Here is a 44,317-nt window from a genome sequence, read left to right as displayed (position 1 = left end):
CAGCGGAGGAACAGCACCGAGGACGCTCGCCCGGAGGGGGCGAGCGAAACGCTAGAAACGGTCGCGCAGCGACCGCGAGCGCGAACGCGCGCCCGCAGCGATGCGATCTTCAGATCGCGTGAGCGAGGATTTCGCGCGCCGGATGGCATGCGGAAAACACGAATTCACCGAGGACGAACCCGCGCAGGCGGGTTCGCAACACATAAAAACAAACCCCCGGCGCCGGGAGCGCCGGGGGTTTTTGCTCCGTCCGGTCTGGAGAGAGGGGGACGTCCGGACAGAGAGGGACTTACGTCAGCGCGCGGGGCTCAGCCGTTGCACTTGGCCAGTTCCTCGGCCTCGAGCGGCTGGCCGAGCACCTTGAAGCTGGCGATCTCGCCCGACTTGCGGCTCAGACCGCGGCAGATGCGCAAGGGGCGCGCGCTCGCCTTGTTCGCGACGCAGGTGGTGCCTTCGCAGGTCCAGGCAACGCCGGCCGCAACGAAGCGCGATTCGGACGCCGGAGCGGCGAGGGTGGCGGAGTAATAGGCGGTGCCGGCCGCGCTCACCGGCGCGCTGCTGGTGGCGACGCCGAAGCTGGCACCGGTGTAGACCAGCGCCGAAGCCAGGATCGCGAGCTTGCCGGAGGCGGAGGGGGAGAGGGTCTTGATCATCGGGGTATCCTTTGCCTTTTGTTTTTCGGGGCTCGTGCCCCATGGTCTCAGTCACCGTATTTTGCAACGCAACATTTCGATTCGAAACCAGTTGCTATCCGCTACCTATGTGACTAGGTTGTGAGTTGCAACTGAAAACTGAATTTTTTTTGAGAGCCGCGTAAAATCGGTTACACACCTTCCGAAAGGGCATGGGCCCCCGGAAGGGCAAGGAACAGGCAACCTATGGGTGATGTGAGAGAACCGCTGCGCGAGCTGATCGAATGCGGATTGCCGCAGGCGCTGGAGGTGATGGGCGAACGCTGGTCGTTCATGATCCTGCGCGCAAGCTTCAATGGTCTCAAGCACTTCGAGGAGTTCCTGAGCGAGCTCGGCATCGCCCGCAACATCCTTTCGAACCGCCTTGCCAAGCTGGTCGAGCACGGCATCCTGAAGCGCGAGCCGTGCGCGGATGATCGCCGCAAGATCGAATATCGCCTCACCGAAAAGGGCTTCGACCTGCTCCCGGCGATGGTCGCGCTGCGCCAGTGGGGGCAGAAATACGGGTCCGAGCGGGTCGTCGAGGACCCGGTGCTGGTCGACGAGCGTGACCGGCTGGCGATCGGCCCGGTCTCGATCCTCGCGCATGACGGCCGCATTCTCGGCCCGCAGGACCTGTGGATGGTGCGCCCCGCCGACCTCGGCAAGCGCGCCGACGGCAGCATCGCGACGCGGGCTGCGGACCTTGCCAAGGGCGACGTGGTCGATCTCGCGGCGAAGAAGGCGAGCTTGCGCTAATCGGTCGATAGGCGCCCCGTTGCGGGTGCCCAAGGCGCCAACCTTCGGCTAGGGCCGCGGCCATGAGCGCGCCCGTGCCCCCCGCCCCGCTTCCTCCCGAATGTCACGAAATCCTCCACCGCACCTTCGGCTACCCCGCCTTCCGCGGGCAGCAGGAGGCGGTGATCGGGCGCGTGATGGCAGGCGCGCATACCCTTGCGCTGATGCCCACCGGAGCGGGCAAGAGCCTGTGCTATCAGATTCCCGCGCTCGCGCGGCCCGGCACCGCCATCGTCATTTCGCCGCTGATCGCGCTGATGCACGACCAGATCCGCTCGGCGCGCGCCGCCGGTATCCGCGCCGCTTCGATGACCTCGGCCGATAGCGACAACGCCGCCACCGCCGAGGCCTTCCGCAATGGCGCGCTCGACCTTCTTTATGTCGCTCCCGAACGCGCCTCGACGCCGGGGTTCCAGAGCCTGCTCGACCGCGCGCCCGTTTCTCTGTTCGCCATCGACGAGGCGCATTGCGTCTCCGAATGGGGGCATGATTTCCGCCCCGATTACCGGATGCTGCGCCCGGTGCTCGACCGCTTCCCGGATGTGCCGCGCTTGGCGCTCACCGCCACCGCCGACCGGGCGACGCGCGCCGACATTCTGGTGCAGCTCGGCATTCCGCAAGCGGGCCTGATCGTCGCGGGGTTCGACCGCCCGAACATCCGCTACGCCATCACCCCGCGCGACAATGGTCCGCGCCAGATCACCGAATTGCTCCAGCGGCTCGACGGGGCAGGGATCGTCTACGCCCCCAGCCGCAAGCAGGCCGAAGACCTCGCCGCCGCGATCACCCGCGCCGGACGCGAGGCGGGGTTCTATCACGCGGGGCTCGAGCCCGACCGCCGCGCCCGGGTGCAGGCCGAATTCGTCGCGTCCGAAAGCATGGTGATGGTCGCCACGATCGCCTTCGGGATGGGGATCGACAAGCCCGATGTGCGCTTCGTGATCCATGCCGGGCTGCCCAAGTCGATCGAGGCCTATTATCAGGAGACGGGCCGCGCGGGCCGCGACGGCGACCCTTCGGAGGCGCATCTGTTCTGGGGCGTCTCTGACTTCGCCCGCGCGCGGCAATGGCTGGGCGAGGTCGAACCCGAGCGCCTGCCTGCCGAAAACGCGCGCCTCAACGCGCTCGCCGCGCTGGTCGAGGCGCCCTCCTGCCGCCGCGCGATCTTGCTCAGGCATTTCGGCGAAGACCCGGCGCCGCAATGCGGCAATTGCGACAATTGTCTCGAAGCGCCCAAGGTGATCGACGCCAGCGAGCTTGCCCGCAAGCTCCTGTCCGCGGTCTACCGCACCGGCCAGAGCTTCGGGATCGGCCATATCGAAAAGGTGCTGACCGGGCAGAGCGACGAGCGCATCGCCAGCCGCGGGCATGACGGGCTTTCGGTGTTCGGGATCGTCGGCGCGTCGGAGGCCCCGCTGATCCGCCCGCTCGCCCGCGCGCTGGTGGCCCGCGGGATGCTGACCGCGACCGAACACGGCGGCCTTGCGCTGGGCCCCGAGGCGCGGCCCGTCTTGAAAGGCGAGGCCGGGGTGACCATCGCCGAGCCGCCCCCCAAGCGCCAGCGCCGCAGTCGCGACGAACGCCGCCGCGCGCGCAGCGGCGCAGAGGGCGCACCCAACCCGGTCGGCAACCCGCTGTTCGAAGCGTTGCGCGCCAAGAGGAAGGCACTCGCATCCGAGCATGGCCTGCCCGCTTACGTCATCTTCCATGATTCGGTGCTGCGCGACATGGCGTTGCAATGCCCCGAGACCTTGGCGGAACTCGGCACCATTCCCGGCGTGGGCGCGAAGAAGCTTGAGACCTGGGGGCCGGATTTCCTCGCGGTCGTCAGGGAACACCCGAGCGGTTAGGGCTTGGCCCGCCGCACCGTGTAGTCAATGCGGATCCGCACCCAGGTGCCGAACTGCTCCGCGCCCCCGATCCGCGCAGGCCGCACGCGGAACTGCCACGCTGCCGCCATCACCGCACGGCCGATCATCGAGCCTTGCGGGCCTTCGGCGAGGAACTGGCAGTCCTCGACATAATAGCCCTGCACCACGCGGCAGGCGATCAGCGCATAGCCCGGGGCATTGGCGGTCGAGAGGTAGCCGGCGAGCTCCTGGTCGGTCGGCTCGCGGTACCAGCGCGCGGCGTAGAGCGGCTCGCCGTTCGCCATGGTGCCGACCCTTTCTGAATCGCCCACGGTGCGTGGATTGCCGCTGTCGACCGGGCCGTAGCCCGCGTTTGGCCGGATCCGCGCGCCGATCTTGGGCGAGGGGCGCGCGCTCGGTTGAGGGGAGGGCTGCGCTGCGGGCGGCGCGGGCGGCGGCGGCGGCGGGGCGGGCTCGGAGCGCAGCACCAGCGGCGAGGGCTTGATCGGCGACATCGGCACGGGCTGGGGCACTTGCGGGGTTTCGGGCGCGTCGGCGGGGGCGGATTGTTCGGGCTCGGCCTCGGCCTCTGGTGCGGGCGGGGCGGCGAATTCCTGCGCCTTGAAGGTGGTGATCGCCTCCTTGGCGTCCTTCTCGCCCACCAGGTTGGCACCGAGCGTCAGCAGCAGGAGGATCAGCAGCCCCTCGATCGCGAGCGCGATGGCAAGGCTCGCCAGCTTGCGCCGCCGCGACATGTCGCGCAAGCCCGCCAGCCAGCGAGCGAGGCCCTGCGGCTGTTCCAGTGCCAGTCCTGAAGGATCCTCGAAAATCGCCGCTGTGCCTTTGTCGGGGCCGGTGAGAGGGGGCGGCCCTGAGACGCGCCTTAGAGCCTGTTCCGGTCAGGGGGAAGCGTTCGCATCGCGTCGGCAGCCCCTCCGGACAGGAGTAGCGCGAAGCAGGGGCTGGTTGCCCCTGCAAGCGTTGCGACGAAACCGGAGGGGCTGCTGACGCGACCCCGCAGGGGCGGGCCGCTTTTGACCCAGCGCTTCGTCGTTCGTCGGTCACGATGGACGAGCATCGCTCCCTCCTCACTTCTTGCGCTGGGCCAAAATCGGCTCCGTGCCAACGTTTCCCCCTGACCGGAACAGGCTCTCAGCCCGTCATCAGCCGGTAGGATAGCGCTTCGGCGATGTGGGCGCGGCCGACCGTTTCGGTGCCTGCAAGATCGGCGATGGTGCGCGCGACGCGCAGCATCCGCGTGTAGCCGCGCGCCGACAGCCGGAGCTTCTCGGCCGCCTGCAAGAGCAGCTTGCGCCCCGCCTCGTCGGGGGTGGCGTGGGCTTCGAGCCGCTCGCCTTCGAGCTCGGCGTTGGACCTCACCCCGCGCGCCGTGGCCCGCCCGCGCGCGGCGGCGACACGCCTTGCGACGTCCTTGCTCCCCTCGGCGGGCGGGGGCAGGGTCATGTCCAAAGCGCTCACCGCGCCGACATGGACGTGGAGGTCGAGCGGTCGAGCAGCGGGCCGGACAGGCGGGTCTGGTAGTCGCCGATGCAGCGCGGATACTTGTTGCAGTTCCGCGCCGGATCGCCCGCATAGCCGCAGCGGCACGGGTTCATCGCCGCGACCAGCTGCACGCGCGCGGGGAAGGTGACATGGGCATTGGCGCGGGCGACATCGACGTGGCCGGTCTCCAGCGGCTGGCGCAGCGAATCGAGCACCGGGCGCTGGAATTCGGGCAGTTTGTCGAGGAACAGCACGCCCAGATGCGCCAGGCTCACCTCGCCCGGGCGCACCTTCAAGCCGCCGCCGGTGAGCGCGGCCATGCTCGCCGAATGGTGCGGGGCGCGGAAGGGCCGGGCGCGGCTGATCCTGCCTGCCTCGAGCATCCCGGCGACCGATTGCACCATCGACACCTCGAGCGCCTCGGCAGGCGAGAGCGGGGGGAGGATGCCGGGCAGGCAGCTGGCGAGCAGGCTCTTGCCCGATCCGGGCGGGCCGACCATCATCAGGTTGTGCCCGCCTGCCGCGGCGATCTCCAGCGCGCGCTTGGCGGTCTCCTGCCCCTTGACCTGCTTGAGATCATTGCCCGCCTGCGCGTCCTCGATCATGCCGCGCGGCGGCTCGGGCAGGACGAGGCTGCCCTTCAAGTGCCCCAGCAGGCTGGTCAGATCGCGCGGGGCGAGCACCGGCACCCCGCTCGCCCAGCGCGCCTCGGGGCCTTGTTCCAAGGGACAGATCAATCCGCTGCCGACGCTGCTCGCATGGAGCGCGGCGATCAGCACGCCGGGGCTCGCGACCACGCGGCCATCCAGCGCCAGCTCGCCCACCGCGATCCAGTCGGTGAGCTGCTCGGCATCGGTCACGCCCATCGTCGCCAGCAGCGCGAGCGCGATGGGAAGGTCGAAATGCGATCCGTCCTTGGGCAGGTCCGCGGGCGAGAGGTTGACGGTGATCCGCTTAGGGGGAAGCGCGAGGCCGATCGCGGCAAGCGCGGCATAGACCCGCTCGCGGCTCTCGCTCACTGCCTTGTCGGGCAGGCCGACAAGGTTGAAGCGCGGCAGGCCCGGGCCGATGTGGCATTGCACCTCCACCTCGCGCGCCTCCAGCCCGAGATAGGCAACCGTCCTCACCAGCGCGACCATCGGCGCCCCCCCGTCTTACGCCCCAAGGTGCTGATTGTGCAGGGTTCGGGCGGGCTTGTCGAGGCGTTAGGGAGAAGCCCCCGCACACCCCTGTCTAGGTGCGAATGCTAAGGCTTTTCTAAAGCATAAATCTTGGCGAAATCGCAAAGGCGCGGGCGGCAAAAACTTGCAGCATGAGCCGCGTTATTGCCCTCCTTCTTGCCGCCCTTGCGGTGCTGCTGCCCGGCAGCGGCGCGCTGGCGCAATCGCAGGTCGGGGCCGGCTCGCGCGTGGTCAGCCATATCGCCTGGGTCGAGGAATGGGACCCGGTGACGGCTGAGTGGGTGCGGGTCGAGGACAGCCCGGCGAGTGTCGCTGCGGCCATCCATGACCCCGCGGTCGCCACCGCCACGATCGCCCGCAGCGGGGCAACCAGCGTCACCGAGACCATCATCGAAGAGCCCCAGCCGGTGCGCTTCATCGCGGGCACGCAGCGGCAGCGCGCCGATGCCGCCGCGGTCGCCGCCTTCGGCCCGTTCCGCGTGATCGACGGCAGGCGCGCCGCGCTCGTCGCGCCCACCGATGCCGCATCGCCGCAGGCCTTTGCCGCGATGCTCGACCGCTTCCCCGGGCTCGAGGTGATCGAGTTCGTCGATGCCCCGGGGACCAGCCACGATCTCGCCAACCTGCGCCTCGGCCGGGCGATCCGCGCCGCCGGGCTCGCCACGCATGTCCCGGCGGGCGGCTCGGCGCGATCGGGCGCGGTCGAGCTGTTCCTCGCCGGGACCCGCCGCAGCATCGATCCGGGCGCGCTTTTCGCGGTCCATTCGTGGCGCGACGAGCGCGGCCGCGAGCCTGCCGACTTCGCCCATGACGCGCCCGAAAACCGCCTCTATCTCGATTATTACACCGAGATGGGCATGACCCCCGGACAGGCCCGCGATTTCTACGCCATGACCAATTCGGTGCCCCATGCGGGTGCACTGTGGCTGGAAGGCGCACAGATGGCGCGCTGGATCGCGCCCGCAGCGCGCAGCATCGATACGGACGCGGGCAGCGCTGTCCGCCTGGCGCTCGCCCGTTCGGCGGCGATGTTCGGCGCGGCGCTGCGGGCGCCGCATTTCGCCGGGCGCGCGCCGGCCGCGCCGGCGCCGCGTCTGGCCTATGCCGTCCCGGGCGCAGGTCTGCTTGACTCTGGCGCGGCTTTCCCATAACGGCCCGCGTCTGTTTACGGCGCGCCTTGACGGCGGGCTCCGGCATGGATGCCGGTCAGCATTTTCGAGGATGATATGAAGCGTACCTTCCAGCCCAGCAATCTCGTGCGCGCCCGTCGTCACGGCTTCTTCGCCCGCAAGGCCACCCCGGGCGGCCAGAAGGTCCTGCGCGCCCGCCGCGCCCGCGGCCGCAAGAAGCTCTGCGCGTAATTTTCTGGCGCCCTCAGGCGCCGGGCGCGGGCCGTCCGGCCCGCTTGGCTTTCGCGGCATAAGCCGCGGCGCGCGTTCGCGCTTGCGGGCTCCCTTCGGGAGCCCGTTTGTCATATTATGACCCCTGTGCTCTCCGTCCTGACCAAGCGCGCCGACTTTCTTGCCGCCAACGCGGGCACTCGCAATGCGCGCGCCGGGTTCGTGCTGCTGACCCGCCCGAACGGGGGTGAGGGCATCCGCTTCGGGATCACCGTCACCAAGAAGATCGGCAATGCCGTGGTGAGGAACCGCATGAAGCGGCGGTTCCGCGAGTTGCTGCGCGCGGCGCTCCCCACCGCAGGCCTTGCCGATCACGACCATGTGCTGATCGGCCGCGCGGGCGGGGTCGAGCGGGATTTTCACCTGATGGCGGACGAACTCGCACAAGCGCTGGATCGCGCGCGCGAGGGGCGCGGCGATCCCTCCGGCGGGCGGCGTCCGCGAAAGGGGAGCCGCAAGTGAAGCACATTCTCATCCTCATCGCGCGCGGCTGGCAGCTCGGCCCCTCGCGCCTCCTGCCGCCCTCCTGCCGCTACTCTCCCTCGTGCAGCCAGTATGCGATCGAGGCGCTGGGCAAATACGGCGCACTCAAGGGTGGATGGATGGCGGCGAAGCGGCTAATGCGCTGCCACCCCTGGGGTGGGCACGGTCACGATCCGGTCCCCTGAGGGCCATAATCGGGGAGGGGCTGGAAACGGGACCGCCTTACCCCCCATAATACACACACCGTCGCATTTTCGGGGCTTACACTTGGACAATCGCAATCTTCTGCTCGCCGTGGTGCTTTCGGGCCTCTTGATCCTGGGATGGGATATCGGCCTCAGGTATTTCTATCCCGAAGCCGCGATGTCTTCGCAGACCAGCGCGTCGTCCAAGGCAGGCGGGGCGGCGACCGCCGCCGCCAAGGATGCGGCGAGCAAGGGCACGGGCGGGCTCGGCACCGAGGCGGCCGCGCGCAAGGTTGATCTCAAGACCGCGCTGGCGGGCGGCAACCGCGTGGTGATCGACACGCCCCGGCTGACCGGCTCGATCAACCTCGTCGGCGCGCGGATCGACGATATCGAGCTGAAGGATTACCGCGAGACGGTGAAGAAGAATTCGGGCCCCGTCCGCCTCTTCGCGCCCGAGGGCACGGGCGCGCAATATTTCGCGCAGTTCGGCTTTGTCGTGAACGGCAATCGCCAGGCCCCGAACCTGCTGTGGCAGGCCGACGGCACCCGGCTGACCCCGACCACGCCGGTGACCCTCACCCGCACCGAGGCGGACGGGGTGACCTACCGCATCCGTTTCGCGGTCGATGCCGATTACATGATCACCGCCAGCCAGTCGGTCAGCAATGGAGGGGCAGTCCCGGCGGTGATCCAGCCCTTCGCCCTGATCAAGCGCACCAGCACCAACGCGACGATCGACCAGTATGCCTCGCACTCGGGCGCGGTGGGCGTGTTCGATGACACGCTTTACGATCCCCATTCCTATGCCGAGCTCGAGGAAATCTTCGCACCCCTGCGCAAGCAGTTTGCGGACGGCCAGATCAGCGAGATCGCCTCCGACAAGCCCGAAGGCGCGCCCGACTGGCTGGGCTTTACCGACCAGTACTGGCTCTCCGCGCTGGTGCCGGGCGACGGGAAGGGCAACGTCAAGGTCGACGATGCGGGCTTCCGCAGCCTTGGCGGCAACCTGTTCCGCACCGATCTCATCTACGGGGCGACCACTGTGCCCGCAGGCGCCGGCCTGACGCAGGACACGCGGCTCTATGCCGGGGCCAAGGACAGCCAGATTCTCGACCGCTATGAAGAGGGCGGGATCACCAATTTCGGCCTCGCGATCAGCTGGGGCTGGTTCGGCATCGTCGAAAAGCCGATCCTGTGGCTGCTGCGCACCTTGAACGGCGTGGTCGGCAATTTCGGCATCGCGATCATCATCCTCACCATCATCATCCGCGGGCTGATGTTCCCGATCGCGCAGAAGGGCTTTGCCTCGATGGCGGCGATGAAGGCGGTGCAGCCGAAGATGAAGGAGATCCAGGAGCGCTTCGCCGACGACAAGCAGCGCCAGCAGCAGGAGATCATGAAGCTCTACAAGGACGAGAAGGTGAACCCCCTCTCGGGCTGTCTGCCGATGCTGATCCAGATCCCGGTGTTCTTCGCGCTCTACAAGGTGCTGGTCATTGCGATCGAGATGCGGCACGAACCGTTCTTCCTGTGGATCAAGGACTTGTCCGCGCCCGATCCGGCACACATCCTCAACCTGTTCGGGATGCTGCCCTTCATGATCCCCGAGGGGAGCTTCCTTGCCATCGGACCGCTCGCGGTGCTGCTCGGCATCACCATGTGGCTGACCTTCAAGCTCAACCCAGCCGCGATGGACCCGGTGCAGCAGCAGATGTTCGCGATCATGCCGTGGATGATGATGTTCGTGATGGCACCGTTTGCGGCCGGGCTGCTGCTTTACTGGGTGACCTCGAACATCCTCACCGTCGCCCAGCAGAGCTATCTCTATTCGAAACACCCGCAATTGAAGGCGGCCAATGCGGCGGCGGACAAGGCGAAAGCGGCGAAGGGTTAGGGCGGGCGCGTGGACGATCCCGAACGCCAGGCTGCCCTTGAGGAAGCGGCATCGCGGCTCTTTTCCGGGCCGGTCGATTTTCTGCGCTCCGCCCCGCAGCTGCAATTCCTGCCCGATCCGGCGGTGCCCGAGATCGCCTTCTGCGGGCGCTCCAACGTGGGCAAGTCCTCGCTGCTTAACGCGCTGACGGGGAGGAAGGCGATCGCCCGCGCCTCGGTGACCCCGGGGCGCACGCAGGAATTGAACTTCTTTGACGTCGGCCGCCCGGAAGAGGAAGGCGCGCTGCCGCTGTTCCGGCTGGTCGATATGCCCGGCTACGGCTTTGCCAAGGCGCCGGTCAAGGTGGTCGAGAAGTGGAAGGCGCTGGTGAACAGCTACCTGCGCGGGCGGCAGGTGCTGGCCCGCACGCTGGTGCTGGTCGACAGCCGCCATGGCCTGAAAGAGGTCGACCGCGAGATGATGACGATGCTCGACAAGGCGGCCGCCTCCTACCGCATCGTCCTTACCAAGACCGACAAGATCAAGGCGAGCGAGCTGGCGATGGTGGCCGAAAAGACCACCGCCGAAGCGAAAAAGCACGTCGCCGCCCACCCCGAAATCCACCTCACCAGTTCCGAGAAAGGCATGGGCATCGAGAGGCTGCGCGCCGCCGTGGTCGCCGATGCGCTGGGCGAGGGGTGGATGGGATAAATCTGCTCCGGCCGCGCCCCCGCGCATCACTTTGGAGCGATTGACAAGCATCGGTGTGCGGGCTTTATCAAGCCGATAGGCGCGAGCCCGGTGGCCCGGCGCGAATCCATCACGGGGGCGTGAGCGATGATCGGCAAACGGGTGAAACTGGCCTTGGCCACGGCGCTGGCAGCAATGTCGCTGGCGTCATGCTCGAACCTCACAGAGACCGGTTGCTCGGACGAGGCTTCCAAGGGAGCGCTCGAAAACGCGATCCGCGACGGCCTGGAAAAGGTCACCATCGCCCGCGCCAAGGATGACAACGGCGACTACCTGATCCCGGCCTCCTCGATCCGCGCCTCCATCGCTAAGATCAAGCTCATCATCGCCGACATCCGCACCACCAAGGAAGACCCGGACAGCACCAAGCGCTTCTGCACCGGCTCGCTCAAGATCGTTTTCACGCCCGAAACCTTCGCCTCCGCCGAAGCCGCGCGCGAACTGCTCGGCCTGTCCAAGATCAGCAATGCAATCGAAGATGCAAGCCTCGAGAAGGGCGCAGACTACCTGCAAGGCGATCTCGATTACGCCGTGCAGCCGACCGACGACGGCAGCAAGGTCTTCGCCGAGTTCGAGGGCGCGGACGGCAAGCTCGAGATTTTCGGCGAGGTCGTCGCCGCCTCGCTGCTGCGCGACCGGATCGAGAACAAGGTGCGGGTCGAAAAGCAGGAAGCCGAACAGGCCCGCAAGGAAGAGGAAGAGGCGGTCAAGGCAATGCTGACCGCCGAATACGAAGCGGCGGCCGCGCAGCGCAAGGCCTCGAACGAGGCGATCGCTGTGGTCTGGAACTCGATCGACCCTGACACGCGCCAGCAACTGCTCGCGCAGCAGAAGGCGTGGATCAAGCAGAAAGATGCCGGATGTAAGGTCGAGGGCCTGCAATACTCGACCGAGCCGACCGAACAGCGCACCGCCGAGGCGACCTGCCAGGCGCGCGAAAACAGCCGTCGGATGGACCAGCTGCGCGGCTACATCTCCGGCTACTAAGGCGCTGGGCGCGGGCCGCCCCGCCCTAGCGCACCTGCGCCCTGAACCTGATGGTGAAGCTCGGCTGGGCGGTGGCGCTGGTGGCGGCGGCCATCGTGCCTGTGGGCGCAATGCGGATGCCGCGCACGTTGGCGTCGAAGCTGCCGGTGGGCGTGTAGCTATAGGGCGCGGCGCCGCCGGGGCCTTGCGAATAGGTCACCATGGTCCCCGCATTGAAGGCATTGAGCCCGCTCGTCGGCGTGCCGTTGGTGAAGGTCACCGGGGTGCCGACCGCGAAGGCCATTTCGGCGGGCATCACGTCGAGCAGCACGATCGAACTCGCATCGACCGTGCCCGCGCCCACGTTCCTTACCGTGATGGCATATTCGACCACCGCGCCCGGGATCATCTTGGGATTGGTGGTGCCGTTGGCGGCACGGCTGGTCCCGTCGGAAGCGGTGACCGTGAGCGCGGCGAGCTTGCCCCAGGTCTTGCCGCCGTCGACCGACACCTCGAGCGCCGGATCGGCGTCGGGCGCGAGGCGCACGGCTTCGGGCAGCGGATTGGTGATCGAGAAGTTGGTCACGACCTCCGCGCTGGTGTTGGCATAGTTCTGCCCGAACACCAGCCGGTCGCCCGGCAGGAAGCTTTGCGGATCGACCAGTTCGACCGCAGGCTTGCCATCGGCGCCGGTCACGGCTTTCTCGGACTTGACGTCGCCCTTGACGGTGATCGCGGGCGCGGTGTCCTGCGCGGCGAGCGGCAGGGCCGGCACGGCAAGGCTCGCCGCGGCGGCGCAGGCGAGCATCAGCTTGGTGATGGTCTTCATGGTAGCTTCCCTGGTGGCTCGTAGGTTGTTGTTATAACGATGATAATGGCGGGCCGGGCTGGTCAGGACCGGACCGGCGGGGTTACTGGTCGACGGTGACGTTGAAGGTGATCGAACGGTTGGTGTCGGCGGCCACGCTGCCCAGCGTCACGCTGATCCCGCTGCTGCCGGAGGCGGTCCCGGCGTCGGCGTCGGCCGCGTCGGTCAGCGCGCCCGCATCAAGCGCGAGCGTGCCCGGAACGTAAGTCGTGCCAGCCGGAATGGCGTCGGTCACGACGAGGTTGGCGACATTGCCCGAGCCGCTGACGCGCGCCTCGATGGTGAAGGTCGCGACCGAGCCGGGCACCGCGCTGGTGCCGCCGAAAGGATCGCGCAGAGTGACGGACTTGACGAGCTGGACGCTCGCGACCGCGCTGTTGATCTGCCCGCGCGCATTGGCGAGCGCGCCGGTCGAGCCGACCACGGCATCCCCGCCGCCCTGGCCTTCGCCGGCGAAGGCGGTGCCGGGCGTGCCGTTGCCGGTGACGGCGGCGGCGGTGAGCTGGACGTTGCTGGTATCGCCGTCGGCGGCGGCATCGGGCACGGTGACGAGCACGAACACGGTGACGCGCGCATCGGGCGCCAGCACCGGGGTGGTCAGCGGGCCGGTGAGGATCTGGTCGACGCCATCGTCATAGGTGCCGTTGCCGTTGCTATCGATTGCAACGCCGCGAACAGTCACGTCGAAATCATTGCCGGCCACTGCGGCCTCGGCGGTGAGGCGGAAGGCTTCGGGGCCGTTGCCCGGGTTGGTGACTTCGAAGGTCAGCACCGCATCGCCGCGGCGCGCGGTGATCGGGCCGGTGTCGAGCGAGGTCACGGTGACATCGAGCAGTTCGTCCACGCGCACGGTGACCGTGTTCGAATCCACGCTGCGCGAGGTGCCGGCCTCGTCGAAATTGGCGGTGGCGGTGTTTTCGATCAGGGTGCCCGCAGTGACGCCGCCGGCAAGTGCAGGCGAGGCGGCGCCGGCCAGCAGGGCGGTGGCGATGATCGAGGCGAGGGGGCCGTAGAGGCGAGCATGTTTGGTCATGCCAAGGGGAACTACGGATTAATGGTTAGCATTCCGTTAGCCATAAATTGCCAATTCCGGATCGAAACCCGCATCCTTGCAGGCGGGGCGATCCGCCTTGACGGCAGCCAAACCGTTAGCGCGATTGGCTAACGCTCTGCATTTCTGGAACTTTCGCTGCCGCCGTCACTTGCGCCGCCGCCGCTTGCGGGGCCGCGCAACGGGCCTGCGCGGGTGAGCTAACCTTTGTTAGGTACAGGCCGCTTCGCCGCGCATCCGGGCCTCAGGTGGCGAACAGGCTGGCGGGATCGGCGAAGGCCTTGAACTCCAGCGCATTGCCCGATGGATCGCGCAGGAACATCGTCGCCTGCTCGCCCGGCTGGCCCCTGAAGCGGATCGTGGGCGCGATCACGAAGTCGCAGCCGCCCGCGCGCAGCCGCTCGGCCAGCGCCTCCCAATCGGCCATCGGGAGCACCAGCCCGAAGTGGGGCACCGGCACCCCGTGGCCATCGACATGGTTCTTCGCGCGGTCCCCCGCCTGCCCGGGCGCAAGGTGGGCGACGATCTGGTGGCCGTGGAAATCGAAATCGACCCACTCCTCGCTCGACCGCCCCTGCGCGCAGCCCATCACGGTGCCGTAGAAGCGGCGCGCCTCGGCCAGATCGTCGACCGGGAAGGCGAGGTGGAACGGGGGCAGTGTCATCGGCAGGCTCCTTGTTGCCAAGTGTTAGCCTGTTCAGCCTCGACAGTGCCAGCCTGAATATCTACGGCAGCGGCACATCGGTCCCGGCAAGGTGGAGCAGGCGACGTGAAACTGATCATCGGCAACAAGAACTATTCGAGCTGGTCCCTGCGCGGCTGGCTCGCGGTGAAGCAGTCGGGCCTGCATTTCGAGGAACTGACCGTGCCGATCATGGGCGAGGAGTGGGACCGGCTGAAGCAGGACATGGGCGAGGTCCAGCCGTCCAGCGGCAAGGTGCCGATCCTGTGGGATGGCGATGCGGTGGTGTGGGACAGCCTCGCGATCATGGAATATTGCGCCGACAAGGTCGGGCGCGAACGCTTCTGGCCCCGCGACGATGCCGCCCGCGCGATGGCCCGCGCGATGGTGGCCGAGATGCATTCGGGCTACCTCGCCCTGCGCCGCGAGATGCCGATGAACGTGCGCCGCCGGGTGGAGCTGCCCGGGGTCTCGGATGCGGCGCGCCACGATATCGTGCGCATCCTCACCCTGTGGGCCGAAGCCCGCGCGCGCCATGGCAGCGCGGGGCCCTATCTGTTCGGAACCTTCGGCGCGGCCGACATCTTCTATGCACCGGTGGTGACGCGTTTCGTCACCTACGGCATCGGCGTGCCCGGCTTTGCGCAGGCCTATAGGGAGGCGCTGCTCGGGCATGACTGGATGCGCGAATGGACCGAGGCAGCCGGGGAAGAGGAATGGGTGATCGAACAGTTCGAGCAGGTGGCGCGGTGATGCGCCGGCTGCTGGCTTTGCTCGCGGTGCTGCTGGCGCTCGCGCCGGTGCCGGCGCTGGCATGGGGCGAATATGCCCACCGCCAGACCGCGACCATCGCGCTTGCCAATGTCTCGCCGCAAGTGCGCGCCAAGGTCACCGCGCTGCTGGCGCGCGAGAAGGACCTCGGCACGCCCGATTGCCCCCTCAAGACGCTCGAGGATGCGTCGGTCTGGGCGGACTGCGTGCGTGCCGAGGGCTGGCGCTGGGGCTATACCGCCGCCTGGCACTATCGCACCGCGCCGGTGTGCAAGGCTTTCGACCCCAAGGGCAATTGTCCGGGCGGCAGTTGCGTGACGGCGCAGATCGTGCGCGCGCAGCGGGTGCTGGGCGATGAACGCCTGCCCGCGCCCGTGCGATTGGAGGCGCTCGCCTTCATGGTCCACTTTGCCGGCGATGTGCACATGCCGCTCCATTCGGGCGACAACGAGGATCAGGGCGGCAATGCGCGCAAGGCCGATTACGGGATCAAGCCGGGGCTGAACCTGCACAGCATCTGGGACGGGGTGCTCGCCGAACGCGCGATCAGCGATCCCGCCGACCCGGTGGTGCGCCGCTACTCGCCCGACGAGCGCGCCGAGCTGGCCGGCGGAACGCCCGACGACTGGGGGCGCGAGAGCTGGGACATCGCGCGCAGCTTCGTCTACCCCACCGCCTTCGACACCGATGATCTGTGCAGCAAGCCTCTGCCCGAACGGACCGCCTTGAGCCAGGAGGACATCGTGCGCGGCGTGCCGGTGGCGCGCCGGCGGGTGGTGCAGGCGGGCCTCAGGATCGCGGGGCTGCTCGACGAGGCGTTCAAGCCCGGCCCGCTGGTCCCCGATGAACCGCGCCGGCGCAGGGGATAGGGCGGGCAGGAAGGCGCTTTAGGCGAGCGCCTTGGCGAGGAACCACAGCCCCACCCCCAGCATCGCCAGTGCCAAGCCGCGCCGGATGGCGCGCGCGCGGTCCTCTGCCATCAGCGCGGCGCGGGCATGTTCGGCAAGCAGCACCAGCGACAGGTGAACGCCGCTCGCAATCGCGACGCTGACCGCGCCGAGGGCCAGCCCCGCGGCCAGCCCCGGCCGCCCGCCGCTGACGAATTGCGGCATCACGGTGATGAGGAACAGCGCCGATTTGGGGTTGAGGAGATTGATCACGAAGCCTGCCGCGGCATGGCGCCCGGCGGCGGCCTCGGGGGGCGCGGCGGTCGCGCTTTCGCCGGCATCCCGCCACGCCTCCCACGCCAGCCACGCCATCATCGGCGCCGCCATCAGCGAGACGCCCTGCGTCAGCCCCGCTCCGGCCGAGAGGATGAGACTGGCGGCAAGCACGCTCAGCGCGGCATTGGCGGCGAGCCCTGCGGCGACGCCGGCGATCGCCCCGAGCCCGGCGCGCCGCCCTTGGGAAAGGGTCAGGGTGACAAGCCACGCCATGTTCGGACCGGGCGTCAGCTCGACCAGCAGCACGGCCAGCGCGAAGCCCCCCCAGTTGACCGCAGGGTCGATCACGGCGTGCGGCGCGCGTCGTAGCGGGTGCCGTCCTTGCGGGCATAGCCGGCTGCGTCGAACACCATGTCGATGTCGGGATAGACCCCGCTATCGGCTGCGGCATCGCCCGCGCGGATGGCAACGAAGACGCAAGGGTCGTCCGTGCGATTATGGAGGTGGTGGCCGTTGGCCTCGCCCGCCGGGAAGGCGAGCACATCGCCCGGGCCCACCGGGGTCTCGCCGGTATCGTCGATGAGGATCGCCTGGCCTTCCAGCATCACCACCAGCTCGTCCTCCTCGCGGTGCCAGTGGCGGTGCGATGAGAAGGCACCCGGCAGTAAGGTGCAATGGCTCGCGCCGATGCGGGTGCGGCCGCAGGCAGGTGCGAGACGGCGATACCAACGGCCCTCGACTGCGGCGTCATGGGGTGCGGGGTAGCCGGTCGCATTGGTCTGGGGAATCGCGGCAAGATCGAGCTTGGGCATCGACGGCATCTCCTGCTAGGCCTGCCGTGATGCTCGACACAGCCGACCTTGCCAAGCGCCTGATCGCCGCCCCTTCGGTGACACCCGCGACCGGAGCGGTGTTCGCCGAACTTGCCGCGATGCTCGAACCGCTGGGCTTTGCCGTCCACCGCTTCACGCGCGGCGAGGGGGCGGAAGGCACCGAGGAAGCGCCGGTCGAGAACCTGTTCGCTTGCCGGCCCGGCCCTGAAGGTTCGCGGCATTTCGCCTTTGCCGGGCACCTCGATGTGGTGCCGCCGGGTGATGGCTGGGCTTCCGATCCCTTCGCGCCGGATGTGCGCGGTGAGCTGCTCCACGGGCGCGGCGCGGTCGACATGAAGGGCGCGATCGCGGCGATGGTCGCCGCCGCCGCCGAGGTGCCTGCCGAGGCCGGGACGATCAGCTTCATCATCACCGGCGACGAGGAAGGCCCCGCGCTCCACGGCACCCGCGCCTTGATCGACTACATGGAAGCAGAAGGCATCCGCCCCGATCTGTGCCTGGTCGGCGAGCCCACCAGCGTTCATCGCCTCGGCGACATGGTCAAGATCGGCCGCAGGGGCTCGGTCAATATCTTCATCACCGTCGAGGGCACCCAGGGCCACGTCGCCTATCCGCACCTAGCCGACAATCCGCTGCCGGGGCTGGTCACGATCCTTGCCGAGCTGGATGCGCTGACGCTGGATACCGGCACGAAGTGGTTCCAGCCCTCGAATCTCGAGATCACCGAGATCGCCGCCCCCAACAAGGCGCACAACGTCATCCCAGCGCGCGGCGAGGCGCGCATCTCGATCCGCTTCAACGATCTCCACACTGGCCACAGTCTGTCCGAACGCGTCTGCGCCATCGCCGAAAGGCACGGCGGCAGCGCACGCCCGGTCATCTCGGGCGAGCCCTTCCTGACCGAGCCCGGCGCCTTTTCCAGGCTTGTGAGCGATGCGGTGGAGGCCGAAACCGGCCTCGTGCCCGAGCTTTCCACCACCGGCGGCACCTCCGACGCGCGCTTCCTGCGTTCCGTTTGCCCAGTGATCGAATTCGGCCTGTGCAACGCGACCATGCACAAGCGTGACGAGGCGGTCGCCATTCCCGATCTGGCCGTGCTGGCGCGCATCTATGCCCGCATTGCGCGGGCTGCACTGGCGCTCGAACGCCCCGAAGGATAGACCCTGCCGATGGACCGCAAGCTCACCCTCTACATCCTTGCCGGCATGGTGCTCGGCGTGATCGTCGGCCAGGTGCTCAACCAGAGCCTGCCGGCCGAGGTGATCAAGACCCAGATCGCGCCGTGGTTCAAGCTGCTCAGCGACATCTTCCTCAATCTCATCAAGATGCTGGTCGCCCCGCTGGTGCTCTCGACCATCGTCGTCGGCATCGCCCACATGGGCGACAGCGCGGCGCTGGGCCGGATCGGGGTGAGGGCGCTCACCTGGTTCATCACCGCAAGCCTCGTCTCGATCGGCCTCGGCCTCGTGCTGGTCAATTTCTTCCAGCCGGGTATCGGCGCGCCGATCCCCGAGGCTGCCACCGCCGCCGCCGCGGTCGGCGAGGTCAAGGAGCTGAAGGCGACCGAGTTCATTCTCTCGATCTTCCCCAAGAACGCTATCGACGCGCTGGCGACCAACAACATCTTGCAAATCCTCGTCTTCTCGATCTTTGCAGGCGTCGCGCTGTCGGCCATTGGCGAGCGCGGGGCGCCGCTGGTCAAGGGCGCCGATGCGCTCGCGGAGATGATGCTGCAAGTGACCGGCTACGTGATGCGCTATGCGCCGGTCGCGGTGTTCGGCGCGCTTGCCAACGTGGTCGCGGCAAGCGGCCTTGCGATCCTCGGCACCTATCTCACCCTGCTGACCGAGTTCTACTTCTCGCTGGTGCTGCTGTGGGTGATCCTGCTGAGCGCGGGCGCGATGTTCCTGGGCAAGCGCATCTGGACGCTGATCCGCTATATCCGCCAGCCGCTGATGATTGCCTTCTCGACCGCATCGTCGGAAGCCGCGCTGCCCAAGCTGTTCGAGCAGCTCGACCGGTTCGGCGTCCCGCGCCGCATCTCGGGCTTCATGCTGCCGCTGGGCTACAGCTTCAATCTCGACGGCTCGATGATGTACATGAGCTTCGCGACGATCTTCATCGCGCAGGCCTATGGCATCGAGCTGACGGTTGGCACCCAGATCATGATCCTGCTGACGCTGATGATTTCCTCCAAGGGCATCGCCGCGGTGCCGCGCGCCAGCCTTGTGGTCATCACCGGCACGCTCGCCATGTTCGGCCTTCCCGTGGAGGGCGTGGCGATCATCCTTGCCATCGACCAGTTCCTCGACATGGGCCGCACCGCCACCAACGTGGTCGGCAACGCGGTCGCGACTGCGGTCATCACCAAGTGGGAGGGGATGCTCGAGACCCCCGAGCCCGAGGACCTGGAACTCCCCCACGCCCCCGCCCACACGGCGGCCGATGGGCGCGCGGGGCTGGATCTGGACGAGAGCAATTTTGGAGAGGGCGGGCGCGGGTGATGCGGGCAGCCCAGCCTGCGCGCAGGAAGGATGAATTCGAATGACGCTCAACTGCACGTGCGGCGCTGTCACGCTCGAGGTCGCTCGCAAGCCCGACTTTATCCATGAGTGCAACTGCACATTCTGCACCAGCGCAGCGGCGCGCTGGGGTTATTATCATCCGGGAGAGGTTGCCGTTGGCGGAGCCACGTCGGGCCATCGCCGCACCGACAAGCCGAGCGCGGCCGCCGAGGTTCATGCGTGCCGGACCTGTTCGACGACGACCCATTTCGTGATGACCGAAGCGGCAATCGCGCAGCACGGCAATACGATGATGGGTGTCAACATGTGGCTGGCGGACCCTGCCGATCTTGCGGGGGTCGAAGTGCGCTATCCTGACGGCCTGGCCTGGCCTGGAGCGGGCAGGGCGGATGGGACTATGTGCGCGAGGCTACCGCCCTGTGATGCGCCGGGGCCGCGCGGCCCGCCTTACTCCTTCACATATTCGATCGGCACGAACTCGCCCAGCGAGCACGCCGCGCCGCGTTGCAAGGTGCCGCCGGTGGTGTTGAGCGCATAGACGATCTGCTGGGTGCACAGCTGGTTGATCGAGGTCTCGTAGGTGATCGCGCGGTCGAAGGCGAGGCCGGGGCAGCGGCTCTTGAGAGTGCTGCGATAGACCTTGCCGCCGTTCATCTCGAAGTCGATCACCTTGTCCGAGCGCACCACGGTGTTGCGCACCGCCGAACGGTCGATGCAGCTTTGCCCGGGGCCCTTGACGGTCGCAGGCGGCGCTGCGTCGAGCGCGGCCTGGGTGCGGGCGGCTTCGACTGCGGGGTCGGGGGTGCAGGCTGCCGCAAGCAGCCAAAGGGGGGCGAGCGCGAGCAAGCGGGGGGTCATGGCATCTCTCTCCACCGAAAGGGTGCGCGCATTCTCGCCCACGCGCTTGAACCGGGCCTTAATCCGCAGCGACGGCGGCGCGGCCCTTGGGCGGCGCCGTGACCTTCTTGCGGAAGGAACACAGGTCCGCGACCTTGCAGCGCCAGCATTCGGGCGTCCGCGCCTTGCAGACATAGCGGCCGTGGAGGATCATCCAGTGGTGCGAATCCCGGCGGAAGGGCTGGGGCACGCGCTTTTCGAGCTTCGCCTCGACCTGCTCGGGGGTCTTGCCTTTCGCCATGCCGGTGCGGTTGGAGACGCGGAAGATGTGGGTGTCGACGGCAAAGGTCTCCTGCCCGAACCAGCAATTGAGCACCACGTTCGCCGTCTTGCGCCCGACGCCGGGGAGCTTCACCAGCGCGTCGCGATTGTCCGGCACCGCGCCGCCGTGCTCCTCCACGAGGATCTGCGAGAGCGCGATGACGTTCTTGGCCTTGGAATTGAACAGGCCGATGGTCTTGATGTTATCCTTCAGCCCATCCTCGCCGAGTTCGAGCATCTGTGCGGGCGTCTCCACCTTGCGGAACAGCGCGCGGGTCGCCTTGTTGACCCCCACATCGGTTGCCTGCGCCGAAAGTGCCACGGCGACGAGCAGCTGGTAGGCATTGCCATATTCCAGCTCGGTCTGGGGCGAAAGGTTGTCTTCGGCCAGACGGCGGAAGAATTCGAAGATCTGCTCGCGGGTCATGTGTCAGCCGAACAAGCGGCGCCACAGGCTGTTCCCGGCCGCGGCCTGCGGGGCGGGGACCGGTCGCACCCAATCGGTGCGCTTGTGCCACACGATACCCGGCACATCGAGCCGCGTTTCGGGATCGCCGTTCCAGTTCGGCGCAAAGCCCTTCGCCTTGAGGGCAGCGACGATCGCCGCGCCGATCGCCCGCTTTGCCTCCGCCCCTTCATCGACCGCATCGAAGCCGATCAACAGCGCGTCCCCGGCCACGGCCCGCTCCACATCCTGTGCGTGGTAAAAAGCAAAGCCGCGCCATGTGCCGGGCGGATCGCGGCCGATCAGGTCCCATGCGTCGGAATGGGCATCGCTGGTGGTCACCCCGGCATTGTGGAGCGCAAGGATGCCCTCGGCGATCAGCGCGTCGAAGGCGGCAGCGAGCCGGTCCCAGTCGGTCACGGCGGGCCACTGCGCTTCGGCGGCGCGCTTGGCCTCCATCGCGGCGCGGGCATGGGCGCGCACCGCCTGCACATGCGGGGCGCCGGCCGGATCGAAGGCCATGTCGGCAAGGGAGGTTTCGAGGTCGTCCTCGTTGAAAAAGCCGCCCGCGATCAGTGCGCTCACAGCATCGCGGTGATAGGCGAGATCGTCGAAATCATCCTCCATGCCGGCAGTGCCCCCGCTACTTCTCCGCGCCCGTGGGATGCGCTGCCTTCCACTCCATCGCCCTGAGCGCCCGCTTTTCGACCGAGGGGTGGGTGTAGAACAGCGCCTCTTCCAGCGCCGAGGGGCGGGGGTAGCGGTATTCGGCGGTCTTCACCAGCGCGGTCGCGAGCGCATCGGGCTCGTTCACCGTCTCGAGCGAATACTGGTCCGCCTCGGCCTCGCCCACGCGGGTCAGGGTGTTGGTGAGCGGCGTGACCAGCAGGCCGAGAACCGCGCCCACCACCGCGAACACCGGCAGCCCGCGCGGCTCGTCAAGCTGCGCATCGCTGCCCAGTGCCCTCGCGGTCGGGTCGAACAGCCGGTCGAGGAGGAAGAAGAACGCCATCGCCAGCAGCGGGAAGATCACCACATAGCGGAAGACGTGGCCGAGCTTGTAGTGCCCCGCCTCGTGCCCGGTCACCGCGCGCACTTCGGCGAGCGTGGCATTCTTGAGCGCCACATCGGCAATCGCGATCCGCGCCGAAGGGCCGAGGCCGGAGACATTGGCCGTGAAGCGGTCCGACTGGCGCGAGCCGTCATACATGAAGATGCGGTCCTTGGGGATGTCGACATCCTCGGCGATCTGTTCGAGCGCGGTGCGCACCTCGCCCGGCGGGACCGGCTGGTAATCGTTGAACAGGGGCTCGATCAGCGGCGGCCCGGCGAGCAGCGCCAGCAGCGTCACGACCCCGGCGAAACCCCCGCTCCACACCCACCAGCGCTTGCCCGTCCGGCGGATCAGGGCATAGACCCCGGCAAGGAACAGCGCGCCCAGCACGGTGCTGATCGACTGCCCGATCGCCATCTGCCCGAGGAAATCGCCGAGTGGCTGGCTGGAGAGGTCATAGGCGCGCTCGCGGTGCCAATCGGTGTAGAGGCTCCAGGGCAGCGTCAGCAGCGTCGAGATCAGCAGGAAGGCCGCGCTGACGACCAGCGTGGGCCAGAACCGGCGCGGCTGCGCAAAGCGCGCGGCGATCCGGTCGAGCAGCCTCAGGCGGACCATGACAAAGGCGACCAGCACCGAGACCACCACCCCGCCGATCAGCACCCAGTGGCCTCCGGTGGTATAGGCCTCGGCCTTGGCGAGCGCTGCGGGCCCGAGGCTGTCGACCATCCGCGCGGCTTCCTGCGCGGGAGAGAGTGTGGCGGTCATGCTGTTGCGATCCCCTGTTCTCGCTTGTGTATTACCTTGGTAATACGCTGCGCGGGCCAGCGGTCAAGCCTCTAGCCCCAGCACGTCGTTCATGGTGTAGCGCCCCGCGCCCTTGCCGGTCAGCCACTCGGCCGCGCGCACCGCGCCGCGCGCGAAGATCATGCGGTTTTCCGCCGAATGCGCCAGCGTCACGCGCTCTTCGCTCCCCGCGAAGATCACCGAATGCTCGCCCGCCACCGTGCCGCCGCGCAAGGTGGCAAAGCCGATCGCGCCCGCGCCGCGCGCGCCGGTCATCCCGTGCCGCCCGCTCTCCATGTTGTCGGCGAGCACGATCCTGCGCCCCCGCGCGGCCGCCTCGCCCAGCAGCTTGGCGGTGCCCGAAGGCGCATCGACCTTCATGCGGTGGTGCATTTCCAGCACCTCGATGTCCCAATCGGGGCCCAGCCTTGCGGCAGCCTCCTCGACCAGATGCGCGAGCAGCGTCACGCCCAGCGAGAAGTTGCCCGATTGCAGCACCGGCACGGCGCGCGCGGCTTCGGCGAGCAGCACGAAATGCGGCTCCTCCAGCCCCGTGGTGCCGACCACGATCGGCTTGCCCGCCGCCTTGGCGGCGGCGAGATTGGCCTCCAGCGCGCCCGGCGCGGAGAAATCGACCAGCACGTCGCACTGGCCGGCATGGTGCGCGATCGAGCCGCCCTCGTCGATGCCGACGCACAAGCCGTGCCCCGCATCGGCAATCGCGGTCTCCAATGCCTGGCCCATCCGGCCCTTGTGTCCGATCACCCCGAATGCGAGCTGTGCCATTGCGTGCCTCTATGCCTCATGCTTGAAGGCCTCATGGCACAGGTCACGCGCATCGTCATCCTCACCGGCGCAGGCATTTCCGCCGAAAGCGGGATCGACACCTTCCGTTCCGCAGGCGGGCTGTGGGAGCAGCACCGGGTCGAGGACGTGGCGACGCCCGAGGGCTTTGCGAGGAACCCCAACCTCGTCCTCAATTTCTACGACATGCGCCGCGCCGCGCTGGCCAACGTCGCGCCCAACCCGGCTCACGCGGCGCTCGCGCGGCTGGAGCGGGCGTTTCGCGGCGATCTGCTGCTGGTGACGCAGAACGTCGACGACCTGCACGAACGCGGCGGCAGCGCGCGGGTGCTGCACATGCATGGCGAATTGAAGAGCGCGCTGTGCACCGCCTGCGCGATGCGCTCGCCGTGGCTGGGGACCATGATCGACCGCCCCCCCTGCCCCGTCTGCCGGGCGCCCATGCTTCGCCCCGACGTGGTGTGGTTCGGCGAAATGCCGTATGAGATGGGCCGCATCTATCAGGCGCTGGAGACCTGCGATCTGTTCGTGAGCATCGGCACATCGGGCGCGGTCTATCCGGCGGCGGGCTTCGTGCAGGAGGCGCGCGGCGCGGGGGCGCGGTGCCTCGAACTCAATCTCGAACGCTCCGAAGGATCGCGCTTCTTCCACGAAACCCGCCTTGGCCCGGCGAGCGTGCTGGTGCCGGAGTGGGTCGAGGAAGTGCTCAGTCGCGCGGGGGCCTAGGCGTGGGCGGATTGGCGCCGCGCTCGTGGCTCCAGCTGCGGCCCGAATCGCTCGGGGCGACCGGCACGCCGCTGGCGCTGCGCGGAGGCGCAGCCGCGGGCTCGCTGCCGTGGTCTGCAACCGTGGGGTCGATATTGCCCGGTGTGCCTTCAAGCGCAGCGTCCGGTTCCTCGTGGCGCTGGCGCTCGGCGACCGCGGCGTCCTCGTGGTGATCCTGCGCGTTTTTCGCACGCAGCCACGAGACGACGCCGATCACCAGCCCCATGCCCAGCGTGAACACCGCGAGCAGCATGATGGTGTCGTAATCGAAGTTCATCGCTCCAGCCTCCTTGGGTGAGAGGGGAGAGCGACATTGCGGCGGGGTGCAATGTTCCGCGCCGGCCTTGCAAATCGTGCCGCGGCGTGGCCGGGGCAGGGCAGGCCGAACGGTCAGCCGCAGGTGCGGCAGGCTGGGTCCTTGGCGATGCGGATGGTGCGCATCCCCGGCTCGAGCCCGTCGAGAATGTGGAGCCGGCCCCAGCCGGGTTCGCCCAGCAGCGCGGTGCCGGCGAGCAGCACCTTGACCGTCTGAAGCGCGGCGAAGGTGCCCGCCCATCCCGCCATCGCGCCAAGCATCCCGTCGTCGGCGCAGGTGTCGCAATCCTCGGCATCGAAGGCATCGCCCACGAAGCAGCGGTAACAGGCCTCGTCGGCCAAGTGCCCGGCGAAGGCCCCGACCTGCCCCTGGAACCGGCCGACGGCGGCCGAGAGCAGCGGAATGCCGGCCGCCACGCAGGCGTCGGAGACCGCGAGGCGGGTGGCGAAATTGTCGGTCCCATCAAGCACCACGTCGCTGCCAGCGATGAGGCCCGACGCGTTGCGTGGCGTGATCCGCGCGTCGGAGACATCGACGCTGAGGCTATCGTCGAAATTCGCCAGCCAGCGGCGCGCCGAGACCGCCTTGCCGTGGCCGACGTCGCGGGTGGTGAAGATCGTCTGGCGCTGGAGATTGCTGACATCGACCACATCATCGTCGACCAGCGCGAGCCGGCCGATCCCGCTTGCGGCGAGATATTGCAGCGCCGGGCTGCCGATCCCGCCCAGCCCGATCACCGCGACCCGCGCGCCCGCCAGCCGCACCTGCCCCGCGCCGCCCACCTCGGGCAGGACGATATGACGGGCGAAACGGTCAAGCCGTGCGGGCGAAAGGCTCATGGTTCGCGCTTGTCTTCGGGCCGCAGGGGGCGCCGCTCCTGCTTGAAGGCGCCGATGCCGTGCCACCACAGAAAGGCGATCACCGCGCCCTTCACCGGCTGGAGCATGGCAAGCAGCATGACGACCGACACCGGCAGAAGGATGGCGAGGGTCAGCCACGCCGAAAGCCCGCCCGAAATCATCGCGATCACCACCGGCGCGAGCAGGTGGCCGACCACGAAGATGCCGATATAGGCCGGAAAATCATCGGCCTGCTGGACCGACCAGTCCTGCTTGCAGTGCCCGCAGCGGTCGACTGGCTTGAGCCACTTGGCGAACAGCACCGCCTCGCCGCAGCGCGGGCACTTGCCCTTCGCGCCGCGCACGAGGGCGGGGATCCACCCCTGCGGCAGGCTGACAAGCTCAGGGGAAAGGCGTTGGTGCGGCATGGACAGGCTGTTTACAGCCTGTGGACGCGCTGTCGACAGGCCTGTGGAGAGGCCTGTCGAAATCGCGGTGAACAGCCTGTGGGGATTATGTGCGAACCAACCTTGCCGGGTCAGCTCTCCAGCTGCCTGAGCAGGCTGCGCACATCGCCGTCCATGTCGGCATCGCGCTGGCGCAGATCCTCGATCAGCCGCACCGCGTGGATCACGGTCGAATGGTCACGCCCGCCGAACTTGCGCCCGATTTCGGGGTAGGAGCGCGGCGTGAGCACCTTGGAGAGATACATCGCCACCTGCCGCGGGCGCACCACGGCGCGGGCGCGGCGCTTGCTGCTCATTTCCGCGCGGTCGATGCGGTAGAACTGGCAGACGGTGCGCTGGATCTCGTCGATGGTGATCCGGCGGCGGTTGGCGCTGAGGATGTCGGTGAGCTGTTCTTCGGCCAGTTGCAGCGACACGTCCTGCCCGGTGAGCTGGGCGTAGGCGATCAGTTTGTTGAGGCCGCCCACCAGCTCGCGCACGTTGCGGGTGATGGTGCGGGCGAGGAAATCGACCACATCCTCGGGCACGCTGAGCGGTGCGAAACGCGCGAGCTTCGAAACGAGGATCTTCTTCCTCAGCTCGATGTCGGCGGGCTGGATATCGGCCACAAGGCCCATCGACAGGCGCGAGAGGAGGCGCGGTTCCACCCCGTCGAGCGCCTGGGGCGCGCGGTCGGCAGCAAAGACCAGCCGCTTGCCCTCGGCGAGCAGCGCGTCGATCGTGTAGAGCAGCTCTTCCTGCGCACTTGCCTTGCCGATGATGAACTGGATGTCATCCACCAGCAGCAGGTCGAAGGAGCGCAGGCGCGCCTTGAATTCGATCGTCTGGCTCGATTTCAGCGCCTGGACGAATTCGACCATGAAGCGCTCGGCCGAGCAGTAGAAGATGCGCGCACGCGGGTGGGCCTGGAGATAGCCGTGGCCGATCGCGTGGAGAAGGTGGGTCTTGCCCTGCCCGGTTGCCGCCTTGAGGTAAAGCGGCGAGAACTGCGGCTGTTCCAGCGCGGCCATGCGCTGCGCGGCGTTGCAGGCAAGGATGTTGGCCTCGCCGGTGACGAAGGCGCCGAAGGTCAGCGAGGGGTCGAGGCCGACCGACGAGGTGAAGGTCGCATCGCCCAGGCTGCCGGCGGCCATGGCGATCGCGCTCGCGCCGTCATTGGCGGGGCGGCGGCCATCGTCGAGGCGCAGATCGGGCAGCTGGCGGCGGCCCGGGTGGACGATGATGTTGACCTTGCGCACTTCGCTGCGTACGATCGACCAGGCCAGTTGCAGCCGGTCATGGAAGCGGTCGCGCACCCAGTTGGCGGAGAATTCGGTCGGGAGGTACAGATCCAGCGTGCCGCAGTCGCGGTTCAGCGCGCCCAGCTGGATCGGCTTGATCCACTGGCTGTGGAGCTGATGTCCCAGATCCTTGCGCAGGCCCTGACTAATATCGGCCCAGTCGGCAGCGAGATTTACGGCTTCGGCATCTTCCATCAAATGTTCGTCGGCCTGGCGGCCATTCGTCCGCGCCTTGTCAGTCCTGTGCACAAGCTCATCCCCAATTCACACCAAGGCGCCGAAACCCTCCCAGGTTCGCCGACCTAATTCATCCCCATTGCGACAGGCACTGCCTTTCCAATCCCCGGAATCGCAATTCCGAGGAACCCCCTGTCGGCCAGTTTGTTAAAGCAGCCGGACTGTCCCGCGCCGGGTGCAGTTCATGTAAATAGCGCATCGGCCCGATGCGCAAGCGCGAGTTTTTAAAAAAAGTGAAATATTCCTGTTGACTCGCCTCTACCCCGCAGACTTGCGTTGAAGTTACTGAAATCCTTGAAAAACACCCCTTTAGGGCACGCGAATCGCGGCGAATCCTGACGTTTACGGGGGATGGGGTTGTCGCAATTGTCGCAAAAGAAACGGGCCGCGCTCACCGAGCACGGCCCGTTGCTGTGTAGCGACCGCTCCACTCCGTACTCCTGCCTGGGATGCAGGAAACGGAATGGCCGGCGATTCGGATCAGAGGGTGGCGACTCGCTTGGTCAGGCGCGACATCTTGCGCGCCACGGTGTTCTTGTGGAGCACGCCGCGGGCAACGCCGCGGGCCATTTCGGGCTGGGCTGCCTTGAGCGCGGCCGCCGCCGCTTCCTTGTCACCCGCTTCGCAGGCCGCTTCGACCTTCTTGATGAAGCTGCGGATGCGGCTCACGCGCGCACCGTTGATGGCGGCGCGGTTGGCATTGCGGATGATGCGCTTCTTGGCTTGCGGCGTATTGGCCATATTCGTGTCTGTCTCGCGTCTGGTTCAGGCCGCCCGGAGCGGCTGAAAGGAAATTCGTGGGTGTGCTCGAAAGGGGCGAGCAGACTCATGGTCCGACCGCCGGAAAGCGGCGCACATAGTCAGAACATCCCCCAAGGTCAACGATTCTCCCACACGGCGGCGAAGACGGCGCAAGGGCAACTGCCCGCCCGCAGGCGCCCGGAGCGGAGCGGAGGAGCAGCGCCGGGGATGTGCCCGCGCAAGGCGGGCACGCAATCAACGTTGGCACACCGGGCAGAACCACGTGCTGCGGCCCCCTTGCGCGATGCGCCGGATGACGCCGCCATCATCCCGCCGGCACGCCTCGCCCTCGCGCCCGTAGACGTCGAAGGAGCTCGCGAAATAGCCCAATTCCCCGTCAGGCCGGGCATAGTCGCGTAAAGTGGAGCCGCCATCGCGGATCGAGGCTTCGAGCACGTCCACGATCGCTGGCACCAGCCGGGCGAGCTGCGGGCCCGTGACCTTGCCTGCCGGCCGGGTCGGCCTGATCCCCGCCCCCCACAGCGCCTCGCAGACATAGATATTGCCGAGCCCGGCGACGATCCGCTGGTCGAGCAGGGCGAGCTTGATCGACACCGCCTTGCCCGCCAGCGCCGCCTTGAGGTGCGCGGCGGTCAGCTCCGGCCCCAGCGGTTCCGGCCCGAGCGCGGCGAATTGCGGCCAGTGCTCCAGCGCGCCGGTCTCCACCAGATCGACCGAGCCGAACCGCCGCGGATCGCACAGCGCGAAGCGGTGGCGGGCGGTCTCCATCAGCAAATGGTCATGCGTCTCGGGCACCTCGGGATCGATCCGCCAGCGTCCGCTCATGCCGAGATGGAAGATCATCGTCGCCCCGCGATCGAGATGGAGCAGGCCGTATTTCGCGCGGCGCGAGAGCGCGGTGACCCTCGCCCCGGTCATCACCTGCACCAGATCGGCCGGGAAGGGGCGGCGCAGGTCCGCGCGGTTCAGCGTGACGCGCGTGATCCGCTCGCCTTCGAGGAAGGCGGCAAGGCCGCGCACGGTGGTTTCGACTTCGGGCAGCTCAGGCATTGTTTCTCTTGTTCGCTTCCGCTCACTGGCCGCGCCGCCCCCTCCCCCGCCCTTCCGCCCGGACTTCATATCCTCAAGGGCGGAAGGGCGGGGGAGGGGGCGGCGCGGCAAACGCAACAAGAGGTGCCTGTAACACCCTTTGCGCCCGGCTCAATTCCCTCTAGGGAACCGGGCATGAGCGACAACACCGACGAAACCGTCTCCTTCGGCTACCAGCAGGTCACCCCCCAGGAAAAGACCCGCAAGGTCGGCGAGGTCTTCTCCAGCGTCGCGCGCAAGTACGACATCATGAACGACGCCATGTCGGGCGGGATGCACCGGCTGTGGAAGGACCGCTTCGTGCGCCGCGTGAAGCCGCGAGCAGGCGAGCAGATCCTCGACATGGCCGGCGGCACCGGCGACATCGCCTTCCGCATGGCCGAACGCGGCGCGCACATCACGGTCGCGGACATCAACCAGGACATGCTCGACGTGGGCGCCGAGCGGGCGCTCGAACGCGGGTTTGGCGAGGAGGACGGCGCGCTCGTCTTCACCTGCCAGAACGCCGAGCACGTGAGCTTCGCGTCGAACACCTTCGATGCCTACACCATCGCCTTCGGCATCCGGAACGTCACCCACATCGACAAGGCGCTGGCCGAGGCGCTGCGCGTCCTGCGCCCGGGCGGACGGTTCTTCTGCCTCGAATTCTCGACCGTCGAGTGGTCGGGGCTCAGGCAAGCCTACGACATCTATTCCGAACACCTCCTGCCGCGCATGGGGCAGGTGATCGCAGGCGACGCCGATTCCTACCGCTACCTCGCCGAATCGATCCGCAAGTTCCCGCCGATGCCCGCCTTCGAGCAGCTGATCCGCAAGGCCGGTTTCGCCAACACCCGGGTCGAGCCGATCATGGGCGGGCTGGTCGCGATCCATTCGGGGTGGAAGATCTAGGCCAGTGACCTCTTCTGTCGTCCACCTTGCCCGCCTCGCGCGCTGGGGCGTCACGCTCGCCCGCAGGCGTGCGCTGGTGGGGATCGAGAATGATCCCAACGCGCCGGCGCCGGTGCGCAGTCTCGTGCGCCTGGCGCGGCTTGCCACACTGACGGGCAAGCGCGGCACGCCCGACTATGCGGGCGCCTTCCGCGCGATCGGTCCGGCGGCGATCAAGCTGGGGCAATCGCTGGCGACGCGCCCCGATCTGGTCGGCGAGGAAGCGGCGAACAATCTGCTAAGCCTTCAGGACAGCCTCCCGCCCGTCCCCTTCGCGCAGATCAGGGCCGCGATCGAGAGCAGCTTCGGCCAGCCGATCGAAAACCTCTTTGCCCAGATCGATCCCGAACCGGTCGGCGCGGCGAGCATCGCGCAGGTCCACAAGGGGCTGACCACCGATGGTCGCAAGGTCGCCATCAAGGTGCTGCGCCCCGGCATCCGCGAGAAGTTCGCGCGCGACATCCAGACCTACGAATGGGCCGCGGCGCATGTCGAGCAGATGGGCGGCGAGGCCGCGCGCCTGCGCCCGCGTCTCACCATCGCCAACTTCAAGCGCTGGACCAATTCCGAACTCGACCTGAGGCGCGAGGCCGCCTCGGCATCCGAACTGGCCGAACAGATGGCGGGTGTCCCGGGCTACCGCATCCCCAGTGTCGACTGGGACCGCACCAATGGCCGGGTGATGACCATCGAGTGGATCGACGGCATCAAGATCAGCCGCGTCGATGAATTGCGCGCGCGCGGCCACGATCTTGCGGCGGTCTCCGAAAAGCTGGTCATCAGCTTTCTTACCCAGGCGATCAGCGCGGGGTTCTTCCATGCCGACATGCACCAGGGCAACCTGTTCGTGGAGGACGACGGCACCATCGTCGCGATCGATTTCGGGATCATGGGCCGGATCGACCGCCGCGCGCGGCAGTGGCTGGCGGAGATCCTCTACGGGCTGACGACGGGCAATTACCAGCGCGTCGCCGAGATCCATTTCGAAGCGCAATATGTGCCCTCCTACCATTCGGTCGGCGAATTCGCGACGGCCTTGCGCGCGGTGGGCGAGCCGATGCGAGGCAAGCCGGTGAAGGAATTGAGCGTCGGCCAGATGCTCGACGGGCTGTTCGCCATCACCCGCGATTTCGACATGCAGACCCAGCCGCACCTGCTGCTGCTGCAAAAGACAATGGTGATGGTCGAGGGGATCGCCACCCAATTGAACCCCGACATCAACATGTGGGACACCGCCGCGCCCTATGTGCGCGAATGGATTCGTGACGAGCTGGGCCCCGAGGCGGCGCTGGCGGACCGGCTCAAGCAGGACGCCGAAACCCTGCTGCGCCTGCCCGGCCTGATCCGGCGCGTGGAGGAGATGTTCCCCCCCAAGGGCGGCGCGCCCGAACCGCCGCCGCTGCCCGCGATCGCGCTCATCACCGACCGGCGCGAAAAGGCGGGCTGGCTCGGCTACCTGGTCGCGGCGGCGGCGGGGGCAGGGCTGCTGTGGGGTCTGACGAGCCTCGGCTGGATCGGATGAGCACGGCAAGCCTGCCATCGCTCATGGAGCGGTGGGAGGCGCTCGGCCGGCCGTTCCTGCATTTGCCCCGCCGGTGGGCGGCGCTGGTGCTGGCGCTGATCGCCGCGCTGGCGCTGGGCGCTGCCGCCGTGGTCGTCCCCGGCGCGCCTGCACCGCTCGCGGCAAGCTCTGCGAGGCCCCCTGCGTCTGCCGCCGCGCCAGCGCCATCCGCGCCGGGCCGGGCGAGGGGCGACATGGCGCTTTATGCCCGCATCCATGCCCGCATGGCGGCGGGGGAGGGCTATTACACCGCCGCGCTCGCCGAACACCGGGCCAGCGGCTATCCGACCCGGCCCTTCGTCACGATCCGCCTGCCGACGTTGGCATGGGCGCAAGGTCTGCTTGGCGTGGACGGCGTGCGCTGGCTGGCGCTGGCGCTGGTGGCGGCCAGCATCACCGCGCTGCTGCGGCACGGGGCGCTTGCCGCCAGCCCCGCCGAGCGCATCATCGCCGCTGCCCTGCTGGCCGCAGGCGGGGGCGCGGCGCTGGTCCGCGTGGCGGGATATGACCACGACTTCATCGCCGGTGTGCTGCTGAGCCTCGCGCTGCTCGCCTGGCGCCGCGATCGCTGGTGGCCCGCCCTCGTCGCCGCCGCCGCCGCGCTCGCGGTGCGCGAGCTGGCCGCGCCTTTCGTGGCGCTGTGGCTCGCCTTCGCGCTCCTCCAGCGGCGCCGCGGCGAGGCGCTGGGCCTTGCCGCGCTGCTCGCGGTCTTCGCGATCGGCACTGGCCTCCACGCCGCTGCGGTCAGCGCCGGGCAGCTGCCGGGCGATCTGGCCTCGCAAGGGTGGGATGCGCGCGCGGGTTACGCCGTGCCGCTCGCGGGCCTCACGCAGCTGACCGGCCTCAGGCACCTGCCCCCGATGCTCGCCGCCGCGCTTGCGGTGCTGCCGCTGGTCGGCTGGGCGGGGCTGGGCGGGCGGACGGGGCTGTTTGCGGCTGCGTGGTTCGCGGGGCTGGCCACCATGATGGCGCTCTTCGCCCGGCCGGCGAACTCTTACTGGGCCGAACTGGCACTGCCTGCCTATGCCATCGGCCTTGCCTTCGCCCCGCGCGCATTGGCCGATCTCTTGGCACGGCTGGCCGCCCGATCTTCAATGCAAAGTTAACCAAGCTTTGCCAATGCTCGAGCTTGGACTATGTGCACACACCCCGGCACAGGCGCGAGAGGCGAGTTGGCGAGATGAGCGACAAGGCACAGGCAGGGGAGGCGGCGGCAGGGTTTGCCCCGCGCATCCTGCTGGTCGTGGGCGGCGGCATCGCGGCCTACAAGGCCTGCGAGCTGGTGCGCCTGATCCGCAAGGGCGGCGGGGATGTGACTTGCGTGCTCACCCGCGGCGGGCAGCAGTTCGTCACCCCCATGTCGCTTGCGGCCCTTTCCGAAAACCAGGTCTACACCAATCTCTTCGATCTCAAGAACGAGGCCGAGATGGGGCACATCCAGCTCTCGCGCGAGGCCGATCTCGTGGTGGTCTGCCCGGCGACGGCGGACCTGCTTGCCAAGATGGCGGCGGGGATCGCCGATGATCTTGCCACCACCCTGATCCTCGCCACCGACAAGCCGGTGATGGCGGTCCCCGCGATGAACGTGCGGATGTGGGAGCACGAGGCGACCCAGCGCAATATCGGCCTCCTCAAGGCCGCGGGCGTGACCGTGCTCCACCCCGACAAGGGCGCGATGGCCTGCGGCGAGTTCGGCTATGGCCGCCTGCCCGAACCCGAGGCGATCTGGCGCGCAATCGCCGCACATTTCGGCGTCACCGTGGCCGAGCCCCGGCCCGCGCCTCCCGCGCCGCTGGTCGAGGTCGAAGCGCTTGAGCCCGAGGAAGAGGACGACGCCAGCGCCGCCCTGCCCGAAGGCAACCTGAGCGGCTTCTTCTCGCGGATCATCCCCCGTTCGACCGCCAAACGCTCGCATGACGAGATCGAGGCCGAATACGAGGACCTGCCCCGGGAGCTTCCCGAGGACTTCGTCCCCGAGGAACCCGCGCCCGAATTCAACCCCGATCTGGGCGGCCCGCTGCTCGCCCGCAAGGGCAAGGCCGGGGCCGCGCCGCCGATGGATACGGGCGCGCTCAACCACCTGATCGACCCGCGCAAGGCGCCCCCGCTGCCGGGCGCCCCGGAGGTGCCCGAGGCAATCGAGGCGGACCTCGGCGCAGTGCCCGAGGGCGAGGATTTCGGCCTCAACCCTGCGCATCGCCCGCTCCATGGCCGCCACGTGCTCGTCACCGCCGGCCCGACGTGGGAAGCGATCGATCCGGTGCGCTACATCGCCAACCGGTCGAGCGGCAAGCAGGGCTTCGCGATCGCCGCGGCTGCCGCAGCGCTCGGCGCGCGGGTGACGCTGGTGGCAGGGCCGGTCGCCCTGAAGACCCCTGCGGGGGTCGCCCGCATCGATGTCGAGAGCGCCATGCAGATGGCCGAGGCGGTCAAGCGCGCGCTGCCCGCCGATGTCGCGGTGATGGTCGCTGCGGTCGCCGACTGGCGGCCCAAGGAATATCGCGCGCACAAGCTGAAGAAGCGCGGCGATGCCCCGCCCGCACTGATGCTGACCGAAAACCCCGACATCCTCACCAATGTCGCCGGCGCCCCGCGCCGCCCCGAACTGGTGATCGGCTTTGCCGCCGAGACCGACAACATGCTCGAACACGCCAAGGCCAAGAGGAAGCGCAAGGGTGCGGACTGGATTGTCGCCAATGACGTGTCGGGCCCACCCGGTTCAGGCGTGATGGGCGGGGACCTCAACCGCGTGACGATCATCAGCGGCGAGGGTGTCGAGACGCTGGACGAAATGCCCAAGTCCGCCGTCGCCATGGCGCTGGTCGAGCGGATCGCGGCGAGCCTCAGAGCGGAAGCTGCGGAATGACGCTACCCTTGAAAGTGGAAGTGAAGCGCCTCCCCCATGGCGAGGACCTGCCGCTGCCCGCCTATGCCACCGCCGGCGCGGCCGGGATGGACGTGGTCAGCGCCGAGGACGTGACCCTCGCCCCCGGCGCGCGTCACGCGGTCGCCACGGGCCTTTCGATGGCGATACCGCAGGGCTACGAAATCCAGGTCCGTCCGCGCTCGGGGCTGGCGCTGAAGCACGGCATCTCTGTGCCCAACACCCCCGGCACGATCGACAGCGACTATCGCGGCGAGCTCAAGGTGATCCTCATCAACCTCGGGAGCGAACCCTTCGCGGTTCAGCGCGGCGACCGCGTGGCGCAGCTGGTGCTCGCCCCGGTGGTGCAGGCGGCGTGGGAGGAGGTTGCCGAGCTCGACGCGACCGAGCGCGGCGAAGGCGGCTTCGGTTCGACCGGGGGGCATACGAAGCTCTGATTGCGGCTCTTGCGAGCGCATCCCCAACCCCTAAGACCGATGCGGGCATTGGGGGAATTATCATGATGATTCGCAGGCTTGTGCTGATCGCGGCCTGTGCGCTGCTGGTTGCCGGGTGTGACGAATGGACCTCTGCCTCACAGCTGATCGCACCTTCCGAGCGTGACGACATCGGCCTGTCTGGCGTTTACGAAAACGACGCCGTGACGATGACCGTCACTCCGTTAGCGGAAAGGCGATACCGGCTGACCTATGATGACGGCTCCGGCGAGACGATAGCCGGCGCCCCCAAGGATGTGCGTGCCGCTTTCGACTTGCTGCGCTCACAGCCCCTCGTCGGCGAAGACGGGAGCGTCGAGGGGTATCGCAACACCTATCTGATCGAATTCGAGCGCCCGTCGGACGATGGTCCCCCACGCTACGCCTATGACATTCTGTTGGTCGAGAGCAGCGGGTTCATCGAAGATTTCAACGTGCGATGCTCGCGCGCGGCCCAGATGATTATCGGAGAGACCGACGAGACCGCCGGCTGCGTGTTCACGTCCTACAGCCAGCTGCGCGCAGCGGCCGCCGATGCGCTCGCCTGGGCCGACGATGCACGCATGGAGATCCGCCGAGAGAGCTTCGTGCGATCCCAACAATAGCGTGGCCCGCAACTCGCCGCAAAATTTTGCACCTTTATCGCCAGCCCCTTGTCAACCAATTCAGTTGAGATAAATTCGCCAGAGTCGGACCATACCAATGGACGGTCATCAACGCCCTGCAAGGAGCGCCGACATGGCCATTACCCAGACCCACTCTCTCGAACTCGGCAGCGAGCGGCTTGCCGATGATCCGCTGATCCTCATCATCCCCGGCCTCGACAACAGCGGGCCCGATCACTGGCAGACCAAGTGGGAGGCGCAGATCCCCGATGCCGAGCGGGTCGAGCTTGGCATGTGGGACGATCCGCATCGCAACACCTGGGTGAACAAGATCAACCTCGCGGTGCACCGCGCCGGGCGGCCGGTGATCCTCGTCGCCCATTCGCTCGGCTGCCATGCGGTCGCGTGGTGGGCGGAATACGAACAGCCGGGCTATGGCAACCCCGTCGTCGGCGCGCTGCTGGTTGCCCCGCCGGATGCCGAGCGTGCCGGGGTGGACGAGCGGATCGCCCGCTTCGCCCCGACGCCGCGCACCGCGCTGCCGTTCCCGGCCTTCCTCGCCGCGAGCGAAAACGACCACTATGGCTCGCTTCGCACCGCGCGCGGCCTTGCCGCCGACTGGGGCGCGACCTTCGCCTATGCGGGCTCGATCGGGCATATCAACGCGGACAGCGGGATCGACGACTGGGCCTTCGGGCAATTGCTGCTCGCCCAGCTGCTGCGCGAACATCGCACCCGGCAGGGTATCGGCCGCGACGACGAAACGGCGACCCGCCGCCGCGCCGCAGCGCGCTACACCCGCCTCCCGTGGATCCAGAGCGCCGAAGGCGCGCGGCGCGCGAGCGAGTGGTGAGCCCACCCTGACGGCAGGCAACAAAAAAGGCGGCACGATCCCCTGTGCCGCCTTCTCGTCCCGTCCAAGGGTCTCTTGCTGAGTGTCCTACACCATCAATTGGCAGGGCGCACGGTCTTTTCGTCGTCGCGGATGGTAATCCGCACGGTTTCGCCCGAATTGCCCGGGAAATCGGTGAACAGCGCGTCCACGAGGTTGGGCACGAGGCGCGGCAGGCGGTTCGAACGCGACACGGCCTCGGCCTTGCCTTCGAACAGGCGCTGGCCATCGGCGCGGCGATCGATCTTCACGTCCACGCCGCTGGTGTAGATGGTGTAGCTGCGCACGTCGGGCCCGCCGAAAAAGGGATCGTTGAAGCCGAAGCCCCAGGCGCCGAAGCCGCCGCCCCAGCCGCCCCACCGGCCCCACGGACCAACGCCGGCGGCGCCGTTGAAATCGGTGCGCACGCGCTCGCGCCCGTTATCGACGCGGTAATCGAAACGCACCAGCATGTCGGCCGTCTCGGGCGAGGCAGCCTTGGCGTAGCCGAGCCCGGTCAGTTCGGCAGCGACCGCATTGGCATAGGTCGCAAATTCGAGCCCGCCGGCAAGCTTGGGGTCTTCCGCCACGACCGCGAAGGTCTGGCCTGCGGGCGCGGGCAGCGGCACCGCGAAGCGCGAGACATCGGCCTTGAAGGTGTTGGTGGCGCAGGCCGACAAGCCGATGGCGAGCGCCACGGGCAGCGCGGCGCGGGTGAGGGTCTTGATCGAAGGCATGATGGCATAACCTTTGTTGCTGGCCATTGCCATCGCAGCAACGGCCCTTACGCGCGATACTGTATTACGCGCGAATGAACGGCAATTGAATATTGGCCGTCCGGCGCGCTCGGTTCGTCGCAGGAAATCAGTGCCGTACCAGCCCGAGCGCCCTGTAGACCGCCTCCAGCGTCGGCGTGCCGCGCTCGCGCGCCTTGGCGGCGCCGCGGGCGAGGATCGCGTCCAGCGTTTCGAGATCGTCCTTCAGTTCCACGAAGCGGTCACGGATCGGGCCGAGCCTTGCTACCAGGAGATCTGCCAGCGCGGGCTTGAAGGCGCCGAAACCCTGCCCGCCATACTGCGCCAGCACCGTACTGACAGGTTCGCCCGCAAGGGCTGCATAGATGCCGACGAGATTGCGCGCTTCGGCCCGCTCGGCAAGGCCGGCTTCCTCGGAAGGCAGGGCTTCCGGATCGGTCTTCGCCTTCTTTACCTTCTGCGCCATGGTGTCGGCATCATCGGAGAGGTTGATGCGGCTCATGTCGCTGGGATCGGACTTCGACATCTTTGCCGCACCGTCGCGCAGGGACATGATGCGGGCGGCTTCGGCGGGGATGATCGGCTCGGGCAGGGTGAAGACCGGGGCCTCTTCCGAAGCAAAATCGTTGTTGAACTTCTGCGCGATGTCGCGGGCGAGCTCCAAGTGCTGCTTCTGGTCCTCGCCCACCGGCACGTGGGTTGCCTGGTAGAGCAGCACGTCGGCGGCCTGGAGCACCGGATAGGTGAACAGCGCGACCGACTGCCCTTCGCGGTTCTTGCCGGCCTTGTCCTTCCACTGGGTCATGCGGTTCAGCCAGCCCATGCGCGCGGTGCCGTTCAGCAGCCATTGCAGCTCGGGATGCTGCGGCACCTGTGCCTGGTTGAACAGGATCGCCTTGTCGGGATCGAGGCCGCAGGCGACCAGCGTGGCCACCAGTTCGAGCGTGGAAGAACGCAGCTCGGCCGGGTCATGCGGCATCGAGAGCGCGTGGAGATCGGCGATGAAGATCAGGCATTCGCCGCCCAGCCGATGGGCATCGTCCTGCAACGCCACGTAGTTGCGGATCGCGCCCAGATAATTGCCCAGATGGGGCTTGCCGGTCGGCTGGATGCCGGAAACCACGCGCATGCTATTCAACCTCCAGAATCTCGTCATCGGCCTTGGTGCGGGCCGGACGCCGCCGCCGTAGCTGGCCAAGGAGGTCCTTGTCGAGCGCGCCCACGGCAAAGGCGACGCCGAAGAACACCGCGCCGCCGCCTGCGACCAGCGCGGCGAGCGACCAGACCTTGTCGATCAGGCCCCCTGCATAGCGATCCTGCATCAGCGGGACGAGATACCACAACGCTGCCGTCATCGCTGCCGTGGCAACCAGCTGGCGGGCGACGCGACTGGCCAGCCTGGGGGTGAAGTGGAACCAGCCGCGCTTGTGGAGGATCGCATAGAGCAGCAGGCAGTTGAGGCTCGCCGAGGCGGCGGTGGCTGCCGCCAGGCCGACAATGCCGAAGCGCTCGACCACATAGAGGTTCACGCCCAGGTTGAAGATCAGCGAGGCGAGCGCGGTCCACACCGGGGTGCGGGTGTCCTCGCGCGCGAAGAAGCCGGGGTTCAGCACCTTGACGATCACATAGGCTGGCAGCCCCGCGACCAGCGCGACGACAATGTCGGCCATGATCGCGCCATCGGCGGGGGTGAACTTGCCGCCGACGAAGAACGCCGTGCAGAAGGCGGGCGCGCACACCGCCAGCGCGGCGGCGGCGGGCAGGGTCAGCAGGGTCGCGATCTCGAAGGCGTTGCCCTGAAGGCGCTGCGCCTCGGCATTGTCACCGGTGTGGATGTGGCGGCTCAGCATCGGCAGGATCGCCGTGCCCAGCGCAATGCCGACGATCCCCAGCGGCATCTGGTTCAGCCGGTCTGCGAGCTTGAGCAGCGTCAGCGAGCCCTGCGGCAGCGAGGTCGCGAAGAACGTGTCGACCAGCTGGCTGATCTGGTAGATGCCCGCACCGAAGGTCGCCGGCAGGATCAGCATCCCGAGCCGCTTCACTTCCGGCGTGAACTTCGGCAGCTTCACCGTCAGCTTCACGCCCGCGCGCCGCGTTGCCCAGGCGAGATAGGCGAGCTGCGCCACGCCCGAGATCGACACAGCGGCGGCAAGCACCTCGACCACCACCACATCATCGCCGCTCTGCCCGCGCAGGTGGTCGCCGAGGATGATGCCCGAGATCAGGCAGATATTGAGCAGCACCGGCGCCGCCGCCCCCGGGCCGAAGCGCGAACGCGCGTTCAAGAGCCCCGAGAGCATCGCCACCAGACTGATCAGCCCCAGATAGGGAAAGGTCACGCGGCTGAGGAACACCGAAAGCTCGAACTTGCCGGGCACGGTCATGTATTCGCGCGCCAGCAGCCAGACGATGCCGGGCATCAGGGTCATGCACAGCCCGCTGAAGGCGAGCAGCACCCAGACGAACACGCTCAGCACATCATTGGCAAAGGCGGTCGCGGCCTCCTCGCTCCCCGGCTCGCCGTCCCGCCCGTGCAGCGCGCGGCTGTAGAGCGGCACGAAAGCGACGCTGAACGCGCCTTCGGCAAACAGGCGGCGGAAGGTGTTGGGAAGCGTGAAGGCGAGCTGGAAAGCGTCCGCCGCGAGCCCTGCACCCAATGCGCGGGCGAGCAGGATGTCGCGGGCAAAGCCGAACACCCGGCTCACTGCCGTCAGACCGCCGATCGTGCCGACGCTCCTTATAAGACTCATGGCCTGATCAGCCTCATCGCGGGTGTCCCCGGCCGCGAGCCGGCGTCACGCGTTGCCGGTGACCGGCGCGATCGGCTCGCCGCCAGCAGCTTCCTCGGCGCGGCGCGCGGCGAGCTGCTGTGCGTAGATGCCGCCGAAATCAACCGGATCGACCATCAGCGGCGGGAAGCCGGCATCGCGCACGGCATCGGCCACGACGCGGCGGGCGAAGGGGAACAGCAGACGCGGCGCTTCGGCATAGAGGAAGGCGTGGCCCTGCTCTTCGGGAACGTTGCGCATGCCGACAAGGCCGCAATAGGCGAGGTCGACGATATACATGGTCCCGCGCTGCGAGGCGGCGGTGAGGGTCAGTTTCAGCATCACCTCGTGAACATCGGGGCTGATCTTCTCGGCGCCGATATTGAACTGCACGTCGATCTGCGGCGGCTCCGGCCACTGGAAGACATCGGGCGCGGCCGGGTTCTCGACCGACAAGTCCTTCACGTACTGGGTGATGATCCCCACCGCGGGGCTCGTGTCTTCACCATTGGGCTGCGGCGCGGCGGCATCGAGGTTGGTGAGAACGCCTTCTTCTTCGGCCATGGTATTGCCAGTCTTTCAAAATGAGTAATCGGTGGTGCGCCGGATGCACCAAAGTGTGGCTCCGGCGGCGTGCCCGCGCGCCTAGCAGGGGGCGAAGGCCGCCGCAACCGCAGCGCGCACCCCTTTTCATTCGCCCCGCATGGCAACCTATCGGGCGTTGGCGAATTGTAATGAGACCCTATTTAAGGCAGGATGATGTTCCTCACGGTGGCGCGGCCCTCCCGCGCGCGCGCCGGATGCGATGATCGGATTGTGATAGTGCTCGAAATCGTTCTCCTCGCCATGGTGGCCGCGTTTCTCGGCCTGCGCCTGTATTCGGTGCTCGGCCGGCGCGCCGAGCAGGAAGAGGAGCCGGCGGTACAGCGCTTCGAATCGGACGAGCCGCCCGCCATCCGCCCCGCTGCGGCGCCCGCTCCCGCGCAGCCTGTGCGCCCGGCCGAGCTTGAAGGCGTGATGCCCGCGGTCGAGCGTGCGCTGCGCGAAATCGCCGCGGCTGACAGCAAGTTCAATGTCGCCCAGTTCCTCGATGGTGCGCGCGGTGCCTACCGGATGATCCTGGAAGCATTCTGGACGGGCGACCGCGAGACCCTGCGCGAACTGTGCGACGATGATGTCTATGCCGGTTTCTCCACCGCGATCGACGCGCGCGAGGCGGCGGGCGAGACGATGGACAACACCCTGATCCGCATCGAGGAAGTGCGCATCCATTCGGCATCGCTCGATGGCAGGACCGCGCGCATCGCGCTGCTGTTTGTCGCCGATATCGCCGCTGTCACCCGCGACAGGGATGGCAATGTCATCGCCGGCTCGCTCGACGATGCGATCGAGAGCCGCGACGTGTGGACGTTCTCGCGCAATGTCACCGCGCGCGATCCGGCCTGGCTGCTCGACGAAACCGACGAAGGCTGATCGCACGGCCCTGCGGGGCCCGTCCCGGACAGGAGTTGACCGATGCGCGCGCTGCTTGCTCTGGCCCTCGTCATGGTGCTGGGGGCCTGCGGGCGGACGGTGCCGCCGCCTGCGGTGACGAGCCCCGTCGCGCCGGTCGCGGCCAATGCGGTGCTGGCGGGCGTGGCGCCGGGTCCGGCGCTTGCCGCCCTCAACCTTGCGGATGCCGATGCGCGCGGGGCGCTGGCGGGCTTCGTCGAATCCTGCCCTAGGCTGCTGGCGCGCGAGGATGCGAGCGGGCTCACCCGCCGCGAGGACTGGCAGGGCCCTTGCGAGCGGGCCCGCTCGGCTGCGCCTTCGCGCGCGCGCGCGTTTTTTGCGGAGGAATTCACCCCCGTGCAGGTGGGCGACGGGCAGGCCTTCGCCACCGGCTATTTCGAGCCCGAGATCGCCGGCAGCCGCACACGCAGAGCGGGCTTCGAGGTGCCGGTCTATGCCATGCCGGCAGACCTCGTGCGCGGCTGGCCCGATGATGTGAATCCTTCCGAGCGCACCGGCCGTCCGCCGCTCGGGCGCTATGACGCACAGGGCCGCTTCGTGCTCTATCACGACCGTGCCGAGATCGAGGACGGGGTACTGGACGGCAAAGCGCAGGTGATCGCCTGGGCCGCCGACAGCATCGAATTCTTCTTCCTCCAGATCCAGGGTTCCGGCCGCCTGATCACCCCCGAAGGCGAGGTGATCCGCATCGGCTATGCCGGGCAGAACGGGCGCGAATATACCGGGATCGGGGGCGTGATGCGCGAGCGCGGGCTGCTCGGTAGCGGGCCGGGGCAATATGCGGGCTCGATGCAGGGGATCATGGCCTATATCCGCGAGAACCCGGCACAGGGCCGCGCGCTGATGCGCGAGAACAAGAGCTGGGTGTTCTTCACCGAATTGAAGGGGGACGGGCCGCTGGGCGCGCTGGGCGTTCCGGTGCGGCGCGAGTCTTCGGTCGCGGCCGACCCTGCCTTCGTGCCATTGGGCGCGCCGGTGTGGCTTGATCTCGACCGGCGCGAGGCTTCGGGCATGTGGATCGCGCAGGATACCGGCGGGGCGATCAAGGGCGCGAACCGCTTCGACACCTTCTGGGGCGCTGGCGAGGATGCGCGCAGCATAGCGGGCGGGATGAGCGGGCGCGGGCGCGCCTATGTGCTGCTCCCCAAGGACGCTGCCGCGCGGCTCACGGCCCGATGAAGACGCTGGGGCGATGAGAACGCCGCGGGGGCTTTCGCTGGGCGAACAGGCAGCCTGGGCGCACCTTGCCGCGAGCGTGAAGCCGTTGCCGGGCAAGCAGCGGCCGGTTCCTCCCCGGAACGGGCAGGGGGATCAACCGAGGGTTGGTGGAGGGGCACCCGCAGCTGTTCCCAAGGCTCCTGCCAAGATCGCCAAACCTCCAAAGCCCGCCGCAGCCCCGCGCGTGCCCCTCCACCCCCGGGCTTTGCCCGGCGGTTCCCCTCCCCCGGTGGGGGAGGTCGGCCTCGATTCGCATTGGGACCGGCGGGTCAAGGGCGGGCGGGTGGAACCTGACCTGACGCTCGATCTGCACGGTCACACGCTCGATACCGCCTATGACCGGATCATGAGCGCGCTCGATCAGGCGCGCGGCATGGGCGCACGCGTGGTGCTGGTGGTGGCGGGGAGAGAACGCCCGGTCGATCCGGCCGACCGCATGGCCAGGCGCGGCGCGATCCGCGCCAAGCTGCTCGACTGGCTCGCTGCGAGCCGCCATGCCGATGCGATCACCGCAGTGCGCCGCGCCCATATCCGCCATGGCGGGGAGGGCGCGCTCTACCTCTTCCTCAAGCGCCGCTGAGCATCATCCGCTGCCACGCCTTGTCGAGTTCGGCGGCGGTGCCGGTCCCGAAGACGTAGCGATCCGGGCGCACCAGCACGGCCTGTGCCTCGTGTGCGCCCAGCCACGCGGCAATGGGCGCGGCGAACGGGGCGAGCTGCGCCGCGGCACAATCGCTGCGGTAGATCAGCCAGAACCCGTCGCTCAGCGCCTCGTCGAGCCGCTCGCCGCCGGTGCCGGTGAACTGCGGGAAGTAGCTGCCCGCCCCCGGCGAGTCCCTGAGGATCGCGCCGTCACCCAGCGGCGGGTAGGCCGGCGGGCCATCGGGGAGTTTTCCGAGCGCCCGCGCGAGGCCGAGTTTCGCATCGCGCATCCAAGCGCCGAGGCGGCTGGTGGTGCACACCATCCGGCCCATCATCACCGCCATGTCGATCGTCGCGCGCAGGTGGCGCGCGCGTTCGGGCTGGTACGTGCCGAGCAGCGCGCCCTCCGCCTCGCCCCTGCACACGGCCGCCAGCTTCCATGCGAGGTTCGCCGCGTCGCGCAGCCCCGAGCACATTCCCTGCCCCGCAAAGGGCGGGGTCTGGTGCGCGGCGTCGCCGGCAAGCAGGACGCGGCCCTTG

47 protein-coding genes and 1 pseudogene (1 of these 48 running past the window's edge) are annotated in these 44,317 nt (G+C 68.1%); 24 read left to right on the top strand and 24 right to left on the bottom strand.

Annotated elements, in window-relative coordinates:
* Nucleotides 1-308: 308 nt before the first annotated feature.
* Nucleotides 309-653, bottom strand: coding sequence for a CC_3452 family protein (locus D620_RS0109195; protein ID WP_017665505.1), 345 nt, complete (start codon nt 651-653; stop codon nt 309-311).
* A gap of 225 nt (nt 654-878) precedes the next feature.
* Between D620_RS0109195 and D620_RS0109190 the strand changes: the two genes are divergently transcribed.
* Together D620_RS0109190 and recQ are read left to right on the top strand one after the other, a co-directional pair.
* Nucleotides 879-1,430, top strand: coding sequence for a winged helix-turn-helix transcriptional regulator (locus D620_RS0109190; protein ID WP_017665504.1), 552 nt, complete (start codon nt 879-881; stop codon nt 1,428-1,430).
* A gap of 62 nt (nt 1,431-1,492) precedes the next feature.
* The gene (gene recQ / locus D620_RS0109185; protein ID WP_017665503.1) at nt 1,493-3,319 is read left to right on the top strand and encodes a DNA helicase RecQ; all 1,827 of its coding nucleotides are present in this window, start codon (nt 1,493-1,495) and stop codon (nt 3,317-3,319) included.
* Here recQ and D620_RS0109180 read toward each other — a convergent pair.
* Both D620_RS0109180 and D620_RS15540 read right to left on the bottom strand, forming a co-directional pair.
* Nucleotides 3,316-4,074 carry a hypothetical protein gene (locus tag D620_RS0109180; RefSeq protein WP_017665502.1) on the bottom strand — a complete coding sequence of 253 codons (759 nt, stop codon included), beginning with the start codon at nt 4,072-4,074 and terminating at the stop codon, nt 3,316-3,318. The two genes, recQ and D620_RS0109180, sit on opposite strands and share 4 nt — an antisense overlap.
* 397 nt (nt 4,075-4,471) lie before the next feature.
* Nucleotides 4,472-5,961 (bottom strand): annotated as a pseudogene (locus D620_RS15540) (YifB family Mg chelatase-like AAA ATPase).
* 173 nt (nt 5,962-6,134) lie between these two features.
* Here D620_RS15540 and D620_RS16915 point away from each other — a divergent pair.
* The 7 genes from D620_RS16915 to D620_RS0109145 all read left to right on the top strand — a co-directional run bounded on the left by D620_RS16915 (nt 6,135) and on the right by D620_RS0109145 (nt 11,684).
* Complete coding sequence (locus D620_RS16915) at nt 6,135-7,154, top strand: hypothetical protein (protein ID WP_017665501.1); 1,020 nt, start codon at nt 6,135-6,137, stop codon at nt 7,152-7,154.
* Between the two features lie 75 nt (nt 7,155-7,229).
* The gene (gene rpmH / locus D620_RS0109165) at nt 7,230-7,364 is read left to right on the top strand and encodes a 50S ribosomal protein L34 (protein WP_026092078.1); all 135 of its coding nucleotides are present in this window, start codon (nt 7,230-7,232) and stop codon (nt 7,362-7,364) included.
* A 117-nt stretch (nt 7,365-7,481) separates the two neighbouring features.
* Nucleotides 7,482-7,865 (top strand): ribonuclease P protein component, encoded by a 384-nt coding sequence (gene rnpA, locus D620_RS0109160; RefSeq protein WP_017665499.1) that lies wholly within the window; start codon nt 7,482-7,484, stop codon nt 7,863-7,865.
* Nucleotides 7,862-8,071: a membrane protein insertion efficiency factor YidD gene (gene yidD, locus D620_RS15045; protein WP_033376532.1), complete on the top strand. Its 210-nt coding sequence runs from the start codon at nt 7,862-7,864 to the stop codon at nt 8,069-8,071. Before rnpA ends, yidD begins: the two co-directional genes overlap by 4 nt.
* An 82-nt stretch (nt 8,072-8,153) precedes the next feature.
* Nucleotides 8,154-9,968 carry a membrane protein insertase YidC gene (gene yidC, locus D620_RS0109155; RefSeq protein ID WP_017665498.1) on the top strand — a complete coding sequence of 605 codons (1,815 nt, stop codon included), beginning with the start codon at nt 8,154-8,156 and terminating at the stop codon, nt 9,966-9,968.
* A 9-nt stretch (nt 9,969-9,977) separates the two neighbouring features.
* Nucleotides 9,978-10,658 (top strand): ribosome biogenesis GTP-binding protein YihA/YsxC, encoded by a 681-nt coding sequence (gene yihA, locus D620_RS0109150; RefSeq protein WP_017665497.1) that lies wholly within the window; start codon nt 9,978-9,980, stop codon nt 10,656-10,658.
* Nucleotides 10,659-10,784: 126 nt separating this feature from the next.
* Nucleotides 10,785-11,684, top strand: a complete 900-nt coding sequence (locus D620_RS0109145) for a lysozyme inhibitor LprI family protein (protein WP_017665496.1) — start codon at nt 10,785-10,787, stop codon at nt 11,682-11,684.
* A gap of 25 nt (nt 11,685-11,709) precedes the next feature.
* On the opposite strand, the gene D620_RS15795 is transcribed toward D620_RS0109145, so the two are convergent.
* From D620_RS15795 to D620_RS0109130, 3 genes are all read right to left on the bottom strand, one after another.
* Entirely contained in the window at nt 11,710-12,492 is a 783-nt protein-coding gene (locus D620_RS15795; protein WP_017665495.1) for a hypothetical protein, read from the bottom strand.
* Between the two features lie 82 nt (nt 12,493-12,574).
* A complete protein-coding gene (locus tag D620_RS0109135; RefSeq protein WP_017665494.1) occupies nt 12,575-13,564 on the bottom strand; it encodes a DUF11 domain-containing protein in 990 nt (329 codons plus the stop codon).
* Between the two features lie 262 nt (nt 13,565-13,826).
* Nucleotides 13,827-14,246 carry a VOC family protein gene (locus D620_RS0109130; RefSeq protein ID WP_017665493.1) on the bottom strand — a complete coding sequence of 140 codons (420 nt, stop codon included), beginning with the start codon at nt 14,244-14,246 and terminating at the stop codon, nt 13,827-13,829.
* A gap of 105 nt (nt 14,247-14,351) precedes the next feature.
* Here D620_RS0109130 and D620_RS0109125 point away from each other — a divergent pair, with 105 nt between their 5' ends.
* Both D620_RS0109125 and D620_RS0109120 read left to right on the top strand, forming a co-directional pair.
* The gene (locus tag D620_RS0109125) at nt 14,352-15,017 is read left to right on the top strand and encodes a glutathione S-transferase family protein (protein ID WP_017665492.1); all 666 of its coding nucleotides are present in this window, start codon (nt 14,352-14,354) and stop codon (nt 15,015-15,017) included.
* Nucleotides 15,017-15,904: a S1/P1 nuclease gene (locus D620_RS0109120; RefSeq protein ID WP_017665491.1), complete on the top strand. Its 888-nt coding sequence runs from the start codon at nt 15,017-15,019 to the stop codon at nt 15,902-15,904. The genes D620_RS0109125 and D620_RS0109120 overlap by 1 nt, the downstream gene beginning before the upstream one ends.
* Nucleotides 15,905-15,922: 18 nt before the next feature.
* Here D620_RS0109120 and D620_RS0109115 read toward each other — a convergent pair whose 3' ends face one another.
* Both D620_RS0109115 and D620_RS0109110 read right to left on the bottom strand, forming a co-directional pair.
* A complete protein-coding gene (locus D620_RS0109115) occupies nt 15,923-16,546 on the bottom strand; it encodes a LysE family translocator (RefSeq protein ID WP_017665490.1) in 624 nt (207 codons plus the stop codon).
* A complete protein-coding gene (locus D620_RS0109110; protein WP_026092077.1) occupies nt 16,543-17,010 on the bottom strand; it encodes a cupin domain-containing protein in 468 nt (155 codons plus the stop codon). Before D620_RS0109110 ends, D620_RS0109115 begins: the two co-directional genes overlap by 4 nt.
* 29 nt (nt 17,011-17,039) lie before the next feature.
* On the opposite strand from D620_RS0109110, the gene dapE reads away from it, so the two are divergent.
* Nucleotides 17,040-18,191, top strand: a complete 1,152-nt coding sequence (gene dapE, locus D620_RS0109105) for a succinyl-diaminopimelate desuccinylase (protein WP_017665488.1) — start codon at nt 17,040-17,042, stop codon at nt 18,189-18,191.
* A gap of 9 nt (nt 18,192-18,200) precedes the next feature.
* On the top strand, nt 18,201-19,535 hold the full coding sequence (locus D620_RS0109100) for a dicarboxylate/amino acid:cation symporter (RefSeq protein ID WP_017665487.1): 1,335 nt from the start codon (nt 18,201-18,203) through the stop codon (nt 19,533-19,535).
* 468 nt (nt 19,536-20,003) lie between these two features.
* Here the strand turns inward: D620_RS0109100 and D620_RS0109095 are convergent, their stop codons facing one another.
* From D620_RS0109095 to dapB, 5 genes are all read right to left on the bottom strand, one after another.
* A complete protein-coding gene (locus D620_RS0109095) occupies nt 20,004-20,414 on the bottom strand; it encodes a hypothetical protein (RefSeq protein ID WP_017665486.1) in 411 nt (136 codons plus the stop codon).
* 58 nt (nt 20,415-20,472) lie between these two features.
* Nucleotides 20,473-21,141 (bottom strand): endonuclease III, encoded by a 669-nt coding sequence (nth, locus tag D620_RS0109090; RefSeq protein WP_017665485.1) that lies wholly within the window; start codon nt 21,139-21,141, stop codon nt 20,473-20,475.
* A gap of 3 nt (nt 21,142-21,144) precedes the next feature.
* Complete coding sequence (locus D620_RS15035; RefSeq protein ID WP_017665484.1) at nt 21,145-21,786, bottom strand: DUF6891 domain-containing protein; 642 nt, start codon at nt 21,784-21,786, stop codon at nt 21,145-21,147.
* A 16-nt stretch (nt 21,787-21,802) separates the two neighbouring features.
* A complete protein-coding gene (locus D620_RS0109080; protein WP_155800091.1) occupies nt 21,803-22,978 on the bottom strand; it encodes a M48 family metallopeptidase in 1,176 nt (391 codons plus the stop codon).
* 63 nt (nt 22,979-23,041) lie between these two features.
* Nucleotides 23,042-23,782, bottom strand: a complete 741-nt coding sequence (gene dapB, locus D620_RS0109075; protein WP_017665482.1) for a 4-hydroxy-tetrahydrodipicolinate reductase — start codon at nt 23,780-23,782, stop codon at nt 23,042-23,044.
* A gap of 33 nt (nt 23,783-23,815) precedes the next feature.
* On the opposite strand from dapB, the gene D620_RS0109070 reads away from it, so the two are divergent.
* The gene (locus tag D620_RS0109070) at nt 23,816-24,526 is read left to right on the top strand and encodes an NAD-dependent deacylase (protein ID WP_026092076.1); all 711 of its coding nucleotides are present in this window, start codon (nt 23,816-23,818) and stop codon (nt 24,524-24,526) included.
* Here D620_RS0109070 and D620_RS0109065 read toward each other — a convergent pair.
* The 6 genes from D620_RS0109065 to mutM form a co-directional block, all read right to left on the bottom strand.
* Nucleotides 24,507-24,842, bottom strand: coding sequence for a hypothetical protein (locus D620_RS0109065; protein ID WP_017665480.1), 336 nt, complete (start codon nt 24,840-24,842; stop codon nt 24,507-24,509). The two genes, D620_RS0109070 and D620_RS0109065, sit on opposite strands and share 20 nt — an antisense overlap.
* A gap of 113 nt (nt 24,843-24,955) precedes the next feature.
* The gene (locus tag D620_RS0109060; RefSeq protein ID WP_017665479.1) at nt 24,956-25,720 is read right to left on the bottom strand and encodes a HesA/MoeB/ThiF family protein; all 765 of its coding nucleotides are present in this window, start codon (nt 25,718-25,720) and stop codon (nt 24,956-24,958) included.
* Nucleotides 25,717-26,148, bottom strand: coding sequence for a DUF983 domain-containing protein (locus tag D620_RS0109055; RefSeq protein WP_017665478.1), 432 nt, complete (start codon nt 26,146-26,148; stop codon nt 25,717-25,719). The genes D620_RS0109060 and D620_RS0109055 overlap by 4 nt, the downstream gene beginning before the upstream one ends.
* 110 nt (nt 26,149-26,258) lie before the next feature.
* Entirely contained in the window at nt 26,259-27,662 is a 1,404-nt protein-coding gene (dnaA, locus tag D620_RS0109050; protein WP_051020582.1) for a chromosomal replication initiator protein DnaA, read from the bottom strand.
* 522 nt (nt 27,663-28,184) lie between these two features.
* The gene (rpsT, locus tag D620_RS0109045) at nt 28,185-28,445 is read right to left on the bottom strand and encodes a 30S ribosomal protein S20 (protein WP_017665476.1); all 261 of its coding nucleotides are present in this window, start codon (nt 28,443-28,445) and stop codon (nt 28,185-28,187) included.
* Nucleotides 28,446-28,700: 255 nt separating this feature from the next.
* Nucleotides 28,701-29,516: a bifunctional DNA-formamidopyrimidine glycosylase/DNA-(apurinic or apyrimidinic site) lyase gene (gene mutM / locus D620_RS0109040; protein WP_017665475.1), complete on the bottom strand. Its 816-nt coding sequence runs from the start codon at nt 29,514-29,516 to the stop codon at nt 28,701-28,703.
* A 174-nt stretch (nt 29,517-29,690) separates the two neighbouring features.
* Here mutM and D620_RS0109035 point away from each other — a divergent pair, with 174 nt between their 5' ends.
* The 7 genes from D620_RS0109035 (at nt 29,691) to D620_RS0109005 (ending at nt 36,864) form a co-directional block, all read left to right on the top strand.
* Nucleotides 29,691-30,446 carry a class I SAM-dependent methyltransferase gene (locus D620_RS0109035; protein ID WP_017665474.1) on the top strand — a complete coding sequence of 252 codons (756 nt, stop codon included), beginning with the start codon at nt 29,691-29,693 and terminating at the stop codon, nt 30,444-30,446.
* A 4-nt stretch (nt 30,447-30,450) separates the two neighbouring features.
* Nucleotides 30,451-32,007: a 2-polyprenylphenol 6-hydroxylase gene (ubiB, locus tag D620_RS0109030; protein WP_017665473.1), complete on the top strand. Its 1,557-nt coding sequence runs from the start codon at nt 30,451-30,453 to the stop codon at nt 32,005-32,007.
* Entirely contained in the window at nt 32,004-33,152 is a 1,149-nt protein-coding gene (locus tag D620_RS15030) for a hypothetical protein (protein WP_155800090.1), read from the top strand. Before ubiB ends, D620_RS15030 begins: the two co-directional genes overlap by 4 nt.
* A gap of 74 nt (nt 33,153-33,226) precedes the next feature.
* Nucleotides 33,227-34,912 carry a bifunctional phosphopantothenoylcysteine decarboxylase/phosphopantothenate synthase gene (locus D620_RS0109020; protein WP_017665471.1) on the top strand — a complete coding sequence of 562 codons (1,686 nt, stop codon included), beginning with the start codon at nt 33,227-33,229 and terminating at the stop codon, nt 34,910-34,912.
* Nucleotides 34,909-35,367: a dUTP diphosphatase gene (gene dut / locus D620_RS0109015; RefSeq protein ID WP_026092074.1), complete on the top strand. Its 459-nt coding sequence runs from the start codon at nt 34,909-34,911 to the stop codon at nt 35,365-35,367. The genes D620_RS0109020 and dut overlap by 4 nt, the downstream gene beginning before the upstream one ends.
* 62 nt (nt 35,368-35,429) lie before the next feature.
* Nucleotides 35,430-36,011 (top strand): hypothetical protein, encoded by a 582-nt coding sequence (locus D620_RS0109010; protein WP_017665469.1) that lies wholly within the window; start codon nt 35,430-35,432, stop codon nt 36,009-36,011.
* A 133-nt stretch (nt 36,012-36,144) separates the two neighbouring features.
* Entirely contained in the window at nt 36,145-36,864 is a 720-nt protein-coding gene (locus D620_RS0109005; RefSeq protein ID WP_017665468.1) for an RBBP9/YdeN family alpha/beta hydrolase, read from the top strand.
* A 95-nt stretch (nt 36,865-36,959) separates the two neighbouring features.
* Here the strand turns inward: D620_RS0109005 and D620_RS0109000 are convergent, their stop codons facing one another.
* The 4 genes from D620_RS0109000 to secB all read right to left on the bottom strand — a co-directional run bounded on the left by D620_RS0109000 (nt 36,960) and on the right by secB (nt 40,969).
* Nucleotides 36,960-37,646 (bottom strand): DUF4136 domain-containing protein, encoded by a 687-nt coding sequence (locus tag D620_RS0109000; protein WP_017665467.1) that lies wholly within the window; start codon nt 37,644-37,646, stop codon nt 36,960-36,962.
* Nucleotides 37,647-37,746: 100 nt separating this feature from the next.
* A complete protein-coding gene (trpS, locus tag D620_RS0108995; protein ID WP_026092073.1) occupies nt 37,747-38,766 on the bottom strand; it encodes a tryptophan--tRNA ligase in 1,020 nt (339 codons plus the stop codon).
* A gap of 1 nt (nt 38,767) precedes the next feature.
* Nucleotides 38,768-40,387 carry a murein biosynthesis integral membrane protein MurJ gene (gene murJ, locus D620_RS0108990; protein ID WP_026092072.1) on the bottom strand — a complete coding sequence of 540 codons (1,620 nt, stop codon included), beginning with the start codon at nt 40,385-40,387 and terminating at the stop codon, nt 38,768-38,770.
* Between the two features lie 45 nt (nt 40,388-40,432).
* The gene (secB, locus tag D620_RS0108985) at nt 40,433-40,969 is read right to left on the bottom strand and encodes a protein-export chaperone SecB (RefSeq protein ID WP_017665464.1); all 537 of its coding nucleotides are present in this window, start codon (nt 40,967-40,969) and stop codon (nt 40,433-40,435) included.
* A 255-nt stretch (nt 40,970-41,224) separates the two neighbouring features.
* Between secB and D620_RS0108980 the strand changes: the two genes are divergently transcribed.
* The 3 genes from D620_RS0108980 (at nt 41,225) to D620_RS0108970 (ending at nt 43,715) form a co-directional block, all read left to right on the top strand.
* Nucleotides 41,225-41,878, top strand: coding sequence for a Tim44/TimA family putative adaptor protein (locus D620_RS0108980; RefSeq protein ID WP_026092071.1), 654 nt, complete (start codon nt 41,225-41,227; stop codon nt 41,876-41,878).
* 42 nt (nt 41,879-41,920) lie between these two features.
* Nucleotides 41,921-43,096: a murein transglycosylase A gene (locus D620_RS0108975; RefSeq protein WP_017665462.1), complete on the top strand. Its 1,176-nt coding sequence runs from the start codon at nt 41,921-41,923 to the stop codon at nt 43,094-43,096.
* A 223-nt stretch (nt 43,097-43,319) separates the two neighbouring features.
* Nucleotides 43,320-43,715, top strand: a complete 396-nt coding sequence (locus D620_RS0108970; RefSeq protein ID WP_324603064.1) for a Smr/MutS family protein — start codon at nt 43,320-43,322, stop codon at nt 43,713-43,715.
* On the opposite strand, the gene D620_RS0108965 is transcribed toward D620_RS0108970, so the two are convergent.
* Nucleotides 43,702-44,317, bottom strand: partial view of a bifunctional 3-(3-hydroxy-phenyl)propionate/3-hydroxycinnamic acid hydroxylase gene (locus D620_RS0108965; RefSeq protein WP_017665460.1) — the final stretch only. The gene runs 842 nt beyond the window's last position; only the last 616 of its 1,458 coding nucleotides appear in the window; the start codon falls outside the window, past its right edge; its stop codon occupies nt 43,702-43,704. The two genes, D620_RS0108970 and D620_RS0108965, sit on opposite strands and share 14 nt — an antisense overlap.

Origin of the sequence: Porphyrobacter sp. AAP82 (genome assembly GCF_000331285.1) — a bacterium.
Lineage (GTDB): Bacteria > Pseudomonadota > Alphaproteobacteria > Sphingomonadales > Sphingomonadaceae > Erythrobacter.
The sequence above is the reverse complement of the archived record's forward strand: the minus strand, read 5'-3'. Positions and strand labels throughout refer to the sequence as shown.

What these genes read in the sequence shown, in the direction of transcription:
- D620_RS0109195 (WP_017665505.1), bottom strand. Translation starts at nt 653, where the DNA reads ATGATCAAGACCCTCTCCCCCTCCGCCTCCGGCAAGCTCGCGATCCTG.
- D620_RS0109190 (WP_017665504.1), top strand. Translation starts at nt 879, where the DNA reads ATGGGTGATGTGAGAGAACCGCTGCGCGAGCTGATCGAATGCGGATTG.
- recQ (WP_017665503.1), top strand. Translation starts at nt 1,493, where the DNA reads ATGAGCGCGCCCGTGCCCCCCGCCCCGCTTCCTCCCGAATGTCACGAA.
- D620_RS0109180 (WP_017665502.1), bottom strand. Translation starts at nt 4,074, where the DNA reads ATGTCGCGGCGGCGCAAGCTGGCGAGCCTTGCCATCGCGCTCGCGATC.
- D620_RS16915 (WP_017665501.1), top strand. Translation starts at nt 6,135, where the DNA reads ATGAGCCGCGTTATTGCCCTCCTTCTTGCCGCCCTTGCGGTGCTGCTG.
- rpmH (WP_026092078.1), top strand. Translation starts at nt 7,230, where the DNA reads ATGAAGCGTACCTTCCAGCCCAGCAATCTCGTGCGCGCCCGTCGTCAC.
- rnpA (WP_017665499.1), top strand. Translation starts at nt 7,482, where the DNA reads ATGACCCCTGTGCTCTCCGTCCTGACCAAGCGCGCCGACTTTCTTGCC.
- D620_RS0109145 (WP_017665496.1), top strand. Translation starts at nt 10,785, where the DNA reads ATGATCGGCAAACGGGTGAAACTGGCCTTGGCCACGGCGCTGGCAGCA.
- D620_RS15795 (WP_017665495.1), bottom strand. Translation starts at nt 12,492, where the DNA reads ATGAAGACCATCACCAAGCTGATGCTCGCCTGCGCCGCCGCGGCGAGC.
- D620_RS0109135 (WP_017665494.1), bottom strand. Translation starts at nt 13,564, where the DNA reads ATGACCAAACATGCTCGCCTCTACGGCCCCCTCGCCTCGATCATCGCC.
- D620_RS0109130 (WP_017665493.1), bottom strand. Translation starts at nt 14,246, where the DNA reads ATGACACTGCCCCCGTTCCACCTCGCCTTCCCGGTCGACGATCTGGCC.
- D620_RS0109120 (WP_017665491.1), top strand. Translation starts at nt 15,017, where the DNA reads ATGCGCCGGCTGCTGGCTTTGCTCGCGGTGCTGCTGGCGCTCGCGCCG.
- D620_RS0109110 (WP_026092077.1), bottom strand. Translation starts at nt 17,010, where the DNA reads ATGCCCAAGCTCGATCTTGCCGCGATTCCCCAGACCAATGCGACCGGC.
- dapE (WP_017665488.1), top strand. Translation starts at nt 17,040, where the DNA reads ATGCTCGACACAGCCGACCTTGCCAAGCGCCTGATCGCCGCCCCTTCG.
- D620_RS0109100 (WP_017665487.1), top strand. Translation starts at nt 18,201, where the DNA reads ATGGACCGCAAGCTCACCCTCTACATCCTTGCCGGCATGGTGCTCGGC.
- D620_RS0109095 (WP_017665486.1), bottom strand. Translation starts at nt 20,414, where the DNA reads ATGACCCCCCGCTTGCTCGCGCTCGCCCCCCTTTGGCTGCTTGCGGCA.
- nth (WP_017665485.1), bottom strand. Translation starts at nt 21,141, where the DNA reads ATGACCCGCGAGCAGATCTTCGAATTCTTCCGCCGTCTGGCCGAAGAC.
- D620_RS15035 (WP_017665484.1), bottom strand. Translation starts at nt 21,786, where the DNA reads ATGGAGGATGATTTCGACGATCTCGCCTATCACCGCGATGCTGTGAGC.
- D620_RS0109080 (WP_155800091.1), bottom strand. Translation starts at nt 22,978, where the DNA reads ATGACCGCCACACTCTCTCCCGCGCAGGAAGCCGCGCGGATGGTCGAC.
- dapB (WP_017665482.1), bottom strand. Translation starts at nt 23,782, where the DNA reads ATGGCACAGCTCGCATTCGGGGTGATCGGACACAAGGGCCGGATGGGC.
- D620_RS0109070 (WP_026092076.1), top strand. Translation starts at nt 23,816, where the DNA reads ATGGCACAGGTCACGCGCATCGTCATCCTCACCGGCGCAGGCATTTCC.
- D620_RS0109065 (WP_017665480.1), bottom strand. Translation starts at nt 24,842, where the DNA reads ATGAACTTCGATTACGACACCATCATGCTGCTCGCGGTGTTCACGCTG.
- D620_RS0109060 (WP_017665479.1), bottom strand. Translation starts at nt 25,720, where the DNA reads ATGAGCCTTTCGCCCGCACGGCTTGACCGTTTCGCCCGTCATATCGTC.
- D620_RS0109055 (WP_017665478.1), bottom strand. Translation starts at nt 26,148, where the DNA reads ATGCCGCACCAACGCCTTTCCCCTGAGCTTGTCAGCCTGCCGCAGGGG.
- dnaA (WP_051020582.1), bottom strand. Translation starts at nt 27,662, where the DNA reads ATGGAAGATGCCGAAGCCGTAAATCTCGCTGCCGACTGGGCCGATATT.
- rpsT (WP_017665476.1), bottom strand. Translation starts at nt 28,445, where the DNA reads ATGGCCAATACGCCGCAAGCCAAGAAGCGCATCATCCGCAATGCCAAC.
- mutM (WP_017665475.1), bottom strand. Translation starts at nt 29,516, where the DNA reads ATGCCTGAGCTGCCCGAAGTCGAAACCACCGTGCGCGGCCTTGCCGCC.
- D620_RS0109035 (WP_017665474.1), top strand. Translation starts at nt 29,691, where the DNA reads ATGAGCGACAACACCGACGAAACCGTCTCCTTCGGCTACCAGCAGGTC.
- D620_RS15030 (WP_155800090.1), top strand. Translation starts at nt 32,004, where the DNA reads ATGAGCACGGCAAGCCTGCCATCGCTCATGGAGCGGTGGGAGGCGCTC.
- D620_RS0109020 (WP_017665471.1), top strand. Translation starts at nt 33,227, where the DNA reads ATGAGCGACAAGGCACAGGCAGGGGAGGCGGCGGCAGGGTTTGCCCCG.
- dut (WP_026092074.1), top strand. Translation starts at nt 34,909, where the DNA reads ATGACGCTACCCTTGAAAGTGGAAGTGAAGCGCCTCCCCCATGGCGAG.
- D620_RS0109010 (WP_017665469.1), top strand. Translation starts at nt 35,430, where the DNA reads ATGATGATTCGCAGGCTTGTGCTGATCGCGGCCTGTGCGCTGCTGGTT.
- D620_RS0109005 (WP_017665468.1), top strand. Translation starts at nt 36,145, where the DNA reads ATGGCCATTACCCAGACCCACTCTCTCGAACTCGGCAGCGAGCGGCTT.
- D620_RS0109000 (WP_017665467.1), bottom strand. Translation starts at nt 37,646, where the DNA reads ATGGCCAGCAACAAAGGTTATGCCATCATGCCTTCGATCAAGACCCTC.
- trpS (WP_026092073.1), bottom strand. Translation starts at nt 38,766, where the DNA reads ATGCGCGTGGTTTCCGGCATCCAGCCGACCGGCAAGCCCCATCTGGGC.
- murJ (WP_026092072.1), bottom strand. Translation starts at nt 40,387, where the DNA reads ATGAGTCTTATAAGGAGCGTCGGCACGATCGGCGGTCTGACGGCAGTG.
- secB (WP_017665464.1), bottom strand. Translation starts at nt 40,969, where the DNA reads ATGGCCGAAGAAGAAGGCGTTCTCACCAACCTCGATGCCGCCGCGCCG.
- D620_RS0108975 (WP_017665462.1), top strand. Translation starts at nt 41,921, where the DNA reads ATGCGCGCGCTGCTTGCTCTGGCCCTCGTCATGGTGCTGGGGGCCTGC.